This is a genomic window from Acinetobacter sp. NEB149, from assembly GCF_012516415.1.
GTDB lineage: Bacteria > Pseudomonadota > Gammaproteobacteria > Pseudomonadales > Moraxellaceae > Acinetobacter > Acinetobacter lwoffii_V.
This window is the reverse complement of the sequence record NZ_CP051208.1, coordinates 1-57,671: the sequence shown is the minus strand read 5'-3', so window position 1 is coordinate 57,671 and position 57,671 is coordinate 1. Positions and strand designations below refer to the sequence as shown.

At 44.6% G+C, this 57,671-nt stretch carries 48 protein-coding genes, 2 tRNA genes, 3 rRNA genes and 2 pseudogenes; 35 read left to right on the top strand and 20 right to left on the bottom strand.

Annotated elements, in window-relative coordinates:
- Positions 1-35 precede the first annotated feature (35 nt).
- The 12 genes from HGD77_RS00275 (at position 36) to HGD77_RS00220 (ending at position 12,310) form a co-directional block, all read left to right on the top strand.
- Positions 36-608, top strand: a complete 573-nt coding sequence (locus HGD77_RS00275) for a peptidylprolyl isomerase (RefSeq protein WP_168730572.1) — start codon at positions 36-38, stop codon at positions 606-608.
- 429 nt (positions 609-1,037) lie between these two features.
- Positions 1,038-2,575 (top strand): 16S ribosomal RNA (locus HGD77_RS00270).
- A 60-nt stretch (positions 2,576-2,635) separates the two neighbouring features.
- Positions 2,636-2,712 (top strand) — tRNA-Ile (locus tag HGD77_RS00265).
- A 71-nt stretch (positions 2,713-2,783) separates the two neighbouring features.
- Positions 2,784-2,859, top strand: a tRNA-Ala gene (locus HGD77_RS00260).
- Positions 2,860-3,353: 494 nt separating this feature from the next.
- Positions 3,354-6,248 (top strand): 23S ribosomal RNA (locus HGD77_RS00255).
- Between the two features lie 216 nt (positions 6,249-6,464).
- A 5S ribosomal RNA gene (gene rrf, locus HGD77_RS00250) occupies positions 6,465-6,579 on the top strand.
- The 16S, 23S and 5S rRNA genes sit together here with 2 tRNA genes alongside, the layout of an rRNA operon.
- A 286-nt stretch (positions 6,580-6,865) precedes the next feature.
- Positions 6,866-8,230, top strand: a complete 1,365-nt coding sequence (locus HGD77_RS00245; RefSeq protein ID WP_005094821.1) for an MFS transporter — start codon at positions 6,866-6,868, stop codon at positions 8,228-8,230.
- 126 nt (positions 8,231-8,356) lie between these two features.
- A complete protein-coding gene (locus HGD77_RS00240) occupies positions 8,357-8,812 on the top strand; it encodes a helix-turn-helix domain-containing protein (RefSeq protein WP_004647755.1) in 456 nt (151 codons plus the stop codon).
- Positions 8,802-9,368, top strand: a complete 567-nt coding sequence (locus tag HGD77_RS00235) for an IS630 family transposase (protein WP_168730977.1) — start codon at positions 8,802-8,804, stop codon at positions 9,366-9,368. Before HGD77_RS00240 ends, HGD77_RS00235 begins: the two co-directional genes overlap by 11 nt.
- Before the next feature lie 285 nt (positions 9,369-9,653).
- Positions 9,654-11,003, top strand: coding sequence for an aromatic acid/H+ symport family MFS transporter (locus HGD77_RS00230; protein ID WP_004647700.1), 1,350 nt, complete (start codon positions 9,654-9,656; stop codon positions 11,001-11,003).
- A gap of 94 nt (positions 11,004-11,097) precedes the next feature.
- Positions 11,098-11,931 carry a toll/interleukin-1 receptor domain-containing protein gene (locus HGD77_RS00225; RefSeq protein WP_114541997.1) on the top strand — a complete coding sequence of 278 codons (834 nt, stop codon included), beginning with the start codon at positions 11,098-11,100 and terminating at the stop codon, positions 11,929-11,931.
- Positions 11,932-11,986: 55 nt separating this feature from the next.
- On the top strand, positions 11,987-12,310 hold the full coding sequence (locus tag HGD77_RS00220) for an ankyrin repeat domain-containing protein (RefSeq protein WP_168730571.1): 324 nt from the start codon (positions 11,987-11,989) through the stop codon (positions 12,308-12,310).
- A gap of 49 nt (positions 12,311-12,359) precedes the next feature.
- Here the strand turns inward: HGD77_RS00220 and HGD77_RS00215 are convergent, their stop codons facing one another.
- Together HGD77_RS00215 and HGD77_RS00210 are read right to left on the bottom strand one after the other, a co-directional pair.
- Positions 12,360-12,911 (bottom strand): type 1 glutamine amidotransferase domain-containing protein, encoded by a 552-nt coding sequence (locus HGD77_RS00215; RefSeq protein ID WP_168730570.1) that lies wholly within the window; start codon positions 12,909-12,911, stop codon positions 12,360-12,362.
- 367 nt (positions 12,912-13,278) lie between these two features.
- On the bottom strand, positions 13,279-13,968 hold the full coding sequence (locus HGD77_RS00210; RefSeq protein ID WP_168730569.1) for a TIGR04219 family outer membrane beta-barrel protein: 690 nt from the start codon (positions 13,966-13,968) through the stop codon (positions 13,279-13,281).
- A gap of 134 nt (positions 13,969-14,102) precedes the next feature.
- Here HGD77_RS00210 and HGD77_RS00205 point away from each other — a divergent pair, with 134 nt between their 5' ends.
- The 4 genes from HGD77_RS00205 to zupT all read left to right on the top strand — a co-directional run bounded on the left by HGD77_RS00205 (position 14,103) and on the right by zupT (position 18,631).
- A complete protein-coding gene (locus tag HGD77_RS00205; RefSeq protein ID WP_168730568.1) occupies positions 14,103-15,551 on the top strand; it encodes an aldehyde dehydrogenase family protein in 1,449 nt (482 codons plus the stop codon).
- Positions 15,552-16,136: 585 nt separating this feature from the next.
- Complete coding sequence (locus HGD77_RS00200; protein WP_168730567.1) at positions 16,137-17,612, top strand: sodium-dependent transporter; 1,476 nt, start codon at positions 16,137-16,139, stop codon at positions 17,610-17,612.
- 10 nt (positions 17,613-17,622) lie between these two features.
- Entirely contained in the window at positions 17,623-17,733 is a 111-nt protein-coding gene (locus HGD77_RS00195; RefSeq protein WP_005268210.1) for a methionine/alanine import family NSS transporter small subunit, read from the top strand.
- Positions 17,734-17,821: 88 nt separating this feature from the next.
- The gene (gene zupT, locus HGD77_RS00190) at positions 17,822-18,631 is read left to right on the top strand and encodes a zinc transporter ZupT (RefSeq protein ID WP_005268208.1); all 810 of its coding nucleotides are present in this window, start codon (positions 17,822-17,824) and stop codon (positions 18,629-18,631) included.
- A gap of 70 nt (positions 18,632-18,701) precedes the next feature.
- On the opposite strand, the gene rsmB is transcribed toward zupT, so the two are convergent.
- Complete coding sequence (gene rsmB, locus HGD77_RS00185) at positions 18,702-20,009, bottom strand: 16S rRNA (cytosine(967)-C(5))-methyltransferase RsmB (protein ID WP_004280818.1); 1,308 nt, start codon at positions 20,007-20,009, stop codon at positions 18,702-18,704.
- On the bottom strand, positions 20,006-20,968 hold the full coding sequence (gene fmt, locus HGD77_RS00180; RefSeq protein ID WP_168730566.1) for a methionyl-tRNA formyltransferase: 963 nt from the start codon (positions 20,966-20,968) through the stop codon (positions 20,006-20,008). The genes rsmB and fmt overlap by 4 nt, the downstream gene beginning before the upstream one ends.
- A 408-nt stretch (positions 20,969-21,376) precedes the next feature.
- On the opposite strand from fmt, the gene ilvD (HGD77_RS00175) reads away from it, so the two are divergent.
- From ilvD (HGD77_RS00175) to HGD77_RS00150, 6 genes and pseudogenes are all read left to right on the top strand, one after another.
- Entirely contained in the window at positions 21,377-23,206 is a 1,830-nt protein-coding gene (ilvD, locus tag HGD77_RS00175) for a dihydroxy-acid dehydratase (protein ID WP_026056552.1), read from the top strand.
- Positions 23,207-23,764: 558 nt separating this feature from the next.
- Positions 23,765-25,450 (top strand): dihydroxy-acid dehydratase, encoded by a 1,686-nt coding sequence (gene ilvD / locus HGD77_RS00170; protein ID WP_005094796.1) that lies wholly within the window; start codon positions 23,765-23,767, stop codon positions 25,448-25,450.
- Positions 25,451-25,627: 177 nt separating this feature from the next.
- Entirely contained in the window at positions 25,628-26,923 is a 1,296-nt protein-coding gene (locus tag HGD77_RS00165; protein ID WP_148334915.1) for an RNA-guided endonuclease InsQ/TnpB family protein, read from the top strand.
- A gap of 178 nt (positions 26,924-27,101) precedes the next feature.
- A pseudogene (locus HGD77_RS00160) lies at positions 27,102-28,423 on the top strand (hypothetical protein).
- The gene (locus HGD77_RS00155) at positions 28,404-28,691 is read left to right on the top strand and encodes a chorismate mutase (protein WP_004647685.1); all 288 of its coding nucleotides are present in this window, start codon (positions 28,404-28,406) and stop codon (positions 28,689-28,691) included. The pseudogene HGD77_RS00160 and the gene HGD77_RS00155 overlap by 20 nt, the downstream one beginning before the upstream one ends.
- A 308-nt stretch (positions 28,692-28,999) precedes the next feature.
- Positions 29,000-29,179 carry a hypothetical protein gene (locus tag HGD77_RS00150; protein WP_004280844.1) on the top strand — a complete coding sequence of 60 codons (180 nt, stop codon included), beginning with the start codon at positions 29,000-29,002 and terminating at the stop codon, positions 29,177-29,179.
- A 266-nt stretch (positions 29,180-29,445) separates the two neighbouring features.
- On the opposite strand, the gene HGD77_RS00145 is transcribed toward HGD77_RS00150, so the two are convergent.
- The 5 genes and pseudogenes from HGD77_RS00145 to HGD77_RS00125 form a co-directional block, all read right to left on the bottom strand.
- Positions 29,446-30,741: a solute carrier family 23 protein gene (locus HGD77_RS00145; protein WP_004728924.1), complete on the bottom strand. Its 1,296-nt coding sequence runs from the start codon at positions 30,739-30,741 to the stop codon at positions 29,446-29,448.
- 305 nt (positions 30,742-31,046) lie between these two features.
- Complete coding sequence (gene ppc, locus HGD77_RS00140; protein ID WP_168730565.1) at positions 31,047-33,731, bottom strand: phosphoenolpyruvate carboxylase; 2,685 nt, start codon at positions 33,729-33,731, stop codon at positions 31,047-31,049.
- A gap of 148 nt (positions 33,732-33,879) precedes the next feature.
- On the bottom strand, positions 33,880-34,392 hold the full coding sequence (locus tag HGD77_RS00135) for a TetR/AcrR family transcriptional regulator C-terminal domain-containing protein (protein WP_228761451.1): 513 nt from the start codon (positions 34,390-34,392) through the stop codon (positions 33,880-33,882).
- Positions 34,379-35,080 (bottom strand): IS1-like element ISPa14 family transposase, encoded by a 702-nt coding sequence (locus HGD77_RS00130; protein WP_001223318.1) that lies wholly within the window; start codon positions 35,078-35,080, stop codon positions 34,379-34,381. The genes HGD77_RS00135 and HGD77_RS00130 overlap by 14 nt, the downstream gene beginning before the upstream one ends.
- Positions 35,081-35,137: 57 nt before the next feature.
- Positions 35,138-35,299, bottom strand: a pseudogene (locus tag HGD77_RS00125) (TetR/AcrR family transcriptional regulator); the annotation flags it as partial.
- A gap of 148 nt (positions 35,300-35,447) precedes the next feature.
- Between HGD77_RS00125 and HGD77_RS00120 the strand changes: the two are divergent.
- The 3 genes from HGD77_RS00120 to HGD77_RS00110 all read left to right on the top strand — a co-directional run bounded on the left by HGD77_RS00120 (position 35,448) and on the right by HGD77_RS00110 (position 40,200).
- Positions 35,448-36,551, top strand: coding sequence for an efflux RND transporter periplasmic adaptor subunit (locus tag HGD77_RS00120; protein ID WP_168730564.1), 1,104 nt, complete (start codon positions 35,448-35,450; stop codon positions 36,549-36,551).
- Positions 36,552-36,553: 2 nt separating this feature from the next.
- Complete coding sequence (locus HGD77_RS00115; RefSeq protein WP_168730563.1) at positions 36,554-39,691, top strand: efflux RND transporter permease subunit; 3,138 nt, start codon at positions 36,554-36,556, stop codon at positions 39,689-39,691.
- 131 nt (positions 39,692-39,822) lie between these two features.
- Positions 39,823-40,200, top strand: a complete 378-nt coding sequence (locus tag HGD77_RS00110) for a hypothetical protein (RefSeq protein WP_005094781.1) — start codon at positions 39,823-39,825, stop codon at positions 40,198-40,200.
- Positions 40,201-40,223: 23 nt separating this feature from the next.
- Here the strand turns inward: HGD77_RS00110 and HGD77_RS00105 are convergent, their stop codons facing one another.
- Positions 40,224-41,285, bottom strand: coding sequence for an RNA-guided endonuclease InsQ/TnpB family protein (locus tag HGD77_RS00105; protein ID WP_155861640.1), 1,062 nt, complete (start codon positions 41,283-41,285; stop codon positions 40,224-40,226).
- Positions 41,286-41,497: 212 nt separating this feature from the next.
- On the opposite strand from HGD77_RS00105, the gene dnaJ reads away from it, so the two are divergent.
- The 10 genes from dnaJ to HGD77_RS00055 all read left to right on the top strand — a co-directional run bounded on the left by dnaJ (position 41,498) and on the right by HGD77_RS00055 (position 49,469).
- A complete protein-coding gene (gene dnaJ, locus HGD77_RS00100) occupies positions 41,498-42,616 on the top strand; it encodes a molecular chaperone DnaJ (RefSeq protein ID WP_155861639.1) in 1,119 nt (372 codons plus the stop codon).
- A gap of 493 nt (positions 42,617-43,109) precedes the next feature.
- Positions 43,110-43,857, top strand: a protein-coding gene (locus HGD77_RS00095; protein ID WP_410487238.1) for an IS5 family transposase whose coding sequence is annotated in 2 segments (ribosomal slippage) — positions 43,110-43,441 and positions 43,440-43,857 — 750 coding nt in all. Because the reading frame shifts where the segments join, the coding sequence is not laid out codon by codon here.
- A 170-nt stretch (positions 43,858-44,027) separates the two neighbouring features.
- Positions 44,028-44,243 (top strand): cold-shock protein, encoded by a 216-nt coding sequence (locus tag HGD77_RS00090; protein ID WP_005105001.1) that lies wholly within the window; start codon positions 44,028-44,030, stop codon positions 44,241-44,243.
- Positions 44,244-44,353: 110 nt separating this feature from the next.
- Positions 44,354-44,581 carry a hypothetical protein gene (locus HGD77_RS00085; RefSeq protein ID WP_004280858.1) on the top strand — a complete coding sequence of 76 codons (228 nt, stop codon included), beginning with the start codon at positions 44,354-44,356 and terminating at the stop codon, positions 44,579-44,581.
- A 69-nt stretch (positions 44,582-44,650) separates the two neighbouring features.
- Positions 44,651-44,848 carry a hypothetical protein gene (locus HGD77_RS00080; protein WP_004280859.1) on the top strand — a complete coding sequence of 66 codons (198 nt, stop codon included), beginning with the start codon at positions 44,651-44,653 and terminating at the stop codon, positions 44,846-44,848.
- A 216-nt stretch (positions 44,849-45,064) separates the two neighbouring features.
- A complete protein-coding gene (tnpA, locus tag HGD77_RS00075) occupies positions 45,065-45,448 on the top strand; it encodes an IS66-like element accessory protein TnpA (protein WP_004733109.1) in 384 nt (127 codons plus the stop codon).
- On the top strand, positions 45,445-45,780 hold the full coding sequence (gene tnpB, locus HGD77_RS00070; RefSeq protein WP_005265675.1) for an IS66 family insertion sequence element accessory protein TnpB: 336 nt from the start codon (positions 45,445-45,447) through the stop codon (positions 45,778-45,780). The genes tnpA and tnpB overlap by 4 nt, the downstream gene beginning before the upstream one ends.
- Positions 45,781-45,854: 74 nt before the next feature.
- Positions 45,855-47,438: an IS66-like element ISAba25 family transposase gene (locus HGD77_RS00065; protein ID WP_168730562.1), complete on the top strand. Its 1,584-nt coding sequence runs from the start codon at positions 45,855-45,857 to the stop codon at positions 47,436-47,438.
- 509 nt (positions 47,439-47,947) lie between these two features.
- On the top strand, positions 47,948-48,769 hold the full coding sequence (dapB, locus tag HGD77_RS00060; RefSeq protein WP_168730561.1) for a 4-hydroxy-tetrahydrodipicolinate reductase: 822 nt from the start codon (positions 47,948-47,950) through the stop codon (positions 48,767-48,769).
- 55 nt (positions 48,770-48,824) lie between these two features.
- Positions 48,825-49,469, top strand: coding sequence for an START domain-containing protein (locus tag HGD77_RS00055; RefSeq protein WP_168730560.1), 645 nt, complete (start codon positions 48,825-48,827; stop codon positions 49,467-49,469).
- A gap of 5 nt (positions 49,470-49,474) precedes the next feature.
- Here HGD77_RS00055 and HGD77_RS00050 read toward each other — a convergent pair whose 3' ends face one another.
- The 10 genes from HGD77_RS00050 to HGD77_RS00005 all read right to left on the bottom strand — a co-directional run bounded on the left by HGD77_RS00050 (position 49,475) and on the right by HGD77_RS00005 (position 57,556).
- Complete coding sequence (locus HGD77_RS00050) at positions 49,475-50,542, bottom strand: RNA-guided endonuclease InsQ/TnpB family protein (protein WP_168730559.1); 1,068 nt, start codon at positions 50,540-50,542, stop codon at positions 49,475-49,477.
- Between the two features lie 515 nt (positions 50,543-51,057).
- Positions 51,058-52,086 carry an NADPH-dependent aldehyde reductase Ahr gene (gene ahr / locus HGD77_RS00045; protein WP_168730558.1) on the bottom strand — a complete coding sequence of 343 codons (1,029 nt, stop codon included), beginning with the start codon at positions 52,084-52,086 and terminating at the stop codon, positions 51,058-51,060.
- Positions 52,087-52,091: 5 nt separating this feature from the next.
- Positions 52,092-52,673 (bottom strand): DNA-3-methyladenine glycosylase I, encoded by a 582-nt coding sequence (locus tag HGD77_RS00040; protein WP_168730557.1) that lies wholly within the window; start codon positions 52,671-52,673, stop codon positions 52,092-52,094.
- Between the two features lie 24 nt (positions 52,674-52,697).
- A complete protein-coding gene (locus HGD77_RS00035) occupies positions 52,698-52,943 on the bottom strand; it encodes a hypothetical protein (RefSeq protein WP_004280868.1) in 246 nt (81 codons plus the stop codon).
- A 15-nt stretch (positions 52,944-52,958) separates the two neighbouring features.
- Positions 52,959-53,510 carry a M23 family metallopeptidase gene (locus HGD77_RS00030; protein WP_168730556.1) on the bottom strand — a complete coding sequence of 184 codons (552 nt, stop codon included), beginning with the start codon at positions 53,508-53,510 and terminating at the stop codon, positions 52,959-52,961.
- Between the two features lie 60 nt (positions 53,511-53,570).
- Positions 53,571-54,599, bottom strand: a complete 1,029-nt coding sequence (gene mutY / locus HGD77_RS00025) for an A/G-specific adenine glycosylase (RefSeq protein WP_168730555.1) — start codon at positions 54,597-54,599, stop codon at positions 53,571-53,573.
- A 161-nt stretch (positions 54,600-54,760) separates the two neighbouring features.
- The gene (locus HGD77_RS00020) at positions 54,761-55,120 is read right to left on the bottom strand and encodes an HIT family protein (RefSeq protein ID WP_168730976.1); all 360 of its coding nucleotides are present in this window, start codon (positions 55,118-55,120) and stop codon (positions 54,761-54,763) included.
- 94 nt (positions 55,121-55,214) lie between these two features.
- Positions 55,215-55,949: a dienelactone hydrolase family protein gene (locus HGD77_RS00015; RefSeq protein ID WP_168730554.1), complete on the bottom strand. Its 735-nt coding sequence runs from the start codon at positions 55,947-55,949 to the stop codon at positions 55,215-55,217.
- Between the two features lie 164 nt (positions 55,950-56,113).
- Positions 56,114-56,803: an FKBP-type peptidyl-prolyl cis-trans isomerase gene (locus tag HGD77_RS00010; protein ID WP_168730553.1), complete on the bottom strand. Its 690-nt coding sequence runs from the start codon at positions 56,801-56,803 to the stop codon at positions 56,114-56,116.
- A gap of 48 nt (positions 56,804-56,851) precedes the next feature.
- Positions 56,852-57,556, bottom strand: a complete 705-nt coding sequence (locus tag HGD77_RS00005) for an FKBP-type peptidyl-prolyl cis-trans isomerase (protein WP_138743139.1) — start codon at positions 57,554-57,556, stop codon at positions 56,852-56,854.
- Positions 57,557-57,671: the final 115 nt, after the last annotated feature.

The window sequence follows — 57,671 nt, the reverse complement described above, 5'->3', positions numbered from 1 at the left end:
TCACAACCATTACTTCTAAGTAGATGAGTTAATAAATGTTAAAGAAATCATTATGTGTCATCGCACTTGCTGCGGTCAGTCTGCCAAGCTTTGCTGCCAATACGATTATTGAGATGAAGACTTCATCTGGAAATATTGAAATTGAACTCTTCAATGACAAAGCCCCAATCTCGGCAAAGAACTTCGAAAGCTATGTAAAGAGCAACTTCTATAAGGACACGATTTTTCACCGTGTCATTCCCGGCTTTATGGTGCAGGGCGGTGGCTTTGATGTGAACATGCAGGAAAAAGCCAATACGAAAGCACCTATTAAAAACGAATCGTCGAATGGTCTGCAAAATAAACGCGGTACTTTAGCCATGGCGCGTACTAATCAGCCGGATTCTGCCCGAGCACAATTCTTTGTGAACCTGGTCGATAATGATTTCCTGGATCGTTCTGCTAGAAATGCCGGCTATGCGGTCTTTGGTAAGGTCACTAAAGGCATGGATATCGTCGATCAGATTGCTAAAGTACCGACCCGAAACTATGGAATGTATCAAAATGTGCCGGTGAACCCTGTAAAAATCACCAGTGTGACGATTAAAGCACCAGTCGTGAAAAACTAGGCATAGAATAAAGCAGAAATATTTAATTTATATTTCTGTTTTAAAAATATGTACTTATGTAATGAATTGTATGGAATTGAACCAATTTAGTGCATAAAAATAAAACACTCGTGATTCCTGTGCGTTAAAAGCGCTTGCACGTGTAAGAAATTGCCCTATAATGAGCACATACCGACGAGATAGACGGAAACGAACGAAGCAGAATGGCGGAGTTGTTAAGTTTATCGAAGTCCAGCTTCTAGCACTGACGAGGTGTTAGAAAGATCATTAAGAGATTATGAAGAACAACTTGTGTGGATTTTTACTGGTTGATCGATCGAAATTATTTTCATTGATTGATGGTAGAAATTACTCGAAGTTTATTTGAGAAATATTTGTCAGAAAATTGATGAGCCAAGATTGGTGCCCTTTAAGGCACTACATAGTATTAAACTGAAGAGTTTGATCATGGCTCAGATTGAACGCTGGCGGCAGGCTTAACACATGCAAGTCGAGCGGGGAAGAGTAGCTTGCTACTTTACCTAGCGGCGGACGGGTGAGTAATGCTTAGGAATCTGCCTATTAGTGGGGGACAACATCTCGAAAGGGATGCTAATACCGCATACGTCCTACGGGAGAAAGCAGGGGACCTTCGGGCCTTGCGCTAATAGATGAGCCTAAGTCGGATTAGCTAGTTGGTGGGGTAAAGGCCTACCAAGGCGACGATCTGTAGCGGGTCTGAGAGGATGATCCGCCACACTGGGACTGAGACACGGCCCAGACTCCTACGGGAGGCAGCAGTGGGGAATATTGGACAATGGGGGGAACCCTGATCCAGCCATGCCGCGTGTGTGAAGAAGGCCTTTTGGTTGTAAAGCACTTTAAGCGAGGAGGAGGCTACCGAGATTAATACTCTTGGATAGTGGACGTTACTCGCAGAATAAGCACCGGCTAACTCTGTGCCAGCAGCCGCGGTAATACAGAGGGTGCAAGCGTTAATCGGATTTACTGGGCGTAAAGCGCGCGTAGGTGGCCAATTAAGTCAAATGTGAAATCCCCGAGCTTAACTTGGGAATTGCATTCGATACTGGTTGGCTAGAGTATGGGAGAGGATGGTAGAATTCCAGGTGTAGCGGTGAAATGCGTAGAGATCTGGAGGAATACCGATGGCGAAGGCAGCCATCTGGCCTAATACTGACACTGAGGTGCGAAAGCATGGGGAGCAAACAGGATTAGATACCCTGGTAGTCCATGCCGTAAACGATGTCTACTAGCCGTTGGGGCCTTTGAGGCTTTAGTGGCGCAGCTAACGCGATAAGTAGACCGCCTGGGGAGTACGGTCGCAAGACTAAAACTCAAATGAATTGACGGGGGCCCGCACAAGCGGTGGAGCATGTGGTTTAATTCGATGCAACGCGAAGAACCTTACCTGGTCTTGACATAGTAAGAACTTTCCAGAGATGGATTGGTGCCTTCGGGAACTTACATACAGGTGCTGCATGGCTGTCGTCAGCTCGTGTCGTGAGATGTTGGGTTAAGTCCCGCAACGAGCGCAACCCTTTTCCTTATTTGCCAGCGGGTTAAGCCGGGAACTTTAAGGATACTGCCAGTGACAAACTGGAGGAAGGCGGGGACGACGTCAAGTCATCATGGCCCTTACGACCAGGGCTACACACGTGCTACAATGGTCGGTACAAAGGGTTGCTACCTCGCGAGAGGATGCTAATCTCAAAAAGCCGATCGTAGTCCGGATTGGAGTCTGCAACTCGACTCCATGAAGTCGGAATCGCTAGTAATCGCGGATCAGAATGCCGCGGTGAATACGTTCCCGGGCCTTGTACACACCGCCCGTCACACCATGGGAGTTTGTTGCACCAGAAGTAGGTAGTCTAACCGTAAGGAGGACGCTTACCACGGTGTGGCAGATGACTGGGGTGAAGTCGTAACAAGGTAGCCGTAGGGGAACCTGCGGCTGGATCACCTCCTTAACGAAAGATTGACGATTGGTAAGAATCCACAACAAGTTGTTCTTCATACGATGTATCTGAGGGTCTGTAGCTCAGTTGGTTAGAGCACACGCTTGATAAGCGTGGGGTCACAAGTTCAAGTCTTGTCAGACCCACCAAATCTGACTAACGCAGCATGAAAGTGCTGAAGCAAACAGAACAGAACGATACATTGACTTATTGATAAGCTGGGGACTTAGCTTAGTTGGTAGAGCGCCTGCTTTGCACGCAGGAGGTCAGGAGTTCGACTCTCCTAGTCTCCACCAAATTTCAAGATCATAAAACTTAAAGCACTGCTTTAGGGCTTTTACTTGAAATTTAAGCAAGAAGCTACGCTTCGCGCAGTATGTAATCATACAGTGATGAAGTTGTTTAGTTCCTAAGCGATCAAGTGTTTAGATCCTAGAGATTAACAAGTACAAGCGTTATGATACGCGCACTTGATAACCTCTGTGATTTATCACAGTTTCCTGACCTGACGAAGGCTGGAAAAATCATTAACAGAATATATTTGAGTTGAAATAATTTGTTCATACTCATGACTGACATTAACACTAGCAGTGATTTATTACTGTGATGTGAAGATGAAAGAAATGAGTTACTAGCGAAATTAACTGAATCAAGCGTTTTGGTATATGAATCTAATTGAAGCTGTACGGTGCTTAAGTGCACAAACGCCAACTGTATGAGCGTGATGAGAGATCATCACAATCTGTTGCTTATCCTACTTGTAAGGATAAACGACTGTTTGGGGTTGTATAGTCAAGTAATTAAGTGCATGTGGTGGATGCCTTGGCAGTCAGAGGCGATGAAAGACGTGATAGCCTGCGAAAAGCTCCGGGGAGGCGGCAAATATCCTGTGATCCGGAGATGTCTGAATGGGGAAACCCACTTACCATAAGGTAGGTATTGCAACATGAATACATAGTGTTGCAAGGCGAACGAGGGGAAGTGAAACATCTCAGTACCCTTAGGAAAAGAAATCAATTGAGATTCCCTCAGTAGCGGCGAGCGAAAGGGGAAGAGCCCATTAAGTCATATAAGTTCTAGTGGAACGCTCTGGGAAGTGCGACCGTAGACGGTGATAGTCCTGTACACGAAAGGGCTTATATGATGATGTCGAGTAGGGCGAGGCACGTGAAACCTTGTCTGAATATGGGGGGACCATCCTCCAAGGCTAAATACTCCTGACTGACCGATAGTGAACCAGTACCGTGAGGGAAAGGCGAAAAGAACCCCTGTGAGGGGAGTGAAATAGATCCTGAAACCGCATGCATACAAGCAGTGGGAGCCGGCTTAGTCCGGTGACTGCGTACCTTTTGTATAATGGGTCAGCGACTTATATTCAGTAGCAAGGTTAACCGAATAGGGGAGCCGTAGGGAAACCGAGTCTTAATAGGGCGTTTAGTTGCTGGGTATAGACCCGAAACCAGGTGATCTATCCATGAGCAGGTTGAAGGTTGGGTAACACTAACTGGAGGACCGAACCCACTGTCGTTGAAAAGCCAGGGGATGACTTGTGGATAGGGGTGAAAGGCTAATCAAACTTGGTGATAGCTGGTTCTCCCCGAAAGCTATTTAGGTAGCGCCTCGGACGAATACCATTGGGGGTAGAGCACTGTTTCGGCTAGGGGGTCATCCCGACTTACCAAACCGATGCAAACTCCGAATACCAATGAGTACTATCCGGGAGACAGACTGCGGGTGCTAACGTCCGTAGTCAAGAGGAAAACAATCCAGACCGCCAGCTAAGGCCCCAAAATTATAGTTAAGTGGGAAACGATGTGGGAAGGCATAGACAGCTAGGAGGTTGGCTTAGAAGCAGCCACCCTTTAAAGAAAGCGTAATAGCTCACTAGTCGAGTCGGCCTGCGCGGAAGATGTAACGGGGCTAAAACTATATGCCGAAGCTGCGGATGCATAATTTATTATGCGTGGTAGGGGAGCGTTCTGTAAGCCGATGAAGGTGGATTGAGAAGTCTGCTGGAGGTATCAGAAGTGCGAATGCTGACGTGAGTAACGACAATGCGAGTGAAAAACTCGCACGCTGAAAGACCAAGGGTTCCAGTCCAACGTTAATCGGGGCTGGGTGAGTCGACCCCTAAGGCGAGGCCGAGAGGCGTAGTCGATGGGAAATTGGTTAATATTCCAATACTTCTGTGTAATGCGATGAGAGGACGGAGAAGGTTAAGTCAGCCTGGCGTTGGTTGACCAGGTGGAAGGTTGTAGGCATGTATCTTAGGCAAATCCGGGGTACTCTATGCTGAGAACTGATAGCAAGCTGTACTTGTACAGTGAAGTGGCTGATACCATGCTTCCAGGAAAAGTCTCTAAGCTTCAGTTACACAGGAATCGTACCCGAAACCGACACAGGTGGTCAGGTCGAGTAGACCAAAGCGCTTGAGAGAACTCTGCTGAAGGAACTAGGCAAAATGGTACCGTAACTTCGGGAGAAGGTACGCTGTTGTCTGTGATAGGACTTGCTCCTTGAGCGGGCGACAGCCTCAGAAACCAGGCCCCTGCAACTGTTTATTAAAAACATAGCACTCTGCAAACACGAAAGTGGACGTATAGGGTGTGATGCCTGCCCGGTGCTGGAAGGTTAATTGATGGGGTTAGCGTAAGCGAAGCTCTTGATCGAAGCCCCAGTAAACGGCGGCCGTAACTATAACGGTCCTAAGGTAGCGAAATTCCTTGTCGGGTAAGTTCCGACCTGCACGAATGGCATAATGATGGGGGCGCTGTCTCCAGCAGAGACTCAGTGAAATCGAATTCGCCGTGAAGATGCGGTGTACCCGCGGCTAGACGGAAAGACCCCGTGAACCTTTACTGCAGCTTGACATTGAACTTTGATCTTACTTGTGTAGGATAGGTGGGAGGCTTTGAAGTCGCGACGCTAGTTGCGATGGAGCCGTCCTTGAAATACCACCCTGGTAATATTGAGGTTCTAACTCTGTCCCGTTATCCGGGACGAGGACCATGTCTGGTGGGTAGTTTGACTGGGGCGGTCTCCTCCTAAAGAGTAACGGAGGAGTACGAAGGTGCGCTCAGCGTGGTCGGAAATCACGCGTAGAGTATAAAGGCAAAAGCGCGCTTAACTGCGAGACCCACAAGTCGAGCAGGTACGAAAGTAGGTCTTAGTGATCCGGTGGTTCTGTATGGAAGGGCCATCGCTCAACGGATAAAAGGTACTCTGGGGATAACAGGCTGATACCGCCCAAGAGTTCATATCGACGGCGGTGTTTGGCACCTCGATGTCGGCTCATCTCATCCTGGGGCTGAAGCAGGTCCCAAGGGTATGGCTGTTCGCCATTTAAAGAGGTACGCGAGCTGGGTTTAGAACGTCGTGAGACAGTTCGGTCCCTATCTACCGTGGGCGTTGGAAATTTGAGAGGATCTGCTCCTAGTACGAGAGGACCAGAGTGGACGAACCTCTGGTGTACCGGTTGTCACGCCAGTGGCATCGCCGGGTAGCTATGTTCGGAAGGGATAACCGCTGAAAGCATCTAAGCGGGAAGCCTACCTCAAGATAAGATTTCCCCGAGACTTTATGTCTCCTAAAGAGCCGTTGAAGACTACGACGTTGATAGGTTGGATGTGGAAGCATAGTGATATGTGAAGCTGACCAATACTAATTGCTCGTGAGGCTTGACTATACAACACCCAAACAGTTGTATATAAAGCATCAATTGATTTCATATTGATCTAACGATCAGACGAAGCCTTGATTTAGTTACGCTAAACGAACAAACTACTACAACTCAGATATACCTGTTAATGAACGATGTTCAAAGCACTGCTTTGAACAGAGTGCAAGATTTGAAGAAAGCTAAGGCAACCATAAGACCTCAGTAAGTAATCATACCAGTTGTGCTGGCGACCATAGCAAGAGTGAACCACCTGATCCCTTCCCGAACTCAGAAGTGAAACCTCTTAGCGCTGATGGTAGTGTGGGGTTACCCATGTGAGAGTAAGTCATCGCCAGCTCATTATTCGAAATCCCCCTCCGCCAAGGCAGAGGGGGATTTTTTTATGCGTGGGTTTTAGTCAAATAGCTCTTGGAATTGTTGAATATTGATTAAAAACTAGACTCATGGGTTTAGATTTTTAAGGAATAAGTAAGACTTTAGTCGGATATTGCATGAAAAGTAGCTGTGTTGAACTAAGTTGTTGCGAAGACATGGCGATAAGAATCATTAAAAATAATAAATAAGAGTTAGGGTCATGTGTCGTGCTGAAAACAACGAAAAAAACTCACAGGAGGTGAGTAAAAATGGCAGAAAACATGAAGCGAGTAGCAAACACTGTAAGTGTGAATGATGTGATTGATCAGGCAAAATTCACTAAATTTCACTTAAGCATTGTATTATGGTGTTTGTTTATTGTCCTATTTGACGGATATGATTTAGCAATTAACGGTGTCGTTCTGCCTCTACTTATGCAAGAGTGGGGCATGAGTGCTGTTCAAGCAGGCATGCTTGCAAGTACAGCACTCGCTGGCATGATGTTTGGCGCCATGCTGTTTGGGATGCTTGCAGACAAAATTGGTCGTAAAAAAGTTATCTTGATTTGTGTTTCTTTATTTAGTGCTTTTACATTTTTAGGTGGATTTACGACTAATCCAACAGAATTTGGTATTTTACGTTTTATTGCTGGTTTAGGGATTGGTGGTGTATTACCAAACTTAGTCGCTCTAACGTCTGAATATGCACCTAAACGTTTAAAAAGCACACTGGTAACCACCATGTTTAGTGGTTATGCCGTGGGCGGTATTATGGCTGCATTATGCGGTACATGGTTTACACCAAGTTTTGGTTGGGAAATTATGTTCTTCATTGCAGGTATTCCATTACTTTTTGTTCCATTTTTTTGGAAGTTCTTACCTGAGTCTTTAACTTTCCTCGTTAAAGAACAAAAAGTGAATGAAGCACGTCGTTTTATAAAGCAAGTCGAGCCAACTGCAGACATACAAGAAGATACTGAACTGGTTCTAGCTAGCGCTGATCAGACCCAAAGTGCATCAGTAAAAGCTTTATTTACAGAAAATCGTGCCACAGGAACATTCTTATTTTGGATTGCTTTCTTTATGTGCTTACTCATGCTTTACGCACTTGGAAGCTGGCTACCAAAACTGATGATGGCAGCGGGATATTCTTTAGGTAGCAGTTTAATGTTCTTATTAGCACTGAATATTGGTGCCGTGATCGGAACCATTAGCGGTGGTATTTTGGCAGACCGTTTTGACTTTAAACCTGTTCTTATGAGTATGTTAACTGTCGGTGTACTATCTTTGGTTGGTTTGGGCTTTAATTCTCCAACCCCTGTTATTTATTTACTTGTGAGTTTAGCAGGTGCCTCATCTATTGGTACCAGTATCTTGTTATATAGCTATGTTGCTCAATACTATCCTGTTGCAGTACGTTCTACTGGTATTGGTTGGGCTTCTGCTGTAGGGCGTACAGGTGCAATTGTTGGCCCAATCGTAATTGGTATGCTACTTGGTATGGAGTTACCACATAAATGGAACTTTATCGCGGTAGCAATGCCAGGTATTATTGGTATCATCGCTATTTCAATGATTCGTAAGCCACAACCTGGTCGCGTGATGGTGAAAAAATTAAAAACAGCCAAAATTTAAACTCTCGTAATTAACCTACTCAGTTAAAAAAGCTCCTTACTTAAAGGGGCTTTTTCATATCTTTAGTAAGTTGACAAAAATAACTAATGATGCGAAAAGGTTTTTTTAGTTAACAGATGTTCACACATGCCTAGAATTGTTTCTGTACCACTTAGTTTAGAACAGCGAGAACGACTCATTTTTCTGGTCAAGCATGCAAAACATTGGCGTGAAAGGCAACGTGCCCAAACTATTCTCTGGCTTTCCGAAGGTAAAAGTGTTGCGGAAGTTGCCACTCTACAAGAACGTATCCCAGAAACCATAAGGCTACAACGCCGACGTTGGGAATTGTATGAGTTTGAATCGATTAAAGAAGGTCATCGCTCAGGTCGACCCAATACATTGATCTCAGACTATCAGGCGAAAATCCTAGATTGGGTCAATACAAGTCCACTCAATGCAGAACAAATCCGAGTCAAACTACATGAAGAATACGAAGTGTCCGTGTCTGTTGAAACCATTCGTAAGTTTTTACGTGATTCAGGTATGGTCTTCAAGCGTACCCGTCATAGCTTGAAAAAAAAGAGATCCGATTGCATTTGAACAAGCAACACAGCAGATTGAAGAATTACGAGAGCAAGCGGCACGTGGTGAAATTATATTAGGTTATGTTGATGAAACAGGATTTTCATCTACACCTGATAACCGCTATGCGTGGACAAAGATAGGTGATGTTTATGCGGTTGATGCAATAAGATTAAAACGAGTTAATGTCATGGGGTGTTTGCTTTCAACGGGGAAACTGGTGACTAGTTGTTTACAAGAGTCAGTGACAAGCACTTGGTTTTATGCCTATTTAACTGGAATAGCTCAACAAGTAAAACAGACGTATAACCTTCCATTGGTTCTTATTGTTGATAATGCCTCGATTCATAGAAGTAAAAAGATGGCTGATTACAGAGAGCTACTTAAAACTAACTTTTCGACGAATCTGTATTTTATTCCAGCTTATAGCCCTGAGTTAAATCGAATCGAGATGGTATGGAAGCAGATGAAATATTATTGGCGAGATTTTCAAGTCATGACAGCTGACAAAATAGAGCAATGGGTGGAGAAAGTATCAAACCAATTCGGAAAAGAATACATGTTTACTTTTTAATGACAACTTATTAAATTAAATCAATATTCAATTGGTCAAAAGAATAAGTGGATTAAAAGAGCTTAAATATGGTGTAAATTAAAAAATAAACATCAATTATTCAAAAGATTATACTAATAGTAGTGTGACATATCACGCAAATAAATGACATTTCCGAGAGCATAGCAGAATATCAATTAGTCTTATTGTGCCTTAAATCCTGCTTGCGTATATTGCCTGACATTGAAGATTGACTTCAGTCTTCAACAAGATGTTATGGACAAGTACTCATGGGAGATGAGAACGATGACAACGGAAAAAATAGATGTAAATTCTGTAGTCGATAATGCGAAATTCACGCCTTTCCACTTCAATGTAGTTGCTTGGTGTTTACTCATTATCTTATTTGATGGCTACGATCTCGCAATCAATGGTGTAGTTTTACCGTTATTGATGCAAGACTGGGGCTTAAGTGCAGTGCAGGCCGGAATGCTTGCAAGTACCGCGCTGGCCGGCATGATGTTTGGTGCGATGATCTTTGGTTCCCTCGCGGACAAGATCGGTCGTAAGAAAGTGATCATGATCTGTATTGTATTATTTAGTGGTTTAACTTTTGCTGGCGGCTTTGCTTCAAACCCAACCGAATTCGGTATTTTACGTTTCCTTGCCGGTCTTGGTATTGGTGGTGTAATGCCAAACCTAGTGGCATTGACTTCGGAATATGCTCCACAAAAAATGCGTAGTACGCTGGTGACCACCATGTTTAGTGGTTATGCGGTCGGTGGCGTGATGGCAGCGTTATTAGGTTCATGGTTCACGCCAAGTTTTGGTTGGCAAATCATGTTCTTTATCGCGGGTATTCCACTGTTTTTATTACCAGTGATCTGGAAATTCCTGCCTGAGTCGCTCGCATTTATTGTGAAGCAGAACAAGCAGCCTGAAGCTCGTCGTATTGTACGTCGCTTGGCGCCAAATCTGACAGTTACCGAGAATACAACTTTCACTTTGCCACAGGAAAATGTGCCTGAAGCCGCTAACGTGGTGAGTTTGTTCCGTCGTGGTCGTGCGGTCAATACTTTACTGTTCTGGGTCGCGTTCTTTACTTGTCTGTTAACCATGTATGCACTGAGCAGCTGGTTACCGAAATTAATGATGGCGGCAGGCTACTCGATGGACAACAGCTTGATGTTCATGATGGTGATGAACGTTGGTGCGGTTGTGGGTATTGTGGGTGGTGGTATTCTTGCGGATCGTTTCCACCTGAAACCGGTACTGATGTTCCTGGGTATGATGGGTGCGATTGTGATGAGCTCAATGGGCTTTGCATCTAACCAATTCTTACTTTACATCCTGGTGTTCCTGGCCGGTGCAGCGTCAATTGGTTCACAAATGTTGCTATATAGCTATGTTGCGCAGTTCTACCCACTTGCGGTACGTTCGACAGGTATTGGCTGGTCTTCTGCGATTGGTCGTATGGGAGCGATTGTAGGGCCGATCCTGATTGGTGGCTTACTGGGAATGAACCTGCCAGCCTACTTCAACTTTATGGCAGTCGGTTTACCGGTTCTAATTACTGCAATTGCGGTTGCATTGATCATGCATGACAATGAGTCTGAAAAGATTGGTTCAATTGAACCAGCAGTATCTAAAGCTTAAAGCTAAGTTCTTAAATAAGAAGCCTCCGAAAGGGGGCTTTTTTTATTTTTGAATAATGTTATTTTAAAAATCAAATTAAAATTTATGTGGATGTATGGAATCAAAAGAAAAACTAAGAAGATTAGAGCATCTCTTAGATAGAGCAAATAATGCAAATTTCTCCTATCAAGATACAAATTTTTTAAATTGGAAAAATGAAGTTGAAAGGAATCTTGAGAAAATTTATGGCAGAGAATCTACAGAGTTTTTTCATTTTTCTAAACTTAGATTTTGCTATACCGTAGCCAGGATGAGTGGAGGAGATGATAGTTCATCTCATAGGCAATGTTTTGATAAGGATTATTCTTTATTAAAGAAGTCACTAATCGAATATATTGATGAAATAAAGAATTATGAAGTTAGTAGAGAAAATATATTTAATAAGAACGTCGATACAATGAATAAGAAAATATTTATAAGTCACGCTACTAAAGACAAAACTCTTGTAGAAGAAATAATCGAGCTTATAGAGTCTATAGGTGTAGAGTCAGAAAAAATTTTCTGCTCTTCTTTTGAAGGTTATGGCATTCCATTAGGTGAAAACTTTTTAGAGCAAATTAAGCAGGAATTATCCTCAGAAGTACTAGTTTTATTCGTTCTAACTCAAAATTTTTATGAAAGTAAAATTTGCTTGTGTGAAATGGGGGCGGCATGGGCTTTGTCTAAAAACCATGTGCCAATAGTTGTTCCTCCTTTAAATTACATTGATATTCAGGCTGTAATTCCATTAACTCAAGGACTTTTAATTAATGATTCTTCTAAACTTAATAGTTTTAAAGATAAGCTAGAAAATGATTTCAGGATAGAAAGTAAATTAACTTTCTCAGCTTGGGAAAGAAAAAGAGATAGATTCATACGAGATATCAATACACATTTAAGTGATGTATAGCCTATATTTAATAAGTTATAAAATTTTAAGATTTAAAGTTTAAGGTGAAACTCTTATGCAATTTAATTCTATCTCTCCAATCCCTGAAGATGATGACGAACTACATCTTCCTGAACTGGTGTACTGGGCTTCACTAGGCGATATGGAACAGGTCGAGCAGGGCTTGCAGGAAGGTCTGGACGTCAACTCCGCCGATGAAGAAGGCTATAGCGCCCTACAGGCTGCTACTGAAAATGATCATCTAGACGTAGTTAAGCTTCTGGTCAGTAAAGGCGCAGATATTGCCCATCGCAGTCCAAATACTGCTTTAGAGCTGGCTGAAATGGCAGGCAATAAAGAGGTGGTGGCTTATCTGAAAAGTCTGGCCGGAGGTGTCTGAATATAAAAAAAGAACCTCAATGCTGAGGTTCTTTTTTTAGTGTAGGAGCTTAGGCAGCTTCGCCTTCAAGCTCTTTTAAGATCGCTTCATTGAAAGCCGGTAAATCGTCCGGATTGCGTGAAGTAATCAGTACCCAGTCACCTGTATTGCAGCGGTGGACTTCTTCGTCGACCCATTTCCCGCCGGCATTTTCCAGATCTAGCTTGATGCTCTTATATGAGGTCAGATTCTTGTCTTTGATGCGCTGTGCATCAATCAGGGTCCATGGCCCATGACAGATTGCGGCAATCGGTTTGTGATTGTCGGCAAAATGCTGAATGATTTTCTGCGCATCCTGATTGATTCTTAAAGTATCTGCATTGACAGTGCCGCCGGGAATCACCAAAAGATCATAATCATTCGGATCGACATGGTCGAAACTGGTATCCGGCGTGTATTGGGTAGCAGCCTTGGTATCACCTTTGACAGTGGCGACATCTTCATTTTTTTCGGCAGCATGAATCACTTCAAAACCTTTGGACTTTAGAAAATTTAAAGGCTCAGTGAGTTCATCATGTTCAATGCCTTGATTGGATGTAATAAAGAGGACCTTTTTTACCATGATTGCTGTTCCTAAAAAATGTGAGGATTTTTAGCTTAACAACAAGGCGATTCTTACAATGTTGGAGTTTTAGCTCGGAACTGTTAAGCAATGATAAATAAAATAATAGGCAGAAAAAAAAGCCCCGACATCCTGTCGGGGCTTTTTCGTATCTCGTGATTTAGGTATAACTCCTGTCGTACCTCACGTCCTGGTGTTGCGATGTTATTCTTGTTTTTAGGTCTTCTGGAGCATCCTGCTCTCTATGTTTATAAAGTAATACACATCCCGGTGGCGCACTAGCAGCAGATTGCGGTTATTGCTGTACGCTTTGGCTTACATCAGCACAGAGAAATTGAGCTGTGCAAGCTTAACCAGTTGTATTGCATTAAAAATGCACATCTAGACCGATATAAGGGCCTTTAAATTCCAGCTGTAAGTCTGGACGTTGATCTTGTTCAAAATCTACTTGCATGAGGCGATAACCGATTTTGGCACCGACATCGACCAGCAGATTATCAATGAAATCATATTGCAGTTCCGCCTGTACGTCGGTCTTTCGGGTATCGCTGCCGTGACTGTAAACCGCTTCTGCTTTGGCACTCATACCGGTAAAGGGCAATTTAACCCCGGCTGTTGCATAGAGCAGTGGGCTGTATTCATCCAGATCGTATTGGGTGAAAACTCCGGTCGTCAGGTTTTTCACAGTACTATCCAGATTGGTTAAACCTGCGCCTATATCCGCATGCACAATAGTATCTAGCAATTCATAATACAGAATATAGTCAATATTGTTCAGCTCAATTTCTGAGGCATTGATAAGAGAACTCTGTTCGCTATTGCTGTCCAGATTGACGTATTTAATCTTGGCATTCGGTAACAATGGCACAGGATGTTCTACAGCGACAGATAGCTGCGCTGTACCTTGTCGATCTAGCTCATGCTTGAAATTGTTATCCTGACTATAGCCGTCAAAATCCCAGTAACTGAGATCTGCTTTCACGCCGATTACATCTGCATGACTGAGCGTACTGAGTCCAAAACCGAAGAATAAGGTGGTGAGTATTTTTGCGCGCATGGCTCTATTCCCTAAAGCTTTATTAAAATTGGAGGTGTCTGGTTACTTAAAAACATCTTCTTAATATGGAGTAGCAAGTGCATGATATAGAGAATTTCAAAAATGTATATCCTTGGATTTTGCAGGACAATAAGATGGTAGCGAGAAGCACACAACAAACGAAAGAGTATGCATTATATGTCGCCGGTCAGGCCGTTCAGACGGGTGAATGGTTAGAGGTCAAACATAAATATAACCACGAACTGTATGCCCGTGTCGCCTTGGCTGATGCCAATACACTGGAACAGGCGATTCAGTCTGCCGTAGATGCTGAAGCCGAAATGGCTGCCTTGGAGCCGTTTCAGAAACAGAAAATTCTGCTGCATTGCGTACGCCGTTTTCGTGAGATTCATGAAGAACTGACTGAAATTCTGATTGCAGAAGGGGGCAAGCCGCGTAAAGCAGCTGAAGCCGAAGTTGAACGTCTGATTAATACTTTCCAGATTGCCGCAGATGCCGTGACCCAAGTTGATCAGGGACGTATGCTGCCTTTGGCCGTGACTGCGGCAGCATCCGGTTATCGGGGCATTGTAAAACAGGTGCCGATTGGTGCAGTGTCTTTGATTAGTCCGTTTAATTTTCCTTTAAACCTGACCGCGCATAAAATTGCTCCTGCGATTGCAGCCGGTTGTCCCTTTGTGCTGAAACCACCTAGCCTGACCCCGATTTCTGCCTTAAAAATTGCTGAAATTATGGCGGAAACCGATTTACCGCGAGGTGCGTTTTCGGTATTGCCCTGTCCGCGAGAGCTGGCTGATCTACTGGTCACCGATGAGCGTTTTAAATTACTCAGTTTTACCGGTTCCGATGCTGTAGGCTGGGATATGAAAGCGCGTGCCGGTCGTAAAAAAGTGGTCTTGGAGCTGGGTGGCAATGCTGCTGTCATGATTGAGCCAGATACCGAAATTAACGATGCCTTGATTAACCGTCTAATTGGCGGGGCGTATAACCATGCCGGACAGGTGTGTATCAGTGTGCAACGCATTTTGGTGCATCAGCAGATTTATACTGAAGTGAAGGACAAACTGCTGGCGAAACTGAAAACGATTAAAGCCGCTGATCCGAATCTGAGCACAACCTTGGTTGGTCCGATGATCAAGGAAGATGAAGCCAAACGCCTGAAAAAATGGCTGGATAAAGCCGTGAAAAAAGACGCGAAAATCCTGATTGGAGGTGAGCTAAATGGTGTGATGTTCGCACCGACCTTGCTGGAAAATGTAGACCACAGTCTGGAAATCTACCGTGATGAAGCCTTTGGCCCGGTGGCAATTCTGGAAGCGTATGCTGATTTCGAATCCGGTATTGCCTGTATCAACCGCAGCCGTTTTGGCTTGCAAGCTGGAGTGTATACTCAGAATCTGAACAAGATGCTGTATGCCTGGGATCATCTGCATGTCGGCGGTGTCATTATCAATGATATTCCGTCTTTCCGGGTCGATAACATGCCTTATGGCGGGGTCAAAGATTCAGGTCTGGGTCGTGAAGGAATTCAGTCAGCCATTCGCGACATGCAGGAAGAGCGCATGCTGGTGATTAAAGCCTAAGTTTAGAATACTCATCGCTTCGATATCACAGGCAGCTTGTTTTAAATCTGCTTGTGATATTTAAACCGGTTTTTAAAGAGGTCAAAATTCCATGAGAGAATTTGATTTCCCATATCACGGCTTGGTCATGTGCCTTAGTATGAGCCGTTTCATCTTCAAATAATGATCTAAAAACAGATGCTGGATCAGAGTCTTGGAATACATTTTTTGAAACAGCGACCCTGTAGTAAAACTTAAGAAAAATATATTCCAAAAAGTTTGTCAATATATAACTTGTTTAATCTGGCTTATTTCGCAGAATTATTGAACGCTTAATTCGAATAGATTATAAATAACGAATATTTTAAGCAGAATTTACAGAAAAAATTTAAAAAAGTCAGTATTGTTAAATCATCTACAAGGTCAGTTTTTCGATCAGACTTTAAGCAAGATGTAAGACCTGCTGACCTGTTTGTACATTAGAATTCGACGCCCACAAGGTGCCCTCTAATTCAAACACCCAAAATTATTGAAAATGCTTCTTTTTTTGCTTGCGCCATAACCATAACAAGCAGCATCTAAAGGGGTTAAAAGTTTAGGTGTTCTATGACAGAAACTCGTGAGAATTGGTCCGCACGATCAGGATTCATTATTGCAGCGATTGGTTCCGCCGTTGGCTTGGGGAATATCTGGCGTTTCCCTTATGTTGCCTATGAAAATGGTGGCGGGGCATTCCTGATCCCCTATCTGATTGCGATTTTCGCAGCAGGTTTACCTTTATTGTTTTTAGACTATGCGGTCGGACACAAGTTCCGTAAAGCACCGCCTATGGCCTATAAAAAACTCATGAATGCCGAATCCTTGGGTTGGTGGCAGGTCATGGTCACTCTGGTGATCGGGATTTACTATGCCAGCGTCTTGTCCTGGGCTGGCAGCTATATGTTCTATTCCTTTGGACAGCAGTGGGGCACAGATACCCAAGGCTTCTTCTTCAATACTTACCTGCAAAATGGTGAGGGTCTGACGCTCGGTTTTGTACCTGTGCTGTTCTTTGGTCTGGTGGTCGTTTGGGCAGCAGTCATGCTGATTCTTTACGGTGGCGTACGCCGTGGGGTGGAACTGGCGAATAAAATCTTTATGCCATTGCTGGTGATTTTATTCACGATCCTAGTGATTCAGGCAGTCCGTTTACCGGGTGCAGTCGATGGTTTAAATGCTTTCTTCACGCCGAACTGGGAAGCGATGGCCAACTATAAAGTCTGGTTAGCCGCTTTTGGTCATATCTTCTTCTCATTGTCAGTGGGCTTCGGGATCATGTTGACCTATGCATCTTACCTGAAACGCAAAACCAACCTGACCGGTTCCGGGATCGTGGTGGCACTGGCCAACTCGTCTTTTGAAATCCTGGCGGGTATTGGTGTCTTTGCCGCGCTTGGTTTTATGGCATTCAGCTCAGGTGCGAAAGTTGAAGATGTGGTGTCCGGTGGTATTGGTCTGGCCTTTATTGCGTTTCCGAAAATCATTTCCAGTTTAGGTGCAGGTGGTGACCTGTTCGGTTTCCTGTTCTTTGGTTCATTGACGGTGGCGGGTATTACCTCCATGGTGAGCATCCTGCAAGTTCCGATTGCTGCATTCCAGGACAAGCTGGGCTGGTCAAAGAACAAGTCAGTGACGATTATTGCTGGTGGTTCAGCAGTGATTTCTACCCTGATGTTCTCGACACATAGTGCGATTACCTTTGTCGATATCATCGACTACTTTGCCAATAACATCGGTATTGTCGGTGGTGGTCTGTTATCGATTATTCTGTTGTCGTGGTTCCGTCGTCCATTAATGAAACAGCTGGAAGGCCATGTGAATGAGTTTGCCAGCGTGAAACTGGGTGCCAGCTGGAACTTCATGCTGACGGTGATCACGCCTTTGTCATTATTGCTGGCATTGGGCTTGACCCTGAAATCCGTCATGGCAGAAGGTTATGGTGGCTATGCTGCCAGTACCCTATGGATGGTAGGTGGAGGAGTGATGGCATTCTTTATTCTGGGTCCCATTCTGTTCAGCCTGATCAAAGACCGTCACAGCTAGGAGAGCGACTATGAATACATCTGCACTAATCATGATGATCATCTCCATCGTTTTATTATGGGGTGGTCTGGTACTGGCTGTGATTCATCTGGTAAAGAATCCGGAAGAACCAGAAGACTAAAAATCTTCACATAAACGTACTGTTGCCATAAACGGAAGTCATTATCATCCTTGATGATAATGACTTTTTTAATGGCTGATGCTTTGACATGATTTCCGTTTCAGATGGACAAGTATATACAGCCTTTGCCGTAACTTTATTTGCCGGGCTGGCCACCGTGGTGGGTGGGGGGCTGGTATTATTCTTAAAAAAACCCAATTTCCGCCTGCTGGCCTTTGGTTTGGCCTTTGCTGCCGGTGCCATGATCTATGTCTCTTTAACCGAAATTCTGAACAAATCGATTGCGTCCTTTAGTCTGGATTTTGATGAAAAAACCGGTTTTGCCTTTGGCACTTTTGCTTTTTTACTGGGCGTGGTTTTGGTGTTATTGCTGGATCGCTTTGTGCCGAATCCGCATGACACGATTGAAACCCATTCTGCCAAGGGCGTCAGTTCCCCCCAATTACTGCGTACCGGTATGCTGACCCTGTTTGCGATTAGCGCACATAACCTACCAGAAGGACTGGCGACGTTTTTTGCCACACTAGAAAGCCCAGCTTTAGGTGCGCCGTTGGCGGTGGCAATTGCGATTCATAATGTGCCAGAAGGTGTGGCGATAGCCTTGCCGGTATATATGGCCACCGGCCGTAAAGATTATGCGCTCTGGGCCAGTCTGGTCTCGGGCCTGGCCGAACCATTGGGGGCAGCGCTCGGTTATTTTATTCTGGCACCTTATATGAGTGAAACCGTCTATGGTCTGATCTTTGGGGTGATTGGCGGCGTGATGGTTTATCTGGCACTGGATGAATTATTGCCGACGGCAAAACGCTATGCCAAAGGACATGAAACGGTATATGGGCTGGTCAGTGGCATGGCTGCATTGGCCAGCAGTCTGGTGATTTTTAAGTTTATTCAATAAACCTCATATTCACTAAATCACGAGATATAAAAAAGGCAGCTTAGGCTGCCTTTCATTTTAAACGCATGATTTATGCCGTTTTTTCAATACGGCAATAGAAGAAGCCGTCGCCTTGATCCGCTTTCGGTAACAATTGACGGCCATGAATCTGTTCGATGCCCCAATCGGCTTCGATTTTGATTTCTTTGGCATCGGCATGTTGAGCAAAGAACTCGACCATCTGTTGTTCATTTTCGGCTTTCAGAATTGAACAGGTGATGTACAGCAACGTACCACCGACTTTCAGTTGCTGCCACATATTTTCCAGAATCTGCTTTTGCAGCTGTACCGTTTGCGGAATATCGGTAGAGTGACGTAACAAGCGAATATCCGGATGACGACGGATCACACCAATTGCAGAGCATGGTGCATCCAGTACGATACAATCGACCGGCTCCGGAGCGGTCCAGGTGATCGCATCAGCCGCGATAATTTCAACGTCGGCATATTCAGTTAACAGTAAACGTTCCAGATTTTCTGCCACACGGACTAAACGTTTAGCATCCTGATCAATGGCATAGAGTTTTTTCGGGCTGTATTTTTCCAAGATATGCGCAGTCTTACCCCCTGGCGCAGCGCAGGCATCTACTACGATTTTGCCTTCAAGGTCAGGAACTAAGGTCGCACACAGCTGGGCATGTTCATCCTGCACCGAGAAACCGCCGGCTTCATAGCCCGGCAGGTTCGGAATATGCACATTCTGTTCCAGTACAATCCCAACTTCAGAAAGAGTACAGGCACGTGCTTCATAGCCTTCTTCTTCCAGAATTTCCAGATATTCATCACGGCTGACCTGATTGATATTGACACGCAAGGTAAGCGGCGCAATCTGTTTCAAGTCATGTGACAGCTCGGCAAGCTGTTCCGGCCAGTCTTTCTTTAAACGCTTGTAGAGCCAGCTTGGCAGGCCATGCGCCTGATTTAAAGCCAGGTCAAATTCTTCTGTTTCACGTGAAACACGACGCAGTACCGCATTGACCAGACCGCTTAAAGGTTCAAATCCCAGCTGTTTGGCTGCAGTGACGGTTTCTGAAATCGCAGCATGTGCCGGAATACGCGTACATAGAATCTGGTACAAACCCAAATATAAGCAGCTTTCTAGAGCCTGGTTATCAAGAGGTTTGGTTAATAGCGGCAGGGTGATGGCTTTCAGGCCATGCCACTGACGTAAACAGCCTAGCGTTAACTCGTGATAAAGACCACGGTCACGTTCAGACACAATATTAATATGTTGATTGAGTACAGAAGCAAGTGATTGGCCATTTTGTACAGCCAATAGCGTTTTTACAACTTGCGCGCGCAAATTCAAATTTTTAGCTGATGATTGAATTTGGCTCATGCGAATTTATATCCTACCGATAGTTTTTGAGTTTGATTAATTTGAACAGCATTCAGGGCTTTGCCGCCTGGCCATTGCAGATTGGTGATGCAAATAGCATGTTGATCGCCACACATCACATGCACGCCGTCTTTATCCAGGGCAATCACTTCACCAGGCAGGGCATTGCTTGTCTTTTGCGTGGAAAGCGAGGAATTCCAGATGCGTAAATTGTTGCTGTCATCTAGCGGGGTGAATGCCACCGGCCATGGATTAAAAGCACGAATATTACGGTCAATGGCTGCTGCAGGCTGGGTCCAGTCAATTTGTGCTTCAGCTTTTGACAGTTTATGCGCGTAAACCGTCAGGCTTTCATCCTGAACTTCACGAGTCTCAAGATAGTGCTGTAAAGTCTGTTCCGATTCGAGCACGGCCACAATCGCCTCAGCACCTTGTAACGCCAGTTTGTCATGCAGGCTGGCAGAAGTATCCTCGGCGCTAATCGGGCACAATGTTTTATACATCATATCCCCGGTATCCAGACCGGCCGCCATTTTCATAATGGTCACACCTGTTTCGGTATCGCCGGTAGCAATCGCGCGCTGAATCGGGGCTGCACCGCGCCAGCGTGGCAACAGCGAACCATGAATATTCAGGCAACCATATTTTGGCGTATCCAGAACCACTTGTGGCAGGATCAGGCCATAAGCCGCCACTACCATCACATCTGCATTTAATGCTTTAAGTTCCGCTTGCGCTGCCAGACCTTCTTCAGTCGAAGATTTGAAGTGAAGCGGTTGGTAGACCGGAATATTATTTTCTAAAGCCAGCTGCTTGACTGCAGAAGCTCTCAGTTTTTGTCCACGTCCAGCTTTGCGGTCCGGTTGAGTGTAGACCGCAACAATTTCATGTTCGGTTTTAAGCAGTGCAGCCAATGCTGTGGCTGCAAATTCTGGTGTGCCCGCAAATATGATCTTCACACATGAAATTCCAAATAAACTTAAAGGGTATTATAAGCCAAAAGCCAAATTTCAGCCTAATCGTTGCAAAAACTTATCGAATAAGGCCTGTGAGTACTTGAATTTCGGTGGAATTTTTATATAAAAAAAACTCATGCAAATTGTAAAAATTATTCATGAAAGTTTTGTATTGTCCTGATGATGATGGCGGTATAGTAGATTTCATTAAGAAATTTTTATCGTCAGATCATCCAAACCTCTCTATAGACATTTTTGCCTGCATCTACACCCAAAAGGCCATCTTGTAAATCAAGGGCTTGTAGTATGATAGGTTTAAAATTCAACTGATTTAAGCTCCTTGTCAGTATGATTTAGCCAGAGTGGATCTGCCCGATTCATTGCAAGCTCAAACTTTGTTGGAAATATAAAATGCCTGACTATCGTTCAAAAACATCGACACACGGAAGAAATATGGCTGGCGCACGCGGTTTATGGCGTGCCACCGGCATGAAAGATGAAGATTTCGGTAAACCGATTATTGCGGTGGTGAACTCGTTCACCCAGTTTGTACCGGGTCATGTGCATCTTAAAGATCTGGGTCAGCTGGTGGCACGTCAAATTGAAGCGTCAGGCGGTGTAGCAAAAGAATTCAATACCATTGCGGTCGATGACGGTATTGCGATGGGTCATGACGGCATGCTGTATTCATTGCCTTCACGAGATCTGATTGCAGACTCGGTCGAGTACATGGTCAATGCCCATTGTGCCGATGCGATGGTGTGTATCTCGAACTGTGACAAGATCACCCCGGGAATGTTGATGGCCGCGATGCGCCTGAACATTCCGGTGGTATTTGTCTCTGGCGGTCCGATGGAAGCGGGCAAGGTCAAAATCCGTGGCAATGAACACGCGATTGACCTGGTGGATGCCATGGTGGTTGCGGCAGACGACAGCTTTACTGATGAAGAAGTGGCAGCTTATGAGCGTTCAGCCTGTCCTACCTGTGGTTCATGTTCAGGCATGTTCACCGCCAACTCCATGAACTGTTTGACCGAAGCTTTAGGTTTATCTTTACCGGGTAATGGTTCTACGCTGGCAACCCACGCAAATCGTAAAAAATTATTCGAGCGTGCGGGTCAATTGATTGTTGAAATCACTAAACGTCATTATGAGCAAAATGACTACAGCTTGTTGCCACGTTCAATCGCGACCAAAGCAGCGTTTGAAAATGCCATGACGCTGGATATTTCAATGGGTGGTTCAACCAATACGGTTCTGCATCTGTTGGCAGCAGCACACGAGGCTGAAGTCGACTTCACGATGACCGACATCGACCGTTTGTCGCGTAATGTGCCGGTTCTTTGTAAGGTTGCCCCAGCGAAACAGGATGTCCATATGGAAGATGTACACCGTGCCGGTGGCATCATGTCGATTCTGGGCGAACTGGATCGTGCAGGCTTGCTGGATACATCTGTTCCAACCGTCCATGAAAAAACTTTAAAAGATGCCTTGGATAAATGGGACATCATCCGTACTGAAGATGAAGACGTGTATCAATTCTTTAAGTCAGCGCCGGGCGGTGTACCAACGCAGACGGCATTCTCACAAGACCGTTACTATGCCCGTTTAGATGGTGACCGTGACAATGGCGTGATCCGTAATGCAGCCAACGCCTTCTCGCAAGATGGTGGCCTGGCAGTACTTTATGGCAACATCGCACTGGAAGGCTGTATCGTAAAAACAGCGGGTGTGGATGATTCCATCCTGAAATTCAACGGGACTGCACGTGTGTTTGAAAGCCAGGATGCTGCTGTAGAAGCGATTCTGGGCGGCAAAATCACTGCGGGTGATGTGGTGGTAATTCGCTACGAAGGTCCACGTGGTGGTCCGGGCATGCAGGAAATGCTGTATCCAACCAGTTATCTTAAATCGAAAGGTTTGGGTAAAGACTGTGCACTTTTAACGGATGGCCGTTTCTCAGGCGGTTCGTCTGGCCTTTCAATCGGTCACGTATCTCCTGAAGCTGCGGAAGGCGGTGCGATTGGTCTGGTTGAAGATGGTGACCGTATCGAAATTGATATTCCAAACCGGACTATTCACCTGGCCGTAGACGAAGCAACCATGGCAGCACGCCGTGAAGCACAAGAAGCCAAAGGCTGGAAGCCTGCGGAACAGCGTCCGCGTAAAGTGTCTAAAGCACTGAAAGCGTATGCGATGCATACTACCAGTGCCTCGAAAGGTGCAGTACGTGATATCTAATTTGTAATTTTACAGATTTAAATAGCACTCCAGATGGGGTGCTTTTTTTATACAAGAAACTATTTTTAGACTTTCCAAATTATGCCCAGTAGAATGCGACAGGAAGTCGCACGTTTGCCCGTATGGCAGGGATGCCATATCGGGCAAACAAAGGGATTTTGTTTACTTTTGGCCCGGCAAAAGTAAAAGTGCCTACGAGATAGCATTAAAAATTACTCAGGTAATTTGAGGCTGTATGGTAAAAAAATCGAAGATCCACTTAAAATCAAAGCGTTAATAACTTTAAAAGTTCTGATGATCTTTGTGCAGGCAGAATCTTACTTTTGACGGCGCAAAAGTAACAAAACGCTCTTGTTCCGCTAACTTTACTTCCCTGTAGAGTAGCGAAACGGCGACATCCATGTCGCTTGATCATGTGATTAAAATTTTTTAAGTATTCATCAAAATGTTTTTCTATAGGGTAATTTCTTTTACATGCCGAATGCTTTCTATACAATAGTCTTAAAATAAATTGCTGAAACTGAAGTTTCAAATCAGTCGACGCCCAGGAAGAAAATAATGAGTAAAGATAATATCCGCGAGCATTCAGCCCCCGTTTATGAAGGCATTGAAAATGCACCAGCCCGTTCCATGATGCGTGCCACAGGTTTTCAAGATGCTGATTTTGAACGTCCATTTATTGGTATTGCCTCGACCTGGGCCAATGTCACGCCTTGTAATATGCATATTGATGGTCTGGCCAGAACTGTAGAGCAGGGCGTGAGTGCGGCAGGCGGCAAGGGGATTATCTTTAATACCATTACCATTTCAGATGGTATTTCCAATGGCACGGAAGGCATGAAATATTCACTGCTGTCACGGGAAGTGATCGCAGACTCGATTGAAACGGTCGTGGGCTGTCAGGCTTATGATGGGGTGATCGCCATTGGTGGCTGTGATAAAAATATGCCCGGCTGCATTATGGGGTTAGCCCGTTTAAACCGTCCGGGTCTGTTTATTTATGGCGGCACCATCAAACCAGGCGAAGGCCATACCGACATGATTTCGGTATTTGAAGCGGTCGGTCAATATGCCAAAGGTGAAATTAACGCGATTCAGGTCAAGCATATTGAAGAAGTGTCTTTGCCGGGTCCGGGTTCTTGTGGTGGTATGTATACGGCTAACTCGATGGCCTCTGCGATTGAAGCACTCGGTATGAGCTTGCCGGGTTCGTCCGCGCAAGAAGCAGTTTCGGATGACAAACAAATTGACTGTGCCCGTGCCGGTGAGGCGGTGATGAATCTGTTGCGACTGGATATCAAGCCGCGTGACATCATGACCAAGGCTGCCTTTGAAAATTCGATCAAGGTTTTGATTGCGTTGGGTGGCTCGACCAATGGTGTACTGCATCTTTTGGCCATGGCGCATACCGCAGGGGTTGAATTGAGTCTTGATGATTTCGTACGGATTGGTAAAGATATTCCGGTGGTGGCCGATGTGCGCCCATCTGGTAAGTATTTAATGTCTGAACTGATTGCCATCGGTGGGATTCAACCGCTGATGAAGCGCATGCTGGATGCCGGCATGCTGGATGGTTCCTGCCTGACGGTGACCGGAAAAACCCTGGCAGAAAACCTGGCCGAGGTTCAGGACTATCCAGAAGGCCAGCAGATTATTCTGCCTTTTGATGCGCCCGTGAAAAAAGACTCTCATCTGGTGATTTTAAAAGGCAATCTGTCGCCGAAGGGCGCCGTGGCCAAGATTACCGGTAAGGAAGGTCTGCATTTTGCTGGTCCGGCCCGGGTATTTGAAGGCGAGCAGGGTGCCATGCGCGGGATTCTGGATGGTGAAGTCCAGCCGGGTGAAGTGGTGGTGATTCGTGGCGTCGGCCCTAAAGGTGGTCCGGGCATGCCGGAAATGCTGAAACCGACTTCTGCGATTATTGGTAAAGGTCTGGGCGCTTCGGTGGCTTTAATTACTGACGGACGCTTCTCTGGTGGCAGTCATGGCTTTGTGATTGGTCATGTGACGCCAGAAGCTTATGAGGGTGGCCCGATTGGTCTGGTGAAAAATGGTGACCAGATTTCAATTAATGCTGAAACCCGGGAAATGACCTGGCATGTTGCGGAAGAAGAAATTGCCGCACGTCAAGCGGCCTGGACCAAACCTCAGCCAAACTATACTCACGGTGCGCTGGCCAAATTCGCCAAACTGACTTCAGGTGCAGAAACCGGTGCAGTCACTGACCTGAATCTTGACCTCTAATCCATTGTTAAACATTGAACATTTGCTTATCTTAATCGGGCGTAAGACCCTCACCGACAGTCAGGTGGAGGATACAAGCGAGTGGCGATAGCCATATTAAAGATAATGTTTTCTTGGTTTTATTGCTTATTTTTGCTATAATTTAAACACTACAATTCTTTTATAAACAATGATTTAATGAAGATTTCACAACACTACAAGTTTAGGCTTCTGCCTAACCAAGAACAGGAAATATTGCTTAATCAAGCAATAGGTTCTGCTCGTTTTGTGTGGAATCAAATTCTCGCTAAATCATTTGAAATGTTTGCTAAAGATGAATATATTCGTTACGAAAGCATTGAAAAAAAATTAGTGCCCCTTAAAAAAACACCTGAATTTTCTTTTCTTGGTCAAACATATTCAGCTTGCTTACAGCAAAAAATACGTGATCTTGCTCAAGCATGGGGTAAGTTTTACAACAAAAAAGAACAAGCTCGTTTAAAGCAAAACAAGCGGAAACCACGTAAACCCAATTTTTTTAAATTGGCTGATGGTGGTGAGATTCAGCTTAGACCACTCATGCCAAGATTCAAGAAGAAATCAGATGGTGAGCAATCTTTTAGACTTCCATTTGCAGATTGTGAGGTTATTAGTGATCGAGTTTCTTTGCCTAAAAAAACAGGTTGGATAAGATTTAAAAAATCACAAGAAATTGTTGGTAAAATCACAAGTATTACAATTAAGAAAATTTGTGGGCTTTGGTATGTTTCATTTTGTACTAACCGTGAAATCGAACAACCAATTCATCCATCAAAATCTGCAATTGGTGTTGATCTTGGCATTAAGCAATTAATTACAATATCAACAGGTCAGGTATTTGACCCAATCAATAGTTTTAAAGCCAATCAAGTAAAGTTGGCTAGGCTTCAACGCAAGTTGAGAAAGAAAACCGAATTTAGTCAAAATTGGAAAAAACTTAATTTAAAGATCAATAAATTACATCATCATATTGCCAATATTCGGCATGACTACTTGCACAAAGTCACGACAACTCTCAGCAAAAACCACGCAATGATCGTAGTTGAGGACTTAAAAGTAGCCAATATGTCGAAGTCAGCCAAAGGCTCAATCGAAGAAAAAGGAAAGAATGTTAAAGCTAAATCAGGCTTGAACAAATCAATCCTAGATCAAGGTTGGTCAATGCTTGTTAATATGTTGGTGTACAAACAGCAATGGCGAGGTGGTTTACTCGTTAAAGTTGACCCTAAATATACAAGTCAGACTTGTAGTTCATGTGGTCACGTTGCAAAAGAAAATAGGCTCACTCAGGCAAACTTTAGTTGTGTCGAGTGTGGCTTTAGCGAGAATGCAGATATTAATGCTTCTCGCAACATTTTAGCGGTGGGACACACCGTTTTGTCTGTCGAGGGAAGATGCGGTAAAGATCGCCCTGTGAAGCAGAAAGCAAGTGAAATCCGTGAGGAAGTCACCTAAGAGCTTTTGCTTTTAGAATCCCCCACTTGAGCTAGTCGAAAGTGGGGGGAGTATGTCAAGACTTGATATAAGTTTTTACACCATGCAGGGCTTTTGCTCTGCGATCTTAAAAATAGATTATTCTGTACAGATTCAATTTTTTGAACTGCACACCGTCATCTTTGTCGAGGCCGAACTCATGTCCCTGTTACGCCGTTGGTTTGATCCAATCCGATCGAGTTGGTTTTACCAGAAACCAATCCGTCAAACGGTGTTATCTATTCAAGATGGGCTGAGTATCCATTTAAGACTGGATGATGTGTACAGCTATCTGGCGGTACAGCAGCTGCCCCAGCTCGAAGAAATTTTAAGTCCGCAGCTCAAGCCGCTGAAAGTAATTATTTCTAGTTCGCATGCAGCCCCCCAAATCAGATGTCTTTTGATGAATGGCAGCACTACACCCTAAATGATGCCAAGATTCTGTCGAAACAGCATCGTTTTAGTTTTCATGACACGCCAGAATTGCCCAGCGCTGAAGCCTTGCAACAGGCGGAACTGATTTTACGGCATACCCCGCTGCGCGGGCAGGATTTTCTGTATTTGCTGGAAGATGTGTTTCATATGTTGTGGCAAAAACAGACCGGAAAATTACGAACCCTTTATGCCATGGCCAGTCGTCATCATCAGCCACAGGACTTTCCCGAACGTATTTTTGACCAGACCCCGATTCTGGCCAGCTATTTTAATTTAGGCGGACGCCAGTATCAGGCAGTCGATGACCTGTTGCGTCTGACCCGGCGTCTGGAGCAGCAAAAACTGCTGACCGGTAATCCGATTTTTATGATCGATCACATTGAATGGCGTGAGCATCTGATCAGTGATGCTGAAGAGCTGAACGAGATCCAGTCGATGGATCCGGAACTGGACTTGTATATCGCGCTGGAAGATCCGATCTCCTGGCTTTTGCTGGCCTATATCAAGGAAGAACTGGCCGATTATTATAATATCCAGTTGAATGTCTATCCCTTGTCCTATCGTGGCCGGGATGAGTTTGACTGGAGTCTGGCCACACGTTTATCCAAACGGACGGACGTAGAATTTACCCCGTTTTGCCGACCGACCGAGCAGGCGATTGCGCCAATGGCACAGTTATTTTATAGCTGTCCCGAGGAGCAGCGGATTGAGGCGATGTACCAGATCTTGCAGGCTGTCTGGACCCGTGGTGAAGACCTGTCTTATGCACCCCATTTCAAACTTTTGCAGCAACAGTTAAATATTGTAGATCTGACCCAAGACGATATTCTGGCCAAGCTGCAGGACAATGATATGCTGTGTGAAATGAAGTCGCAGCCGAATTTTCCGGTACTGGAACTGCGCATTGATGATCAAAGTTATACATTTAATAGCTTATATCGGGTCTGGATGATTGAAAGTATTTTCAGTAATGTGTTAGAAGAAAAGTATAAGAGTAATAATCAAACTGAAAGTGAACTGAAAAAACATGGAAAAGATCAAAGCTGAATCACTAGAACATGCACGTCAACAGATCGATGCCATTGATACAGCTTTAGTTGAGCTGATCGCTGCGCGTCAATTTTATGTTGATCAAACCACCCGTTTCAAAAAAACTGAAACCGATTTGCAGTCACCAGAACGTATGGAACAGATTGTAGAAAATGTTAGGGCATTGGCGCAAAAGCAGGGCCTCGATCAGGAGTTTATTGAACATCTATACCGTGAAATGTTCCAATACTTTATTCAACGTGAACTGAAAGAGTTTCGTCCTTAAACAGGCTCATTTCAGTTCAACTACGCCGGACGATCTTCAAGCTATGCAGGAGATCTTGCTGTAGCCATGGCGATTTTTAAGCATAACATCGCCTTTTTGCAAAAATAATTTATCCATAAAAAGCCCATTCAGCCAAGTGCCTAAAGCCTTGCCTGGACAGGCTTTACACGGTTTTATAGAAATTGTAGTAAAAAAAAGAAATTGATTTTATTAAATATTTTTACAATGTAAGTTTGATTTAATTTAAAAAGTATATATATTGTATATACATCTTTTGCAAAGCAGTCTTTATTTTGGAGAGATAAGCAATGAGCGAGCAAATCAAAAAAATAAAGACAGGCAAGAAAGATGGACAACTTTTAATTCGTATTCAGAGTACGGAGCGTGATGAATTTATTCGTCTCTGCGAAGAACTGGATACTAGTGCTGCTCGTGAATTAAGAAAATTTATTCGTGGTTTTGTGAAACAACACAAGCCTAACGAATAGCCTTACTAGGGAGTAATACCATGGCTAAGCAAGTTAAATCTTTAAAGCAAGAAATCAAAGCACGTTTGAAAAAGATTTCAAAACATAAAGGCAAATTGAAGCAACTGAAGCAAGCGCTTAAAAAACAGAAATAAGCCAACGCGAATCAATTGCCAGTCATTTAAAACAGTTCATTCTAGACAGACTGTTTTAGGCTACAAAAAAGACCGAACATATATGTTCGGTCTTTTTGCTTGCAACAGGCTGTGCCCAGGCATCGCTGAATTTTATTTTTTATCGACCAGACTGAAGAACCAGTTTAAGAACAGGGCTGCAAACGTTGCCGTACCAATACCACCCAGATTGAAGCTACCAAAAGTCAGGGCAAAATCACCCGTACCTAAAATAATGGTCACCGCAGCCACCATCAGGTTCTTGTTCTGCGAAAAATCGACCTTGTTCTCAATCCAGATTTTGGCACCAGCAATAGTAATCAAACCAAAGACTATAATCGAAGCACCGGTCAGAATCGCTGTCGGAATCGTATGAATAATCGCACCAAACTTAGGCGATAAACCCAGGAACACAGCAAAGACACCCGCGACGGCAAAGATGATAGTCGAGTAGACCCGTGTTACGGCCATCACGCCAATGTTTTCACCATAGGTGGTCATACCCGGCGCACCCACACCACCCGCTAAAGTCGTGGCAATACCATCTGCAACAAAGGCTTTACCAATATGCGGATCCAGGTTTTCACCGGTCATCGCACCTACGGCTTTAATATGGCCCAGATTTTCAGCCACCAGAATCAAGGCAATCGGCGCAATGATCAGCATGGCATTCAATTCAAAGGTCGGTGCATGGAAGGTCGGTAAACCGAACCAGGCTGCTTGCTGAATGGGAAGGAAGTTGATTGCAGTGCCATAACCCATGACATTGCTGAGCATGAAATAGATCAGATAGGCCAGTAACAGACCGACCAATAATAGCAGGCGTTGCAGCAGGCCTTTGGTAAAGACGGCAATCGAGCCCATGCACATCACGGTAACGAGAGACATCCACATATTAAAGGTGTTGCCCATGACGCTTTTAACCGTGACTGGAGCAAGGTTCAGGCCAATGATCATCACCACGGCACCGGTCACTACCGGTGGCATCAGCTTTTCGATCCAGCGGGTGCCCGTCGCCATGACCAGAAAGCCCATCAGCGCATAGAAGATGCCACATGCGATAATCCCGCCTGCTGCAACGCCAATATTCGGATTCAGTCCGCCACCACCCGCATAACCAGTTGCTGCGATGACCACACCAATAAAGGCAAAGCTTGAACCTAGATAACTTGGAACCCGGCCACCGGTGATTAAAAAGAACAGGATGGTACAGATCCCTGACATTAAAATTGCCAGGTTTGGATCAAAGCCCATTAAAAAAGGTGCCAGTACGGTTGCGCCAAACATGGCAAAGGCATGCTGTACACCCAAAACTACCGTTTGTGCGGGTGGCAAATACTCTGCGGTACCTACTGGTCGTGCATCGATACTGCCCTCATACGGGCGCCATTTGGGAAACCAACTGGACATAAAATGAGCACTCAAAAGATAAATTGTGCACATCATACTCCGGTTTTTTGGAAGTTTTAATCACTCCTTTCAACTTTTTGTTCAAGTTAATTCATTGACTTTTATTTATTTTTATCAATTGGTAAATATTTTTAATATAAAAGTAGCGTTAAATCAGTGGATTAATCATATAGCTATGCTTAAAATTCACTCATAAAGATTTGTTATTTTAGTTATAAAAAATACGATGCAGTGAGTGGTTTTGGCCAATTCATGTACAAAAAAAGCACATCACCAGGATGTGCTTTGAATGCGAGGGCGAAAAATCAGCCGGTATTACGTAAACCGGCTGCAATGCCGGCAATGCTGACCATTAAGGCATGATCGACCGGGGTATTTTCAGCCTGCTGCTGTTCCAGATATAAACGGCGACGTTTCATCAGTTCAGCTTGCAGTAAGTGCAGTGGTAACAAATAGGGTTTACGTACTTTCATCGACTGATCCAGTACACCGTTACTGCTCAGGAGTTTCGATTCGCCTTTTAAGCTCAACAGGGTTTGTACAGCATCCTGCAAACGCTGACGCAGTTCTGTTCCCAGAACTTTAAGATCTTCATCCTGAGTCAAATGCGATTCATAATATAGCGCCACATTGGCATCGGCTTTGGACAGTACCATTTCCAGCATATCAATCAGGGTCTGAAAATACGGCCACTCTGCCAGCATCTCATCCAGTACCGTGCGTTGTCCCTGATCCAGTACCGCATTTAATGCAGCACCGGTACCGAGCCAGGCCGGTAACATCAGGCGAATCTGGGTCCAGGCAAAGACCCAGGGAATCGCTCGCAGTGATTCAATCCCACCACTGACTTTACGTTTCGCCGGCCGTGAACCCAGTGGCAGCATTTGCAGTTCAAGTTCTGGCGTGACGGTACGCAGGTATTTCACAAAATGCGGATTTTCCCGGACGGTCTGGCGATAGACCTGCACCGATAGCTCGGTCATTTGATGCATCAAGTCGCGCCATTCCTGTTTGGGTTCAGGTGGCGGGAGTAAGGTCGCTTCCAGTGTTGCAGCGGTATAAATTTCCAGATTCTGCAGGGCGATTTCTTCCAGACCGAATTTGAAACGGATCATTTCGCCCTGTTCAGTCACCCGGATCGCACCTGAAATCGACCCTGGCGGTTGAGAGAAGAGTGCCTGCTGGGTTGGCGCACCGCCACGGCTAATTGAACCGCCACGACCATGAAACAGGGTCAATTGCACGTCATGTTGCTGTGCAACCGCGGTCAGTTCTTCCTGGGCACGATACTGGGCCCAGTTGGCCGACATAAAACCGGCATCCTTGGCAGAATCCGAATAGCCAATCATGACCTCATGTTTGCCCTGAATATGCTGTTTGTACCAGTGCATATTGAACAGGGTCGACATGGTTGCGGCTGCGCCATCCAGATCTTTTAAGGTTTCAAACAGGGGAACCACCCGTAACGCCTGCTCGATGCCGGCTTCTTTTTGTAAAAGCAGTACGGCCAGCACATCACTTGGATATTCTGCCATCGAGATGATATAAGCACCCAGAGATTCGCTCGGTTGCTCGGCTAGCGTACGCATGGTGGCAAACACTTCCTGTACATCCGGATGTTCAATCAGGCTGCCTGCTGGCTCATTCAGATGTTTTGGCAGCAACGGACGTTTGCTTTGCAGCTCTTGCAGTAAAAAGTTTTGCCGTGCCTGTTCAGTCCAGGTTTCAAAATTCCCCAGTCCTAAATATTCGGTAATCGCAGAAATCGCCTGACGGTGACGACCCGATTCCTGGCGGATATCCAGTTTTAGCAGTTCGATCCCAAAACTGTTGACCCGGTAAATAAAGTCCAGCAGGCTGCCATTGGCAATTTCGGCCAGATTGCAGTCCATCAGTGAACGGTAGCAGGTCAGGAGCGGTTGTAAAAGTTCATCTTTACTTTTAATCACCAGACTGTCATCGGCATCATTGCCTTTTAATTTTTCTGCCAGCCAGTGACGGGTGGCTTTCAGGCGGGTACGGGTATCACGTAAATATTCACGATAAGGTTCAGGATGGGGCTGGCCCAAGGCTTCAGAAATTTCCGGACTGCATTGCTGAATGGACAGTTCCCAGCGCAGGTTTTCAATATCGCGTACATAGAGATCGGCTGCTTTCCAGCGCGACAGCCACAGTACTTCCTGAGTGACGGTGTGGGTGACATTGGGGTTGCCATCGCGGTCACCACCCATCCATGAGGCAAAACGTACGGGTGCGACATTTAAGGGCAGGTTCTGGCCACATTGCGCTTGCACCATGCCATTTAGTTCACGGATAAATTTCGGTACTGCATTCCATAAGGTTTGCTCAATGGTGGTAAAACCCCATTTGGCTTCATCGATCGGAGTCGGGCGATGCTGACGGATTTCATCGGTTTGCCAGGCGGAGCTGATCAGCTGTTTCAGATCGGCCAGAACTGCCTGACGTTCACGTGGAGTCAGTTTCTGCTGGTCAAATTTGGACAGGGCATTATTGATACCGTCATATTTTTGAATCAGGGTACGGCGGCTGACTTCTGTGGGATGCGCGGTCAGAACCAGTTCAATTTTCAGTTCACAGATTTGCTGATACAGCGTATCGGCAGAAATCTCCTGCTGTTTAAATTTTTCAAATAAAGGCACTAGAGGATTGGGCGATTCTGCAGTGTCATCAAACTCGCTCTGACGGCGACGACGTACCACATGATATTGTTCGGCAATATTGGCAAAGTTTAAAAAGTGGGTAAAGGCGCGGGTCAGCGGCAGGATTTCTGCATCTTCTAGACTCAAAAATAGTTGTTCCAGTTGTTTTTCTGCTTCGACCTGTCCATCGCGAGCGCCTTTGGATAGGGCACGGATCTGCTCGATCTGATTAAACAAATCCTGCCCGGCATGTAATTTTAAGGTTTCCCCAAGCAAATTACCCAGTAAGCGTACGTCTTCGCGTAGTGGTGCATCAATCTGTTGAATCATTTTTTATTCCCTCACATGCATGCTTTGACTATACCGCGACTGCATGACAATCCAAGTCCCCTAGAGACAAAAGTTGCAGAACATAGGCTGCTTTTTAGCAACTTTTAGGCCATATACGGTGATCGGTGATCAATCCAAAGGAAAGGATTTAATCCGAAAGGGCATATTTCAGCATAAACAGTTCAATGGCCTCGCTAATAATCTGTTGCTGTTCTGCGCTTGAAGGGGGAGGGCTGAGACCCAACAGGATTTTCTGATGACGGGTTCCGGTCAGCAGGGACACGATCAGCTCGGTCTGTTTTTCTGGAAGATCGACCTGAATAAAGCTGTACTGTTGGGCCAGAGCAAAGAAATCATTCCAGACTGCATCCAGTTTGCTATGCGAGGCCTCATAAAACTGTTCTGCCAGAGGACTTTGCTGCGAGGCCAGTTCCATCAGTAACAGGTCCAGCTTGATCGCTTCTGGTAAATGAATAATATTTAAAGCGCGCTGACAGGCCTGATAAAACTCCTGCGCAAAGTCACTGCTCGGCTGCAAGAGCTGAGGATGTTCATGCAGAATGGCTTCACAGGTATCCTCAATCGCACAGCTAAACAGGGTCGCCTTGTCCTGAAAATGGGGTGGTGTTTCAAAAAGTATGCTGACATTAAATGAAGCCATTATTGATGTAAAAAAAGGTTAAGTCGAAAGCTTTAAAATGGTTTTCAATCTTTTTTGAAAAATTACAACTCCTTCTAAAACCGCGCCTAATTCGATGCCTTATTTTGCAATTATTACCTTCAATACCTACAGTAAAAAATTTACCAATACTTTGCTTGCAGTTTTTAAAAGCAGTTATGAAACTGTCCCAATGATCACTTGCAATTCGGGTGTAGTGAATACCTAATTGTTTAAGCTTTGTCTTCAATCGTTGAACTGTAGCTAAGTCTCTTTTACCCCAAACATAAGCAACAATCTCACCTGTTTCTCGATGGTAGGCGTAAATAAGCCATTGTTTATTATTTTTATTTCCCACAAAAGTCCAAAACTCATCAACTTCAAGAGACTCATAATGACTTTGTTTAGGCTGAATTTGGTAGGTCGATTCGGTTAAAGTACGTAAAACTTTACCGATACTGATTCGCTCAACTTCAGCGATATCTCGTATACCACTACCTCTGACCATCAACTGTAATATTTTTCGAGTAATGCCTGAATTACATCCTAGATAGCTCAGAGCATGGTCACCAATAAACTGACGTTTGCAGTCTTTGCACTGATAGTTTTGTTTCCCATCTACTTTGATGCCATTTTTCTTTATACTGTCACTGAGGCAGGTTGGACATTTGATTTCTAGAGTTATTCGCATTTCTCTATTTTATCAAAATTCAACCTGCTTTGTTTCAGCATACTTTTTGAAACACCACCGAAAATGGTTATACACCGTCAGCTTGGTCACACCTGCCTCACGTGCAATCTGGTTCATGCTGGAGGCATGATAGCCATGCGCTAAAAACAGCGCTTTGGCCACGCTGAGGATGCGCTGACGCTTTTCCAGATCCTTGGGTCGTCCTACAGGTATTTGCACAATTTCTTCCAAAAAAAGTCAATACGGTCATTGCTTTGAAGCTTGAGTTTTAATTAGTGTACCGGGTGGTATATTAATTAAAAAACAAGCAATTCAATATATCAGCATAGTTTGCCCTAAAAAAGACGATCAGATAAGAGCGAATAAGATGAGCAGGATTTACAGCGTATTGGCTGGCATGGTGGTGCTTTGCAGCGTGACTTTAAGCGGGTGCAGCAAAGATACTGCTGCAGCACAACAGGAAGTTCCCTTTGTCATGGTGGCGACACCCACCACTTCACAGCATGAATTAAAAAGTTATGCCGGTGATGTGCAGGCACGCCAGCAAACGGCACTGGCATTTCGGGTCGCTGGGCAGGTGACCCAGCGCTTCGCTGATGTGGGTGACCAGGTCAAAGCCGGGCAAGTCCTGGCAACTCTGGATGTCAAAGATGCCCAGCTGCAGCTGAATGCAGCACGTGCCCAGCTGGAAAGCGCGCAGTCTGCTACTAAGATTGCTCAGGATGAATTACAACGTTTCAAGCAGTTATTGCCATCCAATGCCGTGAGCCGCTCACAATATGACGCGATCGAAAACCAGTACAAGACCGCCCTATCAAATCTGAAACAGGCACAATCCAACTACGATACCGCTAAAAACCAGACTGCTTATAACCAGCTGATTGCCACCAGAAACGGCGTGATCACTGCACGTAATATCGAAACAGGACAGGTGGTGGCTGCCGGGCAGGCGGCGTATGAACTGGCGATTGCCGGTGAGCGTGAAGTGGTAATTGGCGTACCGGAACAGGCTATTTCGGAGATCAAGGTTGGACAGGCAGCTACGGTCACTTTATGGTCCAGACCTGAAGAAAAATTTGCCGCTTTTGTCCGCGAGATTTCACCAGCAGCGGACCAGTCGCGTACCTTTCGGGTTAAAGTTTCCTTACGTGAAGGCAATGGTCAGATCCAGCTGGGGCAAAGTGCCCGGGTATTTTTTCAGCACAGCCGCGACAATATGCTCAGTGTGCCGCTATCCAGTGTCTCGGCAACGGATCAGCAGGCTTATGTGATGGTGGTCCAGCCGGATCATACCTTGCGTAAAGTTCCGGTTCAGCTCGGTGCCTATGGCCGGGACAGTGTTCCTGTACTCAGTGGCCTCAAGCCGGAAGATTATGTAGTGATTGGCGGCGTACATCTGCTGCGTAACCAGCAAAAAATCAATCCGATTGATCGTGAAAACCGTCGTGTGACCATTCAGGCAGGGAGTTAAGCATGAACTTTAACCTGTCGGAATGGGCCTTAAAAAATAAAGGTCTGGTGCTGTATTTTATGATCCTGCTGGGTCTGATCGGCATCGTCTCTTATTCCCAACTGTCACAAAGTGAAGATCCGCCTTTTACTTTTAAAGTCATGGTGATCCAGACCTATTGGCCGGGTGCCAGTGCCAAAGAAGTATCCCTACAGGTCACTGACCGGATTGAAAAGGAACTGATGACCACGGGACAGTATGACCGCATCATGGCCTATTCACGTCCGGGTGAATCCATGGTGACTTTTGTTGCCAAGGATTCTCTGGCTTCGAAAGATGTCGCGGATATCTGGTATAACGTGCGCAAGAAAGTGGGCGATATCCGGCATGAATTGCCACAAGGAGTACAAGGGCCGTTCTTTAATGATGAATTCGGCGATACCTTTGGCAATATTTATGTGCTCAAGGGTAAAGATTTTGACTATGCGACCCTCAAGGAATACGCCGACCGCTTACAGCTGCAACTGCAACGGGTCAAAGATGTCGCCAAAGTTGAACTGATTGGCCTGCAAGACCAGAAAATCTGGATTGAGATTTCCAATACCAAGGCCATTCAGCTGGGCGTTCCAGTTATGGCGATTCAGCAAGCCTTGCAACAGCAAAATGCCGCCACCCAGTCCGGTTTTTTTGAAACCGGTTCAGACCGGATTCAGGTGCGGGTCAGTGGTGCATTAAACAGTGTGGAAGAATTAAGACAGATGCCGCTGCTGGTCAATGGCAAAACTATTCAGTTGGGAGATGTCGCAGAAGTCTATCGTGGCTTTAGTGATCCGGCACAGCCTCGAATGCGCTTTATGGGTGAAAACGGCATTGGTATTGCTGTGTCCATGCGCAAGGGTGGGGACATCATTGCCTTGGGTAAAAATTTGGAACAGGAATTCGCCCGCCTGCAAAAAGCCCTGCCACTCGGCATGGAGCTGCAAAAAGTCTCCGACCAGCCGGTGGCAGTCAAACGCAGTATTAACGAATTTATGAAAGTGCTGGCAGAAGCGGTGATTATCGTATTGCTGGTCAGTTTTTTCTCGCTCGGTTTCCGGACTGGTCTGGTGGTGGCTTTCTCCATTCCGCTGGTGCTGGCCATGACCTTTGCCGGTATGCAGCTGTTTGATGTCGGACTGCATAAAATTTCCTTGGGGGCCCTGATTCTGGCCCTCGGTCTGCTAGTCGATGATGCCATTATCGCGATTGAAATGATGGCGATTAAAATGGAGCAGGGTTATAGCCGTTTGCAGGCAGCCGGACATGCCTGGCGCACCACCGCTTTTCCGATGCTGACCGGGACCCTGATTACTGCTGCCGGTTTCCTGCCGATTGCCACAGCGGCCTCGAGTACCGGGGAATATACCCGTTCGATTTTCCAGGTGGTAACCATCGCATTGCTGGTGTCCTGGATTGCCGCGGTACTGTTTGTCCCATACTTAGGCGATAAACTTTTACCGGATTTCAACAAAGATTTAATTCAAAAAGCACCGTGGTATCAGCGGCTTTGGGCACGTCTGTGCAAACAGCCAGAACCTCAGCCGATTGTGCATCATGCCAGCGAACATTATGATCCTTATCAAACCCGGTTTTATCAGGGTTTTCGTCGTTGGGTCGATGCCTGTGTGACCTATCGTAAAACTGTCATTGCTGCCACGGTCGGGATTTTTATCCTGTCCATTTTAATGTTTAAGCTGGTGCCGCAGCAGTTTTTTCCACCTTCAAATCGAGCTGAAATTCTGGTGGATCTCAAACTTGAAGAAGGTGCATCACTGAAAGCCACTGAAGCTGCAGTAAAAAAAGTCGAAGCCTTTTTATCGAAACAAGAGGGTATTGATAACTATGTGGCTTATGTCGGGATGGGATCGCCGCGTTTCTATTTACCGCTCGATCAGCAGTTGCCGCAAACCAGTTTTGCCCAGTTTGTAGTGCTGGCATCCTCTTTAGAGGATCGAAATGAAATCCGTAAATCCTTAAGTGATCAGATTCGAAAGTTATTGCCAGAAGTGCGTACCCGGGTGTCCTTGCTGGAAAATGGCCCACCTGTGGGTTATCCACTGCAGTTCAGGGTATCGGGTGAAGACCTAGGATTAGTCCGTGAATGGGCGCAGAAAGTTGCAGCCACCGTGGGAGAAAATCCGAATACCACCAATGTGCATCTGGACTGGGGGGAGCCGAGCAAAGTCATCAAATTGCAGATCGATCAGGATCGTGCCCGTCAGTTGGGGGTGAGTAGCAGTGAACTGGCCAATGTGCTGAACAGCTCGATTTTGGGGGCCGGTATTGATCAGTACCGTGAAAAACGTGAACTGATCGAAATCCGTTTACGTGGTGCTCAGGCTGAACGGGTGGAGGTAGCATCTTTAGCCAGTCTGGCTGTTCCGACTGCAACCGGTACATCAGTACCTTTGGCGCAGCTGGCCAAAATTGAATACAGCTTTGAAGAAGGTCTGATCTGGCATCGGAATCGTTTACCGACCATTACCGTGCGTGCCGACATTCGCAGCAAGTTACAGCCCGCTACTGTGGTTAATGAACTCAAAGAGCCACTGGAAAAAATCCGGGCAGAGCTGCCGAATGGCTATCTGCTGCAAGTGGGCGGTACAGTTGAAGAATCGGCTCGCGGGCAGAACTCGGTTAATGCCGGCATGCCTTTATTTCTCGCAGTGGTCATGACCCTGCTGATGATTCAGCTCAAAAGCATCTCACGTGCCTTTATTGTGTTCCTGACCGCACCTTTGGGCATTATCGGCGTGGTGTTATTCCTGTTAATTTTCAATAAACCTTTCGGTTTTGTTGCGATGCTCGGAACGATTGCATTATCCGGAATGATCATGCGCAATTCGCTGATTCTGATTGACCAGATTGAGCAGGATATTCAGGCCGGAGAATCACAGTGGGATGCGATTATTAATGCCACAGTACGCCGTTGTCGTCCGATCGTATTGACCGCACTGGCTGCGGTGCTGGCGATGATTCCCTTATCCCGCAGTATTTTCTTCGGGCCAATGGCGGTGGCGATTATGGGTGGTTTGATTGTGGCGACATTATTGACCCTGTTTTTCCTGCCTGCACTATATGCACAGTGGTTTAAAGTGAAAAAAAGTTTAAATTCTGTTTAAATTTGTCATAATTTCAGGTGCGAAATTTGGAAATTTTCAATATAGTAGCACCTGAGATTTTTATAATTTAAAAAAATAAGTAATTGCTGCATTGGCCGAGCTGCCAATACGGTAACGAGGTTGAACCGAACATGACTCAAGATACATTAACCAAGATGCGACGTTCCGTAGCGATGGCTTATGTCTTCATGTTTTTGGCCTTATTTACCCTGTTTAGTGGACTATTGGCCTACTGGTTCGCACGTAAAGTCACCCAGGTTGATTATGCTGAAGTTTGGTTACAGGCACAGGCGCTGTGGATCATGCGTAATATCGTGATTTATACCATTTTGGCGATCTTTGCTGCACTGTGGTTTATTCCACTGTTTTTCTTTGCCTGGGATAGCCAGCTCTGGGTCAAAGCCTGTGTAGTAACCGGGGTGATTTTCAGCTTTATTGCCTTTATTTTCCTGATCAATGCCTGGTTTAAAGGTATCTATAAATTCTCTCAAAATAAAGCTGTGTTCTAAAGCGTTTGACATCCTCCCCCCAGCTAAAGCAAGAGGATTCCTCCTGCGAGACGCTTATGCCCAAGCGCAAGTATGTTCAGGGCGGAATTCAAATCCCGCTGCCAGACTGTACCGCAGTTCTGGCATGTCCATTCTCTTATTCCAAGATCAACCCTACCTTTCGGACTACTGCTTGATATTCGCTTACAGCACGAGCAGATCTGGGTGGTATAGGCTTCATTAACTTCTTCAAACAATACACTTGCGTTCTCGCATTTATACTTGAGCATTGTTTTGAGTTTTGAAAACCCTGTATCTAAAACCGATTTTGCCATTTTAGTTTTTACAAGCTTTTTAGCGCTTAAGCTACCTACAACAATCAGTGCATTATTTCGAACAAGCATAGTGCTTGCTTTGTGCAAACGGTCTTTACGACGGTTTGCAATCTTGGCATGTAATGCACGAACACGCTTCTTATTTCTTGCTCTTTGAGCAATACCCAATTTCTGCTCATATTTACGGTAGAACTTGGGATTTGAAATGACCGTACCATCAGAACAGGTAGCAATATCCTTTAAGCCTAGATCAATACCAATTGCTTTAGTCGCTTTAGGCTTCTCTTGCTTAGGTAAATCTACAACAAGGCATACATACCAACGCCCACGACTATCCTCAACAAACGCACCTGTTCTTACAGTGTATTTGCTTAGGCCATAGCTATCCCACATGCCGAACTTGTTTTTTCCATATTGAATTAAGCCATCGGAATATTTAACGGCAACCTTTTTAAAGGGTATCCAACCAAGAGAGCGCCTTGCTGATTTCTTGTTACTTACACGCCATTTTAGCTTTGCTTTTTTGAATTGCTTGCGTCTTGTTACTAATTCTTCTGTCACAGCCTGAATGGTTTGACTATGTAGGCTACATTCTTTAGATGCGCCTTTTGTGTATTTCGCTACATCGTAAGCCGATAGAAATTCACCTTTTCTTTTTAAATGTTTGAACCCTAAATCATTCACATAATTCCAGACAAAGTTTACCTCAGATGCTAATTGACCTAGCACCTTGCAATGTTTGTCTTTTATTCGTAATTTAAGTGTTTTCATGGGCTTATATTAGCTAATAATAAATTAAAGGTGTTGATTTAAAAAAAACCAACGACATTTCATGTCGTATCGCTTATATCTCTGCCCTGAAGGACAGCGTTTTACGCTCCATTTGATAATTTTTTCATATTTCCCCTTGTAAAACTCGGTTTGACCCCAATTTCAGACCTCAGTTGAATATTAAACAAATTCCGTGAGGAGCATCGCCAGACATGGCTAAACGTGATTATTATGAGGTTTTGGGCGTCGCTAAAACCGCTAGTGATGATGAAATCAAAAAAGCCTACCGTAAGTTGGCGATGAAATATCATCCAGACCGTAACCCGGACAATGCTGAAGCTGAAGAGAAATTCAAAGAAGCAGCAGAAGCCTATGAAGTGCTCTCTGATGGTGAAAAGCGCAGCATGTACGACCGTATGGGCCATCAGGCCTTTGAAGGTGGTATGGGCGGCGGTGGCGGCTCCGGCGGTGGTTTCAGCGCAGAAGATATTTTCAGCCAGTTCGGTGATATTTTCGGTGGTGCTTTCGGCGGCGGTGGTGGTCGTGGCCAGCAACGCGCGCGCCGTGGTTCTGACTTACGCTATGTGATGGAACTGACCCTGGAAGAAGCGGTCAAAGGCGTCAAGAAAACTATTACCTTTACTGCACCGGCACCGTGTGATGCCTGTGATGGTAAGGGTTCAAAAAATCCAAATGATGTGGAAACCTGCCGTACCTGTCATGGTGCCGGTCAAGTGCGTATGCAGCAAGGTTTCTTCTCGGTACAGCAAACCTGTAGCACCTGTCGCGGTCAGGGCAAGATCATCAAGAACCCATGTAATAAATGTCATGGTTCAGGTGTGTCGGATCGTCAGCAAACTCTGGAAGTCACTATTCCTGCGGGTGTGGATAATGGGGACCGCGTTCGCTTGACCGGTAAGGGTGAAGCAATCCGTGATGGTCAGTCAGGTGACTTGTACGTAGAAGTGGTGGTGCGTGAGCATGAAATCTTCCAGCGTGATGGCGCTGACCTGTATATGGATGTGCCGGTATCAATTGCTGATGCAGCCTTAGGTAAGGAAGTTCAGATTCCTACGCTAGATGGCCGTGTTAGTCTGAAAATTCCTGAAGGTACGCAAACAGGTAAACTGTTCCGTTTACGTGGTAAGGGTGTTAAACCGGTACGTACCAGCATGCAAGGTGACTTGCTGTGCCGTATTGTGGTAGAAACTCCAGTCAACTTAAGTGCACGTCAACGTGAACTGTTGAAAGAACTACAAGAAACAATGGATGGTGAAGATAGCAAATCCTCACCGAAGAAAAAATCATTCTTTGATCGTTTGTTTGATTAATTGAGTGAAAGTAAAAAAGGACGCTGAGGCGTCCTTTTTTATTATGTAGATAAGATACTCTAGATTAGAAGATGCTATTTATTGTTTGATAAGTCTCGCTTAAACATAAAAACCGCCTAAAAAGCGGTTTCTATTTTATATTTGACTATCTAAATAGAAAGTATGAGTCCAAATTTGGAGGGTGATAGATATTTTGTAAGTGAGAAAAAAGCATCATTCCCGAAATTAAAAAGGCCAATATTGTTATTACAGAGCTATATAATCGCATTCATTACTTATCAAATTTACCAGTACAGCAGATTACTCTTATTTTGTTGTCATGACAATGAAAGCTTAATCTTATTGAAATAATTATAAATTTTACTTTTTAATAAATAAAATAAATATATATATAAGAAAACTTGATTAATTAAATTTTTCGTGTATAGTTAACTTAACTAGGGCGTGTCATCAATTAGCTTGAGGAAAACCGCCTTGTCCCCATTATACTTTTATGACTAAACGCTATGCATTAAAAGATGAGCAGTGGGAACAGATTAAAGATCTGTTACCTGGACGAATGGGTACTGTTGGAGTAACGGCCAAAGATAACCGACTATTTGTTGAAGCGGTATTGTATCGGTATCGTTCAGGTATCCCGTGGCGAGACTTACCCCAACGCTTTGGTGATTTTAGAGTCGTGCACACTCGTTTTAGTCGTTGGGCTAAAACAGGTGTGTGGCAGAGAGTCTTTGAAGTACTGTCACATGACAGTGATAATGAATATGCCATGTTAGACTCCACCATTGTACGTGCTCATCAACACAGCGCTGGGGGGAAAAAATCAGGCGATTGGACGCAGTAAAGGGGGCTTAAGCACCAAAATTCATGCCCGTACTGATGCTTTAGGCAACCCAACAGGATTTTATCTCACTGATGGGCAGGTCCATGACTTAAACGGTTCAGATGTGTTGCTGGACTTATCGTTGAGCCAGACCTGGCTTATGGATAAAGCCTACAACTCCAGGGATCGAGTCATTGATCCAATTTTAGAGGCGAAGGGTCAAGTTGTGATGCCAGCGAAAAGTAATTCTATTGATCAGCGTAATTATGATCGAAATCTCTACAAGGCAAGACATCTGATCGAGAACTTTTTTGCCAAGCTCAAGCAGTATCGTGCTATTGCCACACGCTATGATAAATTGGCTCAAAACTTCTTATCAGCGATCTACCTGGCTTCAACAATCATTTGGCTTAATTGATGACACGCCCTAGAAAAAAGTCTTGTTTCGGTAAATCTTCTTTAAGTATCGTAGTTTTAGTCATAATCCTTCGTTTTTTTTCAGATTTTAAGTCTCATTCTTTATTATTTCAAAGTTATAATCAGTCTATAAAATGACTAAAAAATTATTAAAAATTATTAGGATATATTATGTCAAACTCAAATGTTGTTAAAGGTACTGTAAAGTGGTTCAACGAAACTAAAGGTTTTGGTTTTATTCAACAAGAATCAGGTCCAGATGTTTTTGCTCATTTCAGTGAAATTGCGAGTTCAGGTTTTAAAACCTTGCTTGAAGGCCAGCTGGTTGAATTCAGTGTAGCTCAAGGTCAAAAAGGACCGAATGCTGTAAATATTGTTGCTATCTAAGCAAGAATAAACAGTAAAAAAAGCACTTAATAAGTGCTTTTTTTATCGTTCAAATTTAATTTTAAGTTATTTTCCAAATTGGAAAAATCTTTAGAAAAACAGGATTCAAGTTGTTAAAAATAAATGATTTAATTGCAAAATCTAAAAATGGTACTGAAATTATTGTTTCGTTAATTCCTCTCAATAAAATGCAAAATACACGTCAGGGTTTAAAAAGAATTGAAGTGGGTAAGAGAGTTCTTCTTTCATCTGGAGTTGAGGTAGATTTAAACTTAGATGGTCGTACATTCTATACTTCTATAAATCAATTATTTAAGCTAAATCATAAAGTTATTTAAAGATAAAATTCAGAAACATCAATTTTTAGTGGATATTTTGCCACTTTAACTATTATTAAAGGTATAGATATGCTTAAACAAAGTATTAGTGTAAAGGATCAGTTTGGGGCTCAACACGCTATTCAAGCAACAGTCGATCATCATTTTTCTAAAACACAATCTCATTCCAATATAAAACATATCACTGTAGATGGTGAAGATATTCGTCCCAGTTTTGAAATGTGCTTTCAAAGTACCTTAAGTGGAAAAATTTTCAAAATTGTATAGACCAGGCAAATTTTGCTTTAGGTATTATTATTTTTAATAAGTTCCCGAAGAGCTAGAGAATTAATTTGCTCAATCTAAGGACTGATTTTTGTATAAGGCAAAATTGAGTCCTTTTAGTCTCAATAAGACTGTAAGCGTCCGCTGAACACACCTTATGAATTCATCCTATAAGCCTTAATTTAGTCCCCACTTAAAAACAAGTGGGGACTAAAATTTATGACTACAAATCACCAGACATCCATCGCATCTCTTGCGAAAAAACGAAGAACATACAGTGCTGAATTTAAACAGCAGATCGTTCAGGCTTGTAAAGCACCGGACGTTTCAATTGCTTCGGTCGCTTTGCAACATGGATTGAATACAAATCTTGTATCCAAATGGATTCGCTTAATTGATGGTAAGCCAGGGAATGATCGCTCACCACTACCGAATAAACCTGCATTTATTGCCTTATCTTGCTCTACACCATTAGATCCTACTCCTACTGACATGTTAACGGTTCAAATTACTTTACCCCACTCAAAAGCAGAAATTGGCTTGAAATGGCAAGTATCAGAAATATCTGCTTTAGCAGAATTACTCAAGGCACTTGCAACATGATCCGCATTGATGAAATCTGGCTTTCTACCCAACCTCTGGATATGCGAGCAGGTATGGATACGACCATGGCTCAGGTGGTGAGAGCCTTTGGCTACATCAAACCGCATTGTGCTTACCTGTTCTGTAATAAACGTGGCCATCGCATGAAAGTGCTGGTACATGATGGATTGGGCATCTGGCTGTGTGCCCGGCGGCTGGAACAGGGCAAATTTCACTGGGCTCAAGTTCACCAAGGTGAAACCGTGGCCCTCAGCCCGGAACAGTTACAGGCACTGATCCAAGGTTTGCCCTGGCAGCGCATTGGACGACAGCAGGTGGTGACGATGCTTTAAACCAGGCTCGACCATTCTGCTATTCTCCAAACGTTCTATTTCATTCTTCTCATGACCTCAGGCATACTGCGGTCATGAATACGCTGCCTGATTTAAGCCAACTGACCCATGAACAACTGCTGGAATTCACCAGGCAGTTGGCGCTGCAGCATCAGTCTCTAGCACAATCAAACCAACAATTGGATGCCAAAGTTCAACATCTTTCTATTCTCAATCAAAAATACGAGCATGAACTGGCGCTGTTTAAAAAGCACAAATTCGCCCAAAAGAATGAACACTTAACGGCAAAACAAATCCATCTGTGGGATGAAGCGGTTGAAGAAGATATTGCCGCGGTTGATCTAGAACTGGAACGGCTAAATGCAGATAAAACCAATGCAGCGACACAGAAAGCCAAAACCAATAAACCTAAACGTCGACCACTGCCAGATCATCTACACACCATCCGTATTGAGCATGAACCTGCATCAACCCAATGTGCTTGTGGCTGCCAACTCCGTCGTATCGGCGAAGATGTCAGTGAAAAACTGCATTTCAGACCGGCACAGTTCTATAAGGAACAGCATGTGCGTGGTAAATGGGTCTGTGATCAGTGTGACACTCTAACTCAGCAAGCGATGCCCGCCTATGTGATTGATAAAGGCATTGCTTCACCTGAATTGCTCAGCCATGTGCTGGTATCGAAGTATGCCGATCATTTGCCGCTGTACCGTCAGCGCCTGATCTATCAGCGGGCTGGCATTGATCTGTCCAGATCCACTTTATCTGACTGGATAGGTCGCTGCGGTGTAGAACTGGAACCTCTGGCCAATGCCTTAAAAGAGGTGGTGCTGCAACAGCGGGTGCTGCATGCAGATGAAACACCGGTCACCATCATGCGGATGGGTGAGAATAATAAAAAACCGAAGAAAGGTTATGTCTGGGCCTATGCCACCACACAGTATAATCCAGTTCAGGCGGTGATCTATGACTTTCAGGATAGTCGTTCAGGCCAGCATGCTGAAGAGTTCTTGAAAGGCTGGCAGGGCTATCTAGTCTGTGATGATTACAGTGGTTATAAAGCACGTTTTAAATCAGGCCAGGTGATTGAGGTGGGCTGCATGGCCCATGCACGTCGTAAATTCCATGAACTGCATGTGACCGGGAAAAGTCAGGTCGCTGAACAGGCATTAGTGCTGATTCAGAAACTGTATGGGATAGAAGCAGAACTCAGGAAAAAGACCGATAGTACAGCGGAAGACCGCCGCGAATACCGGCAACAGCATAGTCAACCGGTGATGCAACAACTGTATGAATGGCTCAACCAACATCATCTGACGGTGCCATCGAGTTCTCCCACCGCCAAGGCGATCAATTACACTCTGAAGCGTTGGCCAGCTTTAAGCCGCTATTTGGATGATGGCAATCTACCGATTTGCAATAATTGGGTAGAGAATCAAATGCGACCTTGGGCCTTAGGACGCAAGAACTGGCTGTTTGCTGGCTCGCTGCGCAGTGGTCAGCGAGCGGCGAATATCATGACTTTAATCCAGTCAGCAAAGCTGAATGGCTTGGATCCGTATGCCTATTTAAGTGATGTGCTGAAAAGGTTACCGACACATAAAGTGAGCCAAATAGAAGAATTGCTGCCGCACCGCTGGAAACCCGACCAAAATTAAAAATAGCTATGGGGTTCAGCGCACGCTTACATAAGACTTAAAATCCTATCTACTCATCAATTCAAAAGTAGATATTCATAATTAAAATTTAGTAAAAGTCTTGCATAAGAATCCCGTTAATCTAACTGAGATTTAAATCATCAAGATTTTGAGCTGACTTAATAATGGCGAGCCTGAACAGGAAAAACTGTATTGGCAAGTCGTCTGTTTAACTTCAAAAATCAGTAATCTCAGTAAATCATTTCAAAATCATAGCGATAAAATTATGAATAAGCTTATTCAAGTTATATGAGCAATTGCTAAAAACTATATGACGAGTCAAGTTGATGTATATCGTATAGCTTTGACGGAAGTGATAGCCTAACTTCTTAAGCTTGATTAAAACTCTTATCAATATCAGTGATTTCGCTCTTTGAGTATTTTCATTGATTTTTATGCAATGCATCTTAGTGTTATTCCGCAGTTTTGCTATAGTAAGAGCAATTTTGGATCAACATCAGGACTATGTTATGTCAGCTACACCACGCATTGGGATCTTGGGTGCAGGCGGTCGTATGGGGCGTATCCTTATTCAGGCTGTGCATGAAGCAGGTTATCAATTGGCGGCTGCGGTAGAACGCCCTGAAAGTACACTATTAGGCGCAGATGCTGGCGAACTTGCCGGAATTGGCGCAACAGGTGTTAAGGTCGTGGGTAGCCTTACCGATGTAGTCAAAGACTGTGATGTCGTGATTGATTTCACTGCGCCAGCAGCGACCGTCAATCATCTGAAAATCTGCCGTGAAGCCGGTGTTGCCATCGTGATTGGTACGACGGGTATGAATGACGAGCAAAAAGCCTATCTCGATCAATCTGCGACAGAAACTCCTGTAGTTTATGCAGCAAACTATTCAGTGGGTGTGAACGTCTCGATCAAACTGCTTGAACTGGCCTCTAAAGTTTTTGGTGATACGGTTGATATCGAAGTGATTGAAGCACATCACCGTCATAAAGTAGATGCGCCATCGGGTACAGCTTTGATGTGGGGTGAGGCGATTGCGGAAACTTTGGGTCGTGACTTAAAAGAAGATGTAGTGTATTGCCGTGAAGGTCATACTGGTCCGCGTGAGCGTAAGAGTATTGGCTTCCAGACCATTCGCGGTGGCGATATTGTCGGTGAACATACTGCAATGTTTATTGCCGATGGGGAACGTGTGGAAATTACTCATAAAGCGACTAACCGCATGAACTTTGCTTCTGGTGCGGTACGTGCTGCAGCTTGGGTCGTCGGCCGTGAAGCGCGTAAATATGATATGAAGGACGTGCTTGGTTTTAACGATATTCAGGTTTAAAACCGAGTCAAAATCATTTATAAAAAAGTATAAAACTAAAATAAGACGAATAAAAATGCAAAAAATGATTTTCCTGCTCTGTGCAGTGGCGCTTGGTGCCATTGCGCAGGCAAAACCTGTTGAGAAGCCTAAACTCAGTATTCATAAAAACAATATCAAGGTCTGGACCTACCAGAATGAGCAAAACCCGGTCTTTCTCTATAAAGCTGAAACCACCTATACCGTGCCCATTGAAAATGCTGTGTCCCTGATTCTGAATGTCACACATGCAGTGCAATGGGTCCCCTATATGGGTAGCATCAAGATCCTGTCCCGCGATGATAAAAAAGGTGACTTTACCCTGTATATGGTGCTAGATTTTCCATTTCCCTTAAAAGACCGTGACCTGATTGTACAGGGCAAGATGATCAAGGAAGCCAATGGCCAGATCACCATCAAGAATAAAGCCATCCAAAGTGGCTATCCTTTAAATCCGGATTATGTGCGTTTAACCGATTATCAGGGCGACTGGACTTTTCAGAAACTAGCCAATAACAAGGTCAAGGTTTCAACCTATGGTTATGCCAATCCGGAAGGTTCCATTCCTTTGACCTTCGTAAATATGTTCGTGCAACAACAACCTTATCAGATGCTGCAGAAAATGAAGACCGAGCTGGCCAAGCCTTCACCTATTGCGGTCTTGCCTGAAGCCCTGCATTGACATCCTCACATCCCTAAAACGGAGGTGATTCCTACTGCTAGACGCTTATGCCCAAGCGCAAGTATGTTCTTAGCAGAATTTAAATCACGTTGATTTAAACTACCGCATTCACATTCCCATACTCTTATTCGCAAATCTGCTCTACCTTTCGGACTGCTTGCGGTGATCTCACCACAGCACGAACAGATTTGGGTTGTGAACCTCTCACTCACTTCTTCAAACAATACCCCTGCGTTCTCGCATTTATACTTGAGCATTGTTTTAAGTGCTGAAAACCCTGTATCTAAAACCGATTTTGCCATTTGGGTTTTTACAAGTTTCTTGGCACTCAGATCACCAACAATAATCAATGCATTTTCTTTCACAAGCATGGTGCTTGCTTTGTGCAAATGGTCTTTTCGACAATTCGCAATCTTGGCGTGAAATGCACGTACACATTTTTTATTTTTTGCTCTTTGAGCAATCCCTAATTTCTGCTCGTATTTTTGATAGAACTTGGGATTTGAAATGACCGTACCATCTGAACAGGTAGCAATGTCTTTTAGACCAAGATCAATACCAATCGCTTGAGTTACAGTTGGTTTGTCTTGCTTGGGTGAATCGACAACAAGGCACACGTACCAGCGCCCACGACTATCCTCAACGAATGAGCCTGTTCTAACGCTGTATTTACTTATACCGTAGCTATCCCACAGTTTGAAGTGATACTTGCCATATTGCACATATCCATCAGCATATTTAATCGCTACTTTTTTAAATGGTATCCAACCAAGTGAACGTCTTGCCGACTTCTTATTACTTACACGCCATTTCAGCTTTGCTTTCTTGTGCTGTCTTCTTTTATTAACATATTCTTCTGTTATCCCTTGTACTGTTTGACTATGCAAACCACACAGTTTTGAAGTTCCTTTTGTGTATTTAGTCATATCAAATGCTGAGAAAAAGTCACCTGTTCTTGTAAGGTGTTTGAAACTTAAATCATTCACATAATTCCAGACAAAGTTCACCTCGGATGCTAACTGATTTAGCACCTTGCAATGTTTGTCTTTTATGCGTAATTTAAGTGTTTTCATAGGCTTATATTAGCTCATGTTAAATTAAAATTATTGATTCTTAAAAATTAAACGACATTTCATGTCGTGTCTCTTATATCTCTGACCTGAAAGACAGCATTTTACGCTCCATTTGATAAAAAAGACCCAATTGCTGTAATGCTGATCAGTTAAGGAATTTAGAAATAGTTTCTTTAACTTTTCAGTCGTTCACGAGAAATTTTTAACTTTTTAAATCAAATATTTGCAATATCATTTGTTACTTTGGTTTCGCTCAAATGATAAGCGGAGCTTCGCCAGGAAGGCATCTTGCAGAGCAATAGTCCTCCCCACAAAACTCGTCAGCCAGCATCCATTAGTAAATTTGTCGCAGAAACAATCATTTTTTAATGTAGTCCTGCCTCGAACAGTTGCGGATGACTTTCCCACCTATTAAATATAATCCTGAATTTAAAAAAGAAAATGCCAGTCAATTTCTTAACTGACTGGCATTACCCAATTGCTGGGTCTTTTTAACGGCTAAAAATAGACAGGATTTAAGCTGTAAGATCCGCTTTAAGTACAATCCGGTAACGAGCTTTGCCAGAATGCAGATGTTCAATCGCCTGATTCAGCTGTGACATCGGGAAAACTTCAATTTGTGGGGCAATATTTTTACGTGCAGCAAATTGGAGTAACTGACGTAATGCCGCCGGTGAACCTGTCGGTGAACCGGTGACTGATTTAGCTCCGCCAATCAGCATGCCAGCCGGAATCTGCATCGGCTCAAGTGGTAAACCTAGCATATGCACAGTGCCATTCGGCGCCAAAGTTGCCAGATAAGCCTGCCAGTTCAAGGTAACATTGACAGTACTCAGTAATAAATCAAACTTGCCACGCTGGGCTTTTAATGCAGCGACATCACGACTGTTCACCACATGGTCAGCGCCCATGGCTTTCAGCTCATCGGTTTTATCCAGATTTGAAGTGAAAGCGGTAATCTCGCAGCCCCAAGCTTTGAGCAATTTAATCGCGATATGACCTAAACCACCAATCCCGATTACGCCAACATGATGAATAGCTTGAATCTGATGTTTGAGAATCGGATCGAATACGGTAACCCCGCCGCAGAGCAGAGGGCCGGCACTTTCAGGATCAAGATCTTCGGGTAGGGGAATGACCCATTGCCAGCCAGCACGCACTTTGTCGGCAAAACCACCGGCATGTCCGACAATGGTAGCCACCTGACCGCCAGTACACAGCACCTGCTGGCCTGAAATGCAGGGATCGCAATATTGGCAGCTTTCCGCTGTCCAGCCGATACCCACCCGTTGCCCAACTTTCAGGCCTTTGGCTTCTGCACCCAGATGGGTAATGGTACCGATAATCTCATGTCCAGCCACGACTGGATAGACGGATGAACCCCAGTCATTATTGATCACTGAAATATCGGAATGACAGAGGCCGCAGTATTCCACTTTTACTTCGACCTGATGCGGCTGCAGTTCTCCGGCATCAAACTGATAAGGTTCGAGTTCCGCACCTGCAGACATGGCAGCATAAGCTTGAATAATATTATTCGACATGATTTTTAGCTCTTATTTAAATGCGAGGATATTGTTTTAAAGTCACAATGATTTTCATGGTCATCGACCATACCAACGGCCTGCATAAAGGCATAGCAAATGGTGGGTCCGACAAATTTAAAACCGGCCTGTTTGAGTGCTTTAGACATCTTCTGGCTCTCAATGGTTTGAGCGGGTGCTTGGCGATAATCCACAACATCATTATTCAGTCGCGGTTGCTGGGCAAAAGACCAGAGCCAATCCACCGGATTGATGCCTTGCTGTTTTAGTTTCAGCCAGGCTTGGGCATTTTCCCGAATGGCATTCAGCTTGCCGCGATGCCGTATCAGGCTAGCATCTTCGAGTTTTATTTGGAGTTGTTGATCTGTAAGTGAGGCGATAGATTCAATCGAATATTGAAAAAAATGTTCACGATAAACTTCACGTTTTCTGAGAACGGTAATCCAGGCCAGACCAGCCTGCTGTCCTTCCAGGCACAGCATTTCAAACAGGCGATTTTCATCCAGCAGTGCCTGTCCCCATTCCTGGTCATGGTAGGTGATATACAGCGGATCATCGGAGCACCAGCCACAGCGTTGCACAGTCATGTGATGCTCCTTGTTTTTATGGTTTTATAATTTAAAAATAGTCCATTGATCTTGCTGGTTATCCCAGTAAGACAACTCAGCCTGATCCAGATCGCTAAATTGAATCCACATATCTTTACCGGCCTTGTCAGCATAACCGGTACTGATCAGAAGCGCATCCTCGGTAATTTCCATCACCCAGCCCTGGTAAGTTTGACCATTCCATACAATTTTTTGTTGATTGCCTGATTCAGCAAATTCCACCAGACGATTGATCAACGCTTCTGACATGTAAATATCCTAAAATTAACGTAAATAGGGATAAGGGTTGACCACACCGCGGCCCTTGCCCTGTAAATAGATTCCATAATGTAGATGTGGTACAGTATGCCGGGCATTGCCGCTGTTGCCGACATAACCGATCAGCTGGCCTTTTTTGACATAGTCGCCCACTTTTAAACCGCGCTTATGTCCGTCCAGATGAGCATAATAATGCCACGAGCCGCTCGGACCCAGAATCCAGGCTACTTTACCACCCAAATTGTTATTACGTAAATCTGCAATCAGACCCTCAGTCGCGCTAAAAACTTTGGTGCCACGTGGAGCCATGATATCAATGCCTTCATGCAGGCGTCCGCGACTGCGCGAAGCGCCCCAGGTATCTGTTAATTCACGTGCCTGTACGCGTGCCACCGGGATTGGCAGAGAAGAGGGCATCCGCATATTTTTCAGCTTTTGCACCAGAATGGGATTGAGCTGTACAGCGGGAGATTTTTTCGGTGTACTGCTACAGGCAGCCAGCAGCACAGCTATTAAAGCAATCCATGTCAAAGCAAGGTATTGGCGCACTTTATTCATCCTTAAATATTGGCAATGCTCATGTCGAGCTGATCGATATTTTGCTTTGTCCAGACTATGTCATAGATTGACGCTAGTGATCAATTTTTTCATGGCAGTTGGAATACCGGCATCGGTTGCTGTTTGCGGACTCATCCAGCAGCCTTGCAGTTCAATCGCCAGATGCTCCTGCTGATCTTGATCTACAGCAAAAACAATCGCTTCAAGATGCCAGGTAAAATGGGTAAAACTGTGGCTAATCTGGGTCTTTTTGACGATATTTTTCAGGCCCAGCTGCTGACATCGCTGTTCCAATTCATGTGCATTTTCAATAATCGGCAGACACCAGAGACCACCCCAAAGACCACTATTGGGACGTTGCTGCCAGAGCCAGTCTGTACCGGACTGGATCAGCAAGACCTGAGCAGAGCGTACTGGAATCGGTTTTTTGACCTTTTTGAAAGGCAATTCATTTTCCAGTCCTTGCTGATGTGCCTTGCAATGCTGCTGCATTGGACAATACAGACACAAAGGCTTTTTTGGCGTACATACGGTTGCTCCCAGATCCATAATCGCCTGGGTATAGTCATGATTGCGTTCAATAGGACAGAGTTGTTCTGCCAGTTGCCATAAGGCACGTTCATGCACCGGTTTGGAAAGATCATCTTCAATGGCAAAGAAACGTGACAATACCCGTTTGACATTACCATCCATGATTACGCCATATTGACGTAAACCCAGTGACATCAGGGCGCCCGCGGTAGAACGGCCAATGCCGGGCAAAGCCATCCATTCTTCCAGAGTATGAGGGAACTGCTGCTGTGCCGTCACGATGCCGGCAGCTTTATGCAGATTGCGGGCGCGGGCATAATAGCCGAGACCTGCCCAGTAAGGTGCAACCTCATCCCATGAGGCTTGACCTAAGACCTGAACCCTCGGAAAACGCTGGATAAATCGTTCGAAATATTGCAGTACAGTTTTGACCTGGGTTTGCTGCAACATGATTTCAGAGACCCAGACTTTATACGGATCATCTGTCACCTGCCAGGGCAAGTCATGACGACCATGCACATCAAACCATTCCAACAGGGCATCTGAAAATACGAACATGAACACCTAGCAACCGAATAAGCAGCAGCTAGTATAGCGGAATCAGCAGGATGGGAATGTGAAAAGTAGGATAAAAAATGGCTGCTCATTTATTTGGGCAGAAGCGTGATTTCAAAAAAATAAACGCTCCGTAGAGCATTTATTTTTGATATAGAACCTGGTTAATTATTAATTCCCCAGCGCTCATCCAGCTTCAAGGTTTTGCCTGCATAACGCGGAATAATATGAATATGCAGATGTTCAACCTTTTCCTGAAAAACTTCACCGTCAATAAAGCCGACATGAAAACCGGCAGGCTGGTAGCGTAATTGCAGTTCATTGCGTGCCTGTTCCAGTAAGGACATCAAACTTTTACGTTCTTTGTCGGTCACTTCGAAAAACGAGGCCACATGCCGCAATGGAATAATCACACAGTGACCTTCGGACAATGAATTCGGTTCAGGCAACACCACACCATAATCATTTTTGGCAATGACATCATATTCGTCAAAATTGCAGTAGGGGCAGTTGGTTTCAGCCATCATACACATTCTCCTCTGGTAGGATTTATCTTTCTTTTCTTCATGAAGTATCTGAAATATTTAGCCTGTGAACAAGCCAAATAGTTGTTTCTATTTATGCCAAATGACGATCCAGCAAGGCATACATTGCTGCCAAGCCTTTTTGTTCCGCTTCTGCATTGTAACCAAGATCTACACCATTGGCTTTGGCCCGTTCATCCGCAAGCGGGTTGCTAAAGCCATGTTTGGCATTTTCAAAAACAATTACTTCATGCTCGACTTTGGCGGCATGCATTTCCTCACGGAAACTGGCCACATCATCCAAAGTCACTATGCTGTCTAGTTCACCATGTAGCACCAGGATTTCCGCCTGTACCTGACCTTCCTGAGCAGGTGCTTTTGGCGACAGAATGGCATGGAAAGTGGCCACCGCTTGTAAAGGTGCATTAGAACGGGCCAGATCCAATACGACTTTGCCGCCGTAGCAGAAACCAATCGCTGCAAGCTTATCAGCATTGACTTCATCCTGTGCTGCCAGGGCATTCAAGGCTGCTGTGGCACGGTTAACGATAGTGTCAGGATCTTCAAAAGTCTGCATCATCCACTGATGAGCCTGATCAGAATTGGTCGTGACTTTTTTATCCCCATACATGTCCATGGCCAAGGCCGCATAGCCATGTTCTGCAAGTTCACGGGCACGCTGTTCGGTATATTCATTCCGACCCCACCATTCGGGTGCGACCAGTACACCGGCAACAGGGGTATCTGTTTCTGGGGCGGCAAAATAACCAATTAATGGGCTGCCATCCTGCGCAGTATAATGAATTTCGCGAGTCTTGATTGCTGCCATGCTGACGTCCTCTATTGTTGTTGAATTGCTTGATTAAAACATAACATAGCAAAACTGATCGGAATGTGACATGAAAACCTGCGATTTACGGATACTTAAGCCCATAAAAAAAGAGAGGTCAATATAGAACCTCTCTGATTGTAGATCTGGAAAAATAGGACTTATTATTTAATAACTTCTAGTAATTCCACATCAAAAATTAAAGTACTGTTCGGTTCAATCACATCCCCTGAACCAATTTGTCCATAGGCAAGTTCTGCCGGAATGAAGAAACGATACTTGGCGCCTTCTTTCATTAACTGTAAACCTTCGGTCCAGCCCGTAATGACTTGGGTGGTTCGAAATACCACGGGCTGATTGCGGGCAATCGAGCTGTCAAAAACCGTACCATCGATCAAGCGGCCTTCATAATGTACGCGGACATTACTGTTTGCACTTGGTGATTTGCCTTTGCCTTCCTGAAGAATCTGATATTGCAGACCTGATTTGGTGGTTTTGATTCCGGGTTTTTTGGCATTTTCAGCCAGAAAAGCATGACCAATTTTGGCATTTTCTTCAGCTTGCTTTTTCAGGGTAATCAGCTCTTTGGCTTCAGCCTGACGCTTGAATTGGGTCAAGACTCGCGCCATATCTTCTTCACTTAAAGTCGCCTGTTTTCCAGCAGCTGCTGCTTTTAAACCGGTACTAAAGGCATCTAGATCAATGCCTTGTAAGGAATCTGCATTACTTTTTCCCATCAGATAACCAAAGCTGTAGCCGACCTGTTCAGCCTCAGGGCTTTTATTGGTGACTTCTTTTGCAAACAGGCTGCCAGAACTCAGCAGTAAAACCATCAAACTTATTTGTATTTTCATGATTAATTCTCAAAATAAAGGAGAGCGCGTTGCTCTCCTTTTTGTGGATTATTTTACTTCGATGAGTTCCACATCAAAAATCAAAGTACTGTGTGGAGGAATCGTACCTGGCACGCCCTGTTCACCATAACCCAGTTTAGATGGGATATATAGGGTTGCTTTACCGCCTTCTTTCATTAGTTGCAGACCTTCGGTCCAGCCTGGAATGACCTGATTTAACGGGAATTCAATTGGCTCGCCACGTTCAACTGAACTGTCAAACACGGTACCATCAACCAGTTTGCCGGTGTAATGAACTTTCACGATTGAAGTGGCTACAGGCTGCTTGCCTGTCCCTTCTTTGGTCACTAAATATTGCATACCGGATGCGGTGGTCTTTACCCCAGCTTTTTTGGCATTTTCAGTTAGGAAAGTATCACTTGATGCCTGAGCCTGTTTGGCGCTATCCAGTTGCTTCTGCTGCATGTCTTTTTGGAACTGCTCATAAGCTGCTTGTAATTCTTCTTCCGTATACGCTGGTGCGGTACGGGCATGACCTTCGCGAACGCCTGTCACAAAGCTATTAATATCCAGCTCAGGTGGAGTTTGATGAGCGACTTCATAACCGAGTGCATAGCTAATTTTAGAAACAGCAGAGGCATCTTTAGATGCTTTTGTGGTTTGAGCAACTGGGTTTTGAGTTGCATAGTAAACAGGTACTAGCGCGGCACCGCCTAGAAGAACAGCGACAGCAATCGGTAAGGCCTTGCTCATGTATTATTCCAATCTAATGTTATCGTTGAGGTTCATTCCATCTTAGCAGAAAATTTTGAGAAATCTTGCAGAATGGGTGGTTTTTTAGCAAGCGGGCATCGCAGTTGTGTTGAAG

Excerpts from the sequence above, each read along its gene's own strand:
- dapB (WP_168730561.1), top strand. The coding sequence starts at position 47,948 with ATGTCAGCTACACCACGCATTGGGATCTTGGGTGCAGGCGGTCGTATG.
- HGD77_RS00080 (WP_004280859.1), top strand. The coding sequence starts at position 44,651 with ATGCTTAAACAAAGTATTAGTGTAAAGGATCAGTTTGGGGCTCAACAC.
- HGD77_RS00040 (WP_168730557.1), bottom strand. The coding sequence starts at position 52,673 with ATGACTGTGCAACGCTGTGGCTGGTGCTCCGATGATCCGCTGTATATC.
- tnpB (WP_005265675.1), top strand. The coding sequence starts at position 45,445 with ATGATCCGCATTGATGAAATCTGGCTTTCTACCCAACCTCTGGATATG.
- HGD77_RS00230 (WP_004647700.1), top strand. The coding sequence starts at position 9,654 with ATGACAACGGAAAAAATAGATGTAAATTCTGTAGTCGATAATGCGAAA.
- HGD77_RS00130 (WP_001223318.1), bottom strand. The coding sequence starts at position 35,080 with ATGCGAATAACTCTAGAAATCAAATGTCCAACCTGCCTCAGTGACAGT.
- HGD77_RS00035 (WP_004280868.1), bottom strand. The coding sequence starts at position 52,943 with ATGTCAGAAGCGTTGATCAATCGTCTGGTGGAATTTGCTGAATCAGGC.
- HGD77_RS00225 (WP_114541997.1), top strand. The coding sequence starts at position 11,098 with ATGGAATCAAAAGAAAAACTAAGAAGATTAGAGCATCTCTTAGATAGA.
- HGD77_RS00240 (WP_004647755.1), top strand. The coding sequence starts at position 8,357 with ATGCCTAGAATTGTTTCTGTACCACTTAGTTTAGAACAGCGAGAACGA.
- HGD77_RS00275 (WP_168730572.1), top strand. The coding sequence starts at position 36 with ATGTTAAAGAAATCATTATGTGTCATCGCACTTGCTGCGGTCAGTCTG.
- tnpA (WP_004733109.1), top strand. The coding sequence starts at position 45,065 with ATGACTACAAATCACCAGACATCCATCGCATCTCTTGCGAAAAAACGA.
- HGD77_RS00155 (WP_004647685.1), top strand. The coding sequence starts at position 28,404 with ATGGAAAAGATCAAAGCTGAATCACTAGAACATGCACGTCAACAGATC.
- HGD77_RS00135 (WP_228761451.1), bottom strand. The coding sequence starts at position 34,392 with ATGGCTTCATTTAATGTCAGCATACTTTTTGAAACACCACCCCATTTT.
- HGD77_RS00065 (WP_168730562.1), top strand. The coding sequence starts at position 45,855 with ATGAATACGCTGCCTGATTTAAGCCAACTGACCCATGAACAACTGCTG.
- dnaJ (WP_155861639.1), top strand. The coding sequence starts at position 41,498 with ATGGCTAAACGTGATTATTATGAGGTTTTGGGCGTCGCTAAAACCGCT.
- HGD77_RS00015 (WP_168730554.1), bottom strand. The coding sequence starts at position 55,949 with ATGGCAGCAATCAAGACTCGCGAAATTCATTATACTGCGCAGGATGGC.
- HGD77_RS00020 (WP_168730976.1), bottom strand. The coding sequence starts at position 55,120 with ATGGCTGAAACCAACTGCCCCTACTGCAATTTTGACGAATATGATGTC.
- HGD77_RS00165 (WP_148334915.1), top strand. The coding sequence starts at position 25,628 with ATGAAGATTTCACAACACTACAAGTTTAGGCTTCTGCCTAACCAAGAA.
- rsmB (WP_004280818.1), bottom strand. The coding sequence starts at position 20,009 with ATGAGCCAAATTCAATCATCAGCTAAAAATTTGAATTTGCGCGCGCAA.
- HGD77_RS00215 (WP_168730570.1), bottom strand. The coding sequence starts at position 12,911 with ATGGTAAAAAAGGTCCTCTTTATTACATCCAATCAAGGCATTGAACAT.
- HGD77_RS00145 (WP_004728924.1), bottom strand. The coding sequence starts at position 30,741 with ATGTCCAGTTGGTTTCCCAAATGGCGCCCGTATGAGGGCAGTATCGAT.
- HGD77_RS00110 (WP_005094781.1), top strand. The coding sequence starts at position 39,823 with ATGACTCAAGATACATTAACCAAGATGCGACGTTCCGTAGCGATGGCT.
- HGD77_RS00200 (WP_168730567.1), top strand. The coding sequence starts at position 16,137 with ATGACAGAAACTCGTGAGAATTGGTCCGCACGATCAGGATTCATTATT.
- HGD77_RS00010 (WP_168730553.1), bottom strand. The coding sequence starts at position 56,803 with ATGAAAATACAAATAAGTTTGATGGTTTTACTGCTGAGTTCTGGCAGC.
- ilvD (WP_026056552.1), top strand. The coding sequence starts at position 21,377 with ATGCCTGACTATCGTTCAAAAACATCGACACACGGAAGAAATATGGCT.
- HGD77_RS00055 (WP_168730560.1), top strand. The coding sequence starts at position 48,825 with ATGCAAAAAATGATTTTCCTGCTCTGTGCAGTGGCGCTTGGTGCCATT.
- HGD77_RS00210 (WP_168730569.1), bottom strand. The coding sequence starts at position 13,968 with ATGCGCGCAAAAATACTCACCACCTTATTCTTCGGTTTTGGACTCAGT.
- HGD77_RS00245 (WP_005094821.1), top strand. The coding sequence starts at position 6,866 with ATGGCAGAAAACATGAAGCGAGTAGCAAACACTGTAAGTGTGAATGAT.
- HGD77_RS00220 (WP_168730571.1), top strand. The coding sequence starts at position 11,987 with ATGCAATTTAATTCTATCTCTCCAATCCCTGAAGATGATGACGAACTA.
- HGD77_RS00050 (WP_168730559.1), bottom strand. The coding sequence starts at position 50,542 with ATGAAAACACTTAAATTACGCATAAAAGACAAACATTGCAAGGTGCTA.
- HGD77_RS00105 (WP_155861640.1), bottom strand. The coding sequence starts at position 41,285 with ATGAAAACACTTAAATTACGAATAAAAGACAAACATTGCAAGGTGCTA.
- ilvD (WP_005094796.1), top strand. The coding sequence starts at position 23,765 with ATGAGTAAAGATAATATCCGCGAGCATTCAGCCCCCGTTTATGAAGGC.
- HGD77_RS00150 (WP_004280844.1), top strand. The coding sequence starts at position 29,000 with ATGAGCGAGCAAATCAAAAAAATAAAGACAGGCAAGAAAGATGGACAA.
- zupT (WP_005268208.1), top strand. The coding sequence starts at position 17,822 with ATGATTTCCGTTTCAGATGGACAAGTATATACAGCCTTTGCCGTAACT.
- HGD77_RS00090 (WP_005105001.1), top strand. The coding sequence starts at position 44,028 with ATGTCAAACTCAAATGTTGTTAAAGGTACTGTAAAGTGGTTCAACGAA.
- HGD77_RS00205 (WP_168730568.1), top strand. The coding sequence starts at position 14,103 with ATGGTAGCGAGAAGCACACAACAAACGAAAGAGTATGCATTATATGTC.
- ppc (WP_168730565.1), bottom strand. The coding sequence starts at position 33,731 with ATGATTCAACAGATTGATGCACCACTACGCGAAGACGTACGCTTACTG.
- HGD77_RS00120 (WP_168730564.1), top strand. The coding sequence starts at position 35,448 with ATGAGCAGGATTTACAGCGTATTGGCTGGCATGGTGGTGCTTTGCAGC.
- ahr (WP_168730558.1), bottom strand. The coding sequence starts at position 52,086 with ATGTCGAATAATATTATTCAAGCTTATGCTGCCATGTCTGCAGGTGCG.
- HGD77_RS00030 (WP_168730556.1), bottom strand. The coding sequence starts at position 53,510 with ATGAATAAAGTGCGCCAATACCTTGCTTTGACATGGATTGCTTTAATA.
- mutY (WP_168730555.1), bottom strand. The coding sequence starts at position 54,599 with ATGTTCGTATTTTCAGATGCCCTGTTGGAATGGTTTGATGTGCATGGT.
- HGD77_RS00195 (WP_005268210.1), top strand. The coding sequence starts at position 17,623 with ATGAATACATCTGCACTAATCATGATGATCATCTCCATCGTTTTATTA.
- HGD77_RS00005 (WP_138743139.1), bottom strand. The coding sequence starts at position 57,556 with ATGAGCAAGGCCTTACCGATTGCTGTCGCTGTTCTTCTAGGCGGTGCC.
- HGD77_RS00115 (WP_168730563.1), top strand. The coding sequence starts at position 36,554 with ATGAACTTTAACCTGTCGGAATGGGCCTTAAAAAATAAAGGTCTGGTG.